50 protein-coding genes (1 of these 50 cut by a window edge) are annotated in these 47,318 nt (G+C 71.3%); 16 read left to right on the plus strand and 34 right to left on the minus strand.

Going from position 1 to position 47,318, the window contains the following annotated elements; all coding sequences use genetic code 11:
- Both mqnE and IE207_RS24330 read right to left on the minus strand, forming a co-directional pair.
- On the minus strand, positions 1 to 291 hold the start of the coding sequence (mqnE, locus tag IE207_RS24325; protein ID WP_190186406.1) for an aminofutalosine synthase MqnE. Its footprint begins 873 nt before the window's first position; the window shows 291 of its 1,164 coding nt (coding positions 1–291); the start codon lies at positions 289 to 291; its stop codon lies off the left edge, out of view.
- A gap of 113 nt (positions 292 to 404) precedes the next feature.
- On the minus strand, positions 405 to 860 hold the full coding sequence (locus IE207_RS24330; RefSeq protein WP_190186407.1) for an Lrp/AsnC family transcriptional regulator: 456 nt from the start codon (positions 858 to 860) through the stop codon (positions 405 to 407).
- Between the two features lie 123 nt (positions 861 to 983).
- Here IE207_RS24330 and IE207_RS33840 point away from each other — a divergent pair, with 123 nt between their 5' ends.
- Positions 984 to 1,118: a hypothetical protein gene (locus IE207_RS33840; RefSeq protein ID WP_268250203.1), complete on the plus strand. Its 135-nt coding sequence runs from the start codon at positions 984 to 986 to the stop codon at positions 1,116 to 1,118.
- Here IE207_RS33840 and IE207_RS24335 read toward each other — a convergent pair.
- Complete coding sequence (locus IE207_RS24335; protein ID WP_190186408.1) at positions 1,115 to 1,801, minus strand: UbiX family flavin prenyltransferase; 687 nt, start codon at positions 1,799 to 1,801, stop codon at positions 1,115 to 1,117. The genes IE207_RS33840 and IE207_RS24335 overlap by 4 nt on opposite strands.
- Before the next feature lie 196 nt (positions 1,802 to 1,997).
- Here IE207_RS24335 and IE207_RS24340 point away from each other — a divergent pair, with 196 nt between their 5' ends.
- Positions 1,998 to 2,522: a rhomboid family intramembrane serine protease gene (locus IE207_RS24340; protein WP_229873944.1), complete on the plus strand. Its 525-nt coding sequence runs from the start codon at positions 1,998 to 2,000 to the stop codon at positions 2,520 to 2,522.
- Between the two features lie 36 nt (positions 2,523 to 2,558).
- Here IE207_RS24340 and mqnP read toward each other — a convergent pair whose 3' ends face one another.
- From mqnP to IE207_RS24355, 3 genes are read right to left on the minus strand one after another with little or no spacing between them, the layout of a single operon-like run.
- Positions 2,559 to 3,482, minus strand: coding sequence for a menaquinone biosynthesis prenyltransferase MqnP (gene mqnP / locus IE207_RS24345; protein WP_190186410.1), 924 nt, complete (start codon positions 3,480 to 3,482; stop codon positions 2,559 to 2,561).
- Entirely contained in the window at positions 3,479 to 3,955 is a 477-nt protein-coding gene (locus IE207_RS24350) for a hypothetical protein (RefSeq protein WP_229873938.1), read from the minus strand. Before IE207_RS24350 ends, mqnP begins: the two co-directional genes overlap by 4 nt.
- Positions 3,952 to 5,409: a menaquinone biosynthesis decarboxylase gene (locus IE207_RS24355; RefSeq protein WP_190186411.1), complete on the minus strand. Its 1,458-nt coding sequence runs from the start codon at positions 5,407 to 5,409 to the stop codon at positions 3,952 to 3,954. The genes IE207_RS24350 and IE207_RS24355 overlap by 4 nt, the downstream gene beginning before the upstream one ends.
- 90 nt (positions 5,410 to 5,499) lie before the next feature.
- On the opposite strand from IE207_RS24355, the gene IE207_RS24360 reads away from it, so the two are divergent.
- Entirely contained in the window at positions 5,500 to 5,838 is a 339-nt protein-coding gene (locus IE207_RS24360; RefSeq protein ID WP_190186412.1) for a PLD nuclease N-terminal domain-containing protein, read from the plus strand.
- Positions 5,839 to 5,849: 11 nt separating this feature from the next.
- On the opposite strand, the gene IE207_RS24365 is transcribed toward IE207_RS24360, so the two are convergent.
- The 7 genes from IE207_RS24365 to hemL form a co-directional block, all read right to left on the minus strand.
- Positions 5,850 to 6,350, minus strand: coding sequence for an SRPBCC domain-containing protein (locus tag IE207_RS24365; RefSeq protein WP_190186413.1), 501 nt, complete (start codon positions 6,348 to 6,350; stop codon positions 5,850 to 5,852).
- Positions 6,351 to 6,375: 25 nt separating this feature from the next.
- A complete protein-coding gene (gene ccsB / locus IE207_RS24370; RefSeq protein WP_190186414.1) occupies positions 6,376 to 7,458 on the minus strand; it encodes a c-type cytochrome biogenesis protein CcsB in 1,083 nt (360 codons plus the stop codon).
- Complete coding sequence (resB, locus tag IE207_RS24375; RefSeq protein ID WP_190186415.1) at positions 7,455 to 9,167, minus strand: cytochrome c biogenesis protein ResB; 1,713 nt, start codon at positions 9,165 to 9,167, stop codon at positions 7,455 to 7,457. The genes ccsB and resB overlap by 4 nt, the downstream gene beginning before the upstream one ends.
- A 13-nt stretch (positions 9,168 to 9,180) precedes the next feature.
- The gene (locus IE207_RS24380; RefSeq protein WP_190186471.1) at positions 9,181 to 9,960 is read right to left on the minus strand and encodes a cytochrome c biogenesis CcdA family protein; all 780 of its coding nucleotides are present in this window, start codon (positions 9,958 to 9,960) and stop codon (positions 9,181 to 9,183) included.
- A 5-nt stretch (positions 9,961 to 9,965) separates the two neighbouring features.
- Positions 9,966 to 10,595, minus strand: coding sequence for a TlpA family protein disulfide reductase (locus tag IE207_RS24385; RefSeq protein WP_190186416.1), 630 nt, complete (start codon positions 10,593 to 10,595; stop codon positions 9,966 to 9,968).
- A 359-nt stretch (positions 10,596 to 10,954) separates the two neighbouring features.
- On the minus strand, positions 10,955 to 11,644 hold the full coding sequence (locus IE207_RS24390) for a histidine phosphatase family protein (RefSeq protein WP_190186417.1): 690 nt from the start codon (positions 11,642 to 11,644) through the stop codon (positions 10,955 to 10,957).
- Positions 11,641 to 12,963, minus strand: a complete 1,323-nt coding sequence (hemL, locus tag IE207_RS24395; RefSeq protein WP_190186418.1) for a glutamate-1-semialdehyde 2,1-aminomutase — start codon at positions 12,961 to 12,963, stop codon at positions 11,641 to 11,643. Before hemL ends, IE207_RS24390 begins: the two co-directional genes overlap by 4 nt.
- A gap of 295 nt (positions 12,964 to 13,258) precedes the next feature.
- Between hemL and IE207_RS24400 the strand changes: the two genes are divergently transcribed.
- Entirely contained in the window at positions 13,259 to 13,696 is a 438-nt protein-coding gene (locus IE207_RS24400; RefSeq protein ID WP_136216611.1) for a hypothetical protein, read from the plus strand.
- A 9-nt stretch (positions 13,697 to 13,705) separates the two neighbouring features.
- Here IE207_RS24400 and IE207_RS24405 read toward each other — a convergent pair whose 3' ends face one another.
- Entirely contained in the window at positions 13,706 to 14,746 is a 1,041-nt protein-coding gene (locus tag IE207_RS24405) for a serine hydrolase domain-containing protein (protein ID WP_190186419.1), read from the minus strand.
- Between the two features lie 275 nt (positions 14,747 to 15,021).
- Here IE207_RS24405 and IE207_RS24410 point away from each other — a divergent pair, with 275 nt between their 5' ends.
- Both IE207_RS24410 and IE207_RS24415 read left to right on the plus strand, forming a co-directional pair.
- The gene (locus IE207_RS24410) at positions 15,022 to 15,801 is read left to right on the plus strand and encodes a Mut7-C RNAse domain-containing protein (RefSeq protein ID WP_190186420.1); all 780 of its coding nucleotides are present in this window, start codon (positions 15,022 to 15,024) and stop codon (positions 15,799 to 15,801) included.
- Positions 15,802 to 15,822: 21 nt separating this feature from the next.
- Positions 15,823 to 17,325 carry an FAD-dependent oxidoreductase gene (locus IE207_RS24415; protein ID WP_190186421.1) on the plus strand — a complete coding sequence of 501 codons (1,503 nt, stop codon included), beginning with the start codon at positions 15,823 to 15,825 and terminating at the stop codon, positions 17,323 to 17,325.
- Positions 17,326 to 17,331: 6 nt separating this feature from the next.
- Here IE207_RS24415 and IE207_RS24420 read toward each other — a convergent pair whose 3' ends face one another.
- A complete protein-coding gene (locus tag IE207_RS24420) occupies positions 17,332 to 17,826 on the minus strand; it encodes a hypothetical protein (RefSeq protein WP_190186422.1) in 495 nt (164 codons plus the stop codon).
- Between the two features lie 166 nt (positions 17,827 to 17,992).
- Here IE207_RS24420 and IE207_RS24425 point away from each other — a divergent pair, with 166 nt between their 5' ends.
- Positions 17,993 to 18,754 (plus strand): SDR family NAD(P)-dependent oxidoreductase, encoded by a 762-nt coding sequence (locus IE207_RS24425; protein ID WP_190186423.1) that lies wholly within the window; start codon positions 17,993 to 17,995, stop codon positions 18,752 to 18,754.
- A 100-nt stretch (positions 18,755 to 18,854) separates the two neighbouring features.
- Here the strand turns inward: IE207_RS24425 and IE207_RS24430 are convergent, their stop codons facing one another.
- Positions 18,855 to 20,054, minus strand: coding sequence for an RtcB family protein (locus IE207_RS24430; RefSeq protein ID WP_190186424.1), 1,200 nt, complete (start codon positions 20,052 to 20,054; stop codon positions 18,855 to 18,857).
- 193 nt (positions 20,055 to 20,247) lie between these two features.
- On the opposite strand from IE207_RS24430, the gene IE207_RS24435 reads away from it, so the two are divergent.
- The 3 genes from IE207_RS24435 (at position 20,248) to IE207_RS24445 (ending at position 23,587) form a co-directional block, all read left to right on the plus strand.
- Complete coding sequence (locus IE207_RS24435) at positions 20,248 to 21,117, plus strand: DUF3558 domain-containing protein (RefSeq protein WP_190186425.1); 870 nt, start codon at positions 20,248 to 20,250, stop codon at positions 21,115 to 21,117.
- A gap of 124 nt (positions 21,118 to 21,241) precedes the next feature.
- On the plus strand, positions 21,242 to 22,117 hold the full coding sequence (locus IE207_RS24440) for a DUF3558 family protein (protein ID WP_190186426.1): 876 nt from the start codon (positions 21,242 to 21,244) through the stop codon (positions 22,115 to 22,117).
- 153 nt (positions 22,118 to 22,270) lie between these two features.
- Positions 22,271 to 23,587 carry a DUF2637 domain-containing protein gene (locus tag IE207_RS24445; protein WP_190186427.1) on the plus strand — a complete coding sequence of 439 codons (1,317 nt, stop codon included), beginning with the start codon at positions 22,271 to 22,273 and terminating at the stop codon, positions 23,585 to 23,587.
- 120 nt (positions 23,588 to 23,707) lie between these two features.
- On the opposite strand, the gene lysS is transcribed toward IE207_RS24445, so the two are convergent.
- Positions 23,708 to 25,471 carry a lysine--tRNA ligase gene (gene lysS, locus IE207_RS24450; protein ID WP_190186428.1) on the minus strand — a complete coding sequence of 588 codons (1,764 nt, stop codon included), beginning with the start codon at positions 25,469 to 25,471 and terminating at the stop codon, positions 23,708 to 23,710.
- Between the two features lie 144 nt (positions 25,472 to 25,615).
- Between lysS and argS the strand changes: the two genes are divergently transcribed.
- Complete coding sequence (gene argS, locus IE207_RS24455; protein WP_190186429.1) at positions 25,616 to 27,388, plus strand: arginine--tRNA ligase; 1,773 nt, start codon at positions 25,616 to 25,618, stop codon at positions 27,386 to 27,388.
- 79 nt (positions 27,389 to 27,467) lie between these two features.
- Here the strand turns inward: argS and IE207_RS24460 are convergent, their stop codons facing one another.
- Positions 27,468 to 27,869, minus strand: a complete 402-nt coding sequence (locus IE207_RS24460) for an ATP-binding protein (RefSeq protein WP_229873939.1) — start codon at positions 27,867 to 27,869, stop codon at positions 27,468 to 27,470.
- A gap of 112 nt (positions 27,870 to 27,981) precedes the next feature.
- Between IE207_RS24460 and IE207_RS24465 the strand changes: the two genes are divergently transcribed.
- Complete coding sequence (locus tag IE207_RS24465; RefSeq protein ID WP_190186431.1) at positions 27,982 to 28,806, plus strand: helix-turn-helix domain-containing protein; 825 nt, start codon at positions 27,982 to 27,984, stop codon at positions 28,804 to 28,806.
- On the plus strand, positions 28,803 to 29,045 hold the full coding sequence (locus IE207_RS24470; RefSeq protein ID WP_190186432.1) for a DUF397 domain-containing protein: 243 nt from the start codon (positions 28,803 to 28,805) through the stop codon (positions 29,043 to 29,045). Before IE207_RS24465 ends, IE207_RS24470 begins: the two co-directional genes overlap by 4 nt.
- On the opposite strand, the gene IE207_RS24475 is transcribed toward IE207_RS24470, so the two are convergent.
- The 8 genes from IE207_RS24475 to IE207_RS24510 all read right to left on the minus strand — a co-directional run bounded on the left by IE207_RS24475 (position 29,027) and on the right by IE207_RS24510 (position 36,647).
- Positions 29,027 to 29,299, minus strand: a complete 273-nt coding sequence (locus tag IE207_RS24475) for a DUF1876 domain-containing protein (protein ID WP_190186433.1) — start codon at positions 29,297 to 29,299, stop codon at positions 29,027 to 29,029. The two genes, IE207_RS24470 and IE207_RS24475, sit on opposite strands and share 19 nt — an antisense overlap.
- Positions 29,300 to 29,355: 56 nt before the next feature.
- On the minus strand, positions 29,356 to 29,703 hold the full coding sequence (locus IE207_RS24480; RefSeq protein WP_190186434.1) for a hypothetical protein: 348 nt from the start codon (positions 29,701 to 29,703) through the stop codon (positions 29,356 to 29,358).
- A gap of 86 nt (positions 29,704 to 29,789) precedes the next feature.
- Entirely contained in the window at positions 29,790 to 30,791 is a 1,002-nt protein-coding gene (gene hemB / locus IE207_RS24485) for a porphobilinogen synthase (protein ID WP_190186435.1), read from the minus strand.
- A 147-nt stretch (positions 30,792 to 30,938) separates the two neighbouring features.
- Entirely contained in the window at positions 30,939 to 32,606 is a 1,668-nt protein-coding gene (locus IE207_RS24490) for a bifunctional uroporphyrinogen-III C-methyltransferase/uroporphyrinogen-III synthase (protein WP_190186436.1), read from the minus strand.
- Positions 32,603 to 33,571 carry a hydroxymethylbilane synthase gene (gene hemC, locus IE207_RS24495; RefSeq protein ID WP_190186437.1) on the minus strand — a complete coding sequence of 323 codons (969 nt, stop codon included), beginning with the start codon at positions 33,569 to 33,571 and terminating at the stop codon, positions 32,603 to 32,605. The genes IE207_RS24490 and hemC overlap by 4 nt, the downstream gene beginning before the upstream one ends.
- Positions 33,568 to 35,262, minus strand: coding sequence for a glutamyl-tRNA reductase (locus IE207_RS24500; RefSeq protein ID WP_190186438.1), 1,695 nt, complete (start codon positions 35,260 to 35,262; stop codon positions 33,568 to 33,570). Before IE207_RS24500 ends, hemC begins: the two co-directional genes overlap by 4 nt.
- Positions 35,259 to 36,095 carry a redox-sensing transcriptional repressor Rex gene (locus IE207_RS24505; RefSeq protein ID WP_190186439.1) on the minus strand — a complete coding sequence of 279 codons (837 nt, stop codon included), beginning with the start codon at positions 36,093 to 36,095 and terminating at the stop codon, positions 35,259 to 35,261. Before IE207_RS24505 ends, IE207_RS24500 begins: the two co-directional genes overlap by 4 nt.
- A gap of 273 nt (positions 36,096 to 36,368) precedes the next feature.
- Positions 36,369 to 36,647, minus strand: coding sequence for a glutaredoxin family protein (locus IE207_RS24510; protein WP_190186440.1), 279 nt, complete (start codon positions 36,645 to 36,647; stop codon positions 36,369 to 36,371).
- A gap of 146 nt (positions 36,648 to 36,793) precedes the next feature.
- Here IE207_RS24510 and IE207_RS24515 point away from each other — a divergent pair, with 146 nt between their 5' ends.
- The 3 genes from IE207_RS24515 (at position 36,794) to IE207_RS24525 (ending at position 40,316) form a co-directional block, all read left to right on the plus strand.
- Entirely contained in the window at positions 36,794 to 37,744 is a 951-nt protein-coding gene (locus IE207_RS24515; RefSeq protein ID WP_190186441.1) for an HAD family hydrolase, read from the plus strand.
- Positions 37,745 to 38,076: 332 nt separating this feature from the next.
- Entirely contained in the window at positions 38,077 to 38,886 is an 810-nt protein-coding gene (locus tag IE207_RS24520) for an ECF subfamily RNA polymerase sigma factor, BldN family (protein WP_190186442.1), read from the plus strand.
- A gap of 224 nt (positions 38,887 to 39,110) precedes the next feature.
- Positions 39,111 to 40,316 (plus strand): DUF5667 domain-containing protein, encoded by a 1,206-nt coding sequence (locus IE207_RS24525; RefSeq protein WP_190186443.1) that lies wholly within the window; start codon positions 39,111 to 39,113, stop codon positions 40,314 to 40,316.
- 66 nt (positions 40,317 to 40,382) lie between these two features.
- On the opposite strand, the gene IE207_RS24530 is transcribed toward IE207_RS24525, so the two are convergent.
- From IE207_RS24530 to IE207_RS24565, 8 genes are all read right to left on the minus strand, one after another.
- Positions 40,383 to 41,390 carry a lysophospholipid acyltransferase family protein gene (locus IE207_RS24530; RefSeq protein WP_190186444.1) on the minus strand — a complete coding sequence of 336 codons (1,008 nt, stop codon included), beginning with the start codon at positions 41,388 to 41,390 and terminating at the stop codon, positions 40,383 to 40,385.
- A complete protein-coding gene (locus IE207_RS24535) occupies positions 41,390 to 42,463 on the minus strand; it encodes an NAD-dependent epimerase/dehydratase family protein (protein WP_190186445.1) in 1,074 nt (357 codons plus the stop codon). Before IE207_RS24535 ends, IE207_RS24530 begins: the two co-directional genes overlap by 1 nt.
- Positions 42,464 to 42,558: 95 nt before the next feature.
- A complete protein-coding gene (locus tag IE207_RS24540; protein ID WP_003948845.1) occupies positions 42,559 to 42,657 on the minus strand; it encodes a 30S ribosomal protein bS22 in 99 nt (32 codons plus the stop codon).
- Positions 42,658 to 42,797: 140 nt separating this feature from the next.
- Positions 42,798 to 43,007 (minus strand): helix-turn-helix domain-containing protein, encoded by a 210-nt coding sequence (locus tag IE207_RS24545; RefSeq protein WP_162688852.1) that lies wholly within the window; start codon positions 43,005 to 43,007, stop codon positions 42,798 to 42,800.
- Between the two features lie 114 nt (positions 43,008 to 43,121).
- The gene (locus IE207_RS24550; protein WP_190186446.1) at positions 43,122 to 43,952 is read right to left on the minus strand and encodes a phosphatase; all 831 of its coding nucleotides are present in this window, start codon (positions 43,950 to 43,952) and stop codon (positions 43,122 to 43,124) included.
- Positions 43,953 to 44,064: 112 nt separating this feature from the next.
- Positions 44,065 to 45,213, minus strand: a complete 1,149-nt coding sequence (locus IE207_RS24555; RefSeq protein ID WP_190186472.1) for an acetoin utilization protein AcuC — start codon at positions 45,211 to 45,213, stop codon at positions 44,065 to 44,067.
- Complete coding sequence (locus IE207_RS24560) at positions 45,185 to 46,429, minus strand: MFS transporter (protein WP_190186447.1); 1,245 nt, start codon at positions 46,427 to 46,429, stop codon at positions 45,185 to 45,187. The genes IE207_RS24555 and IE207_RS24560 overlap by 29 nt, the downstream gene beginning before the upstream one ends.
- Before the next feature lie 97 nt (positions 46,430 to 46,526).
- On the minus strand, positions 46,527 to 47,180 hold the full coding sequence (locus IE207_RS24565; protein ID WP_190186448.1) for an HAD family hydrolase: 654 nt from the start codon (positions 47,178 to 47,180) through the stop codon (positions 46,527 to 46,529).
- Positions 47,181 to 47,318: the final 138 nt, after the last annotated feature.

Here is a 47,318-nt window from a genome sequence, read left to right on the forward strand (position 1 = left end):
CTTGGCCAGGCGGACGGCTTCCTCGATGCGCATCGTGTACGCGTCCTTCTCGCCCGGCTTGCGCTGGAACGAGCAGTACGCGCAGGACGCGGTGCACACGTTGGTCATGTTGAGGTGGCGGTTGACGTTGAAGTGGACGACGTCACCGTTCTTGCGCGTGCGCACCTCGTGGGCGAGGCCGCCCAGCCAGGCCAGGTCGTCGGACTCGTAGAGGGCGATGCCGTCCTCACGGGTCAGCCGCTCGCCGGAACGGACCTTCTCCTCCAGCTCACGCTTGAGCCCAGCGTCCATGCCGGTCCTCTCCTCTGTGTGTCCTGCTCTGTCCTGCACTGCCCATGCCCTGCGCTTCTTCGTTGCCCCGCCGACCCCGTGGTGGGTGGCTGCAACCGCCACCCACCGTACTCTCAGCCCTCCTCGGGCAGTTCCCCGACCCGGTTCTCCCACTTGGTGGAGAGCACGATGGTGGTGCGGGTGCGGGAGACGCCCTTGGTGCCGGAGAGCTTGCGGATGATCTTCTCCAGGCCGTCCACGTCGTTGGCGCGCACCTTCAACATGAAGGAGTCGTCACCCGCGATGAACCAGCAGTCCTCGATCTCGGCCAGGTCGCGCAGCCGGCGGGCCACGTCCTCGTGGTCCGCGGCGTCGGAGAGCGAGATGCCGATCAGCGCCGTGACGCCGAGGCCGAGCGAGGCCGCGTTCACGGTCGCGCGGTAGCCCGTGATCACGCCCGCCGTCTCCAGGCGGTTGATGCGGTCGGTGACGCTGGGGCCGGAGAGGCCCACGAGACGGCCCAGCTCCGCGTACGAGGCACGGCCGTTCTCCCGGAGTGCCTGGATGAGCTGCCTGTCCACCGTGTCCATTACGTGGAGCCTTCCATTATTCGGCGATTCTGCGAGTCTAGGTATAGAATCTAAGGCATACAGGGGTCAACGCCCTGCGAAATCTTTCATCAGATCAAAGACGATCTTCAGGAGTGGTTCACCGTGTACACGATCGAGATGGCCTACGCGCACATGCGACAGCTCCAGGAGCTGGCCAACCGATCCCGCACCGACCAGCCGTCCGCCGCCCACCGCGTCGACAAGATGCGCAAGCCGCGCACCGACAAGAAGCGCTAAGCACCGCTCGCCTCCCGGGGAGCACGGGAACCTCCGAGCTCCCCCTCCCACCGGCGGTACAGCCGGTGCGGCACGCCTGCCGCATCCAGCACCCGCCCCGCGACGAAGTCCACCAGATCCTGGATGTGCGTCGCACCCGCGTAGAACGCCGGAGAGGCGGGCAGCACGACCGCGCCCGCCTCGTCCAGCGCCACCAGCTGCTTCAAGGTCTGCCCGTTCAGCGGGGTCTCCCGTACCGCGACCACCAGCCGGCGCCGCTCCTTGAGCGTCACGCTCGCCACGCGCTGGAGCAGGTCCTTCGACAACCCCAGCGCCACCCCGGCCACGCAGGCCGTGGACGCGGGCACGATCAGCATCCCCTTCGCCGGGTACGAACCCGAGCTCGGGCCGGCGGCCAGGTCCCCGGCACCCCAGTAGCGCACGTCGTCCAGCGCCGACGGGGCGAAACCGCCCGGCTTGCCGTCCGCGCCGCGTTCCAGCCACCGGGCGAGGTCCTCGCGCCAGTGCGCGTCACGGAACGCGATCCCGGTTTCGTCCAGCAGGGTGAGCCGCGAGGCCCGGCTCACCACCAGGTCGACGCTTTCCCCCGCCGCGAGGAGCCCGCGGAGCACCGCCGCCGCGTACGGCGTCCCGGACGCCCCGGAAACCCCGACCACCCACGGGGTGCGCTTGCCGTCAGTCATGACTCCGAGACTATCCGGCCACCGCGAGCGGGCACGGAGTAAGGTGCCCGGACGTTCAAAGGGTGGACACGAAAGACGGGGGGGTGTCGCCATGGACCAGGTGCGCGAGGGACACGGGGTGCGGCGGGGCGGGCACACAGGCCCGGGCGTGGGCGAGTGGAGCCGGACCGAGCGGGCCAAGGCCGCCGCGAAGCTGATGCTCGGCTGGGTCGCGCTGCTGTGGCTGATCGAGGCGGTGGACTACGCCACGGGCCATGCGCTGGACGCGTACGGGATCACCGCCCGCGAGGCCGACGGGCTGAGCGGGATACCCCTGGCCCCGTTCCTGCACTTCGGCTTCGACCACGTGGCGTCCAACAGCCTGCCGCTGCTGGTGCTGGGCTTCGTCGCCGCCCTCAGCGGCATACGCCGCTTCCTCGCGCTGTCGGCGGTCATCACCCTCGCCGACGGCTTCGCGGTGTGGTTGATATCGCCGTCCCACACCGTCACCGCCGGCGCCTCGGGCCTGATCTTCGGCCTCTTCGGGTACCTGCTGGTGCGCGGCTTCGTGGAGCGCCGGCCGCTGGGAGTGGTGGCCGGGCTGTGCATAGCCGCCGTCTGGGGCACCACGTTCCTGTCGGGGATCCTGCCCACCGATGCGATGATCAGTTGGCAGGCCCACCTCTTCGGGCTCCTCGCGGGCGTGGCGGCGGCGTTCATGTTCCGCCGGAGCAGCTCTTAGGAAGCAGCTCAGGAAGCAGCTCTCAGCAAGCAGCTCTCAGAGCGACAGGCCCCGCGCGGCAAGGTCCAGGACGGCGCAGACGAAGAGCGCGATCCCGATGAAACCGTTCACCGTGAAGAAGGCCCGGTTCAGCCGGGACAGGTCGTGCGGCGTGACGATCGTGTGCTCGTAGAGGAACGCGGCCACGACTATCACCAGGCCGGACCAGAAGAACGGCCCCGCATCCGTCCTGACGGCGTACCAGGCGAGCAGCCCCGTGGTCACGGCGTGCGCGCCGCGCGCGCCCCAGAGCGCGGCCGGGATGCCGAAGCGGGCCGGGACCGACTTCACGCCCTCCGCGCGGTCGGCGGCCACGTCCTGGCAGGCGAAGATCAGGTCGAAGCCGCCGATCCACACGCCCACGGCGAGGCCGAGCACCACCGCGTCCCAGGACCAGGTGCCGGTGACCGCCAGCCAGGCCCCGACCGGGCCCATGGCCTGGGCCACGCCCAGGATGGCGTGCGGGAAGTTCGTGAACCGCTTGCCGTACGGGTACACCACCATCGGGATCACCGCGAGCGGCGCCAGCGCCAGGCACAGCGGGTTCAACAGCGCCGCCGAGCCGAGGAAGACGGCCAGCGCCATCCCGGCCCCGGTCCAGGCGGAGCGCACGGAGACGGCTCCGGTGACGAGTTCGCGCCCGGCGGTGCGGGGATTGCGGGCGTCGATCTCGCGGTCGATGATCCGGTTCGCGGCCATCGCGAAGGTCCGCAGGCCCACCATGCAGATGGTGACGAGCAGCAGTTTGACCCAGTGCATCGTCCCGTCGAGCCGGAACATGGCGGTCAGGGCGGCGATGTAGGCGAAGGGCAGCGCGAAGACCGAGTGCTCGATCATCACGAGCCGCAGGAACGCCTTGACCTTGCCGGGGGCCTGCGGCGCGGGACCGGGACCGACCACCCCGTCGGCGGTGGTCATCATGCGAGGCTCCCGCGGAAGTCTTGGAGGTCGGCGCGGAGCGCGTCGGTGTCCACGGGCGGGATCTCCAGCGTGAGCGGGGACGGTTCCTCGCCTTCCGGCGGGGTGATGGTGGAGACGAAGCGGCATTCCCCGCCCGCCTGGCCCGGGTAGCCCTGGAGGCGCAGCACCTGGCCCGCGCCGATCACGAACGGCCCGGTGTCGAAGGACAGCTCGGCCAGCAGCCGGTCGGCGAAGTCCTCGGCCTCCGCGTCGCGCAGGCCCGGCAGCTCGAAGCCGCCGCCCGCACCGGTCTCGTCCTCCCACATCAGCGCCCAGACGTTGCCGGGTCCCGCGAACTCCTCGGGCGTCACGCCGGCTTGTCCGGCCGCCTCGCGGACCTCGGGGTCGGTGGGGTCCAGGCGCGGGCGCAGGACGGCCACGTACGCCGTGTCGGTACCGATGAAGAGGGCGGGTCCGCCCATCGCCGTGCTCACAGTCCGTACTCCTTCCAGCGGCTGTCCACGAGGGCGGCCGTCGCGGGGTCGGACTCGACCATGTCCGGCCAGCCGCCGTCGCGCGTGTAGCCCTCCTCGGGCAGCTTCTTCGTCGCGTCGATACCGGCCTTGCCGCCCCAGAACTGCTGGTAGGAAGCGTGGTCGAGGTGGTCCACCGGACCTTCCACGACGGTGAGGTCACGGCTGTAGTCGGTGTTGCCCAGCGCCCGCCAGGACACCTCGTGCAGGTCGTGGACGTCGCAGTCCTTGTCCACCACGATGATCAGCTTGGTCAGCGACATCATGTGCGCGCCCCAGATGGCGTGCATGACCTTCTGGGCGTGCTTGGGGTACTTCTTGTCGATCGAGACGATCGCGCAGTTGTGGAAGCCGCCCGACTCGGGGAGGTGGTAGTCCACGATGTCCGGGACGATGATCTTGAGGAGCGGCAGGAAGAAGCGTTCCGTCGCGCGCCCCAGCGGCCCGTCCTCGGTCGGCGGACGGCCGACCACGATCGACTGGAGGAGCGGGCGCTTGCGCATCGTCACGCAGTCGATCGTGAGCGCCGGGAAGGGTTCCTGCGGGGTGTAGAAGCCGGTGTGGTCTCCGAACGGCCCTTCGGGCAGCATCTCGCCCGGCTCCAGCCAGCCCTCGATGACGACTTCGGCGTTCGCGGGCACCTGGAGCGGGACCGTCTTGCAGTCGACCATCTCGATGCGCTTGCCCGCCACGAACCCGGCGAACAGGTACTCGTCGATGTCGCCGGGGAGCGGCGCGGTGGACGCGTACGTCACCGCCGGCGGGCAGCCGAAGGCGATCGCGACCGGCAGCCGCTCGCCGCGCGCGGCGGCGACGGCGTAGTGGTTGCGGCTGTCCTTGTGGATCTGCCAGTGCATGCCGATGGTGCGCTTGTCGTGGCGCTGGAGGCGGTACAGGCCGAGGTTGCGCACGCCCGTCTCCGGGTGCTTGGTGTGCGTCAGGCCCAGGTTGAAGAAGGAGCCGCCGTCCTTGGGCCAGGTGAACAGGGCCGGCAGCCGGTCCAGGTCGACGTCGTCGCCGGTGAGGACGACCTCCTGGACGGGGGCGGAGTCGCCCTTCACCTTCTTCGGCGGTACGTGCACCATCGAGCCGAGCTTGCCGAACGCCTCGCGGACACCGATGAAGCCCTGGGGCAGCTCGGGCCTCAGGAGACCGCCGATCTTCTCGCTGATCTCCGCGTACGACTTGAGGCCGAGGGCCTTGAGCAGCCGGCGGTCGGTCCCGAAGACGTTCATGGCGAGCGGCATCGCCGAGCCCTTGACGTTCTCGAAGAGCAGCGCGGGGCCGCCGGCCTTGTTGACTCTGTCGACGATCTCCCCGACCTCCAGGTAGGGGTCGACTTCGGCCTTGATGCGCTTGAGGTCGCCCTCCCGCTCCAGAGCCCGGAGCAGCGAGCGGAGATCGTCGTAAGCCATGGGGCCCAGTATCCGTCACCTACTACCCTGGGGGCGTCACCGGGGCTCCGCGTGGGCCCGCCGCCACTGCCTGGGAGTCGGTCCCGCACCGTGCTGCGCTACCTGCCGTTCCTGCTGATCATCGCGCTGACCATCTACGCCTTCATCGACTGCCTGAACACGCCGGAGGAGGAGGTCAAGCACCTGCCGAAGGTGGTGTGGGTGCTGATCATCCTGCTGTTCTCGATCGTCGGGCCGGTGGTGTGGCTGTTCGCGGGCAGGACCCGGACGGCGGCCGGCGGCGGCCGGGTCCGCCGCACCGAGTGGGTGGCGCCCGACGACAACCCGGAGTTCCTGCGGTCCCTGCGCGAAGAGCGCGACAAGGGACGCGACAAGGAGCACGACAAGGAGCACGACAAGGACAAGGACAAGGGCGCCGACAACGACTGACGCCGCGCCGCTCAGGCCCGTCTGGTCAGGGGCCGCGCATAGGACTCGCGCAGCTCGGCGCGGCGGGCTTCGGTCCAGGCGGCGGCCGGGTCCGTCAGCGCTGCTTCGAGGAGCTCGAAGTGCTGGTGCCAGTCCGCCAGGACTCCCGGGGTGTCGGTTCCCGGGCCCTCGCGCTCGTTCAGGAACCGGATCACCGTGGAGTCCGTGCCGACCGGCTCCAGGTGGAAGCGGACCCGGCCGAGGCCGCCGAGGGTGTACTCCACGACCCGCTCGACGTCCCAGGCCGTGACCCGGCCGGACGCCGCGGGGCCGCCGTCGAGCGGGCGCAGGGTGACGGCTCCGTCGAGGTGGCGCTCCAGGACCTCCGCCTCGCCCAGCCAGCGGCGCAGCCCCTGCGCCGTGGTCAGCGCGGACCAGAGGTCCTCGTAGGAGTACGGCAGGTGCGGCTCGAAGCGGAGCAGCGGACGGTCCTCGCCGCGGCTCTCGCTGGTGCCATGGCTCACAGGAGACATGACACCAGCGTCCCACTCCCGCCGGTCAGACGCCCGCGTACGAGTGCTTGCCGTTGAGCAGGATGTTCACGCCGTAGTAGTTCCAGATCCAGCAGGCGAAGGCGAACAGCGCCAGGTAGGCGGCCTTGCGGCCCTTCCAGCCCGCCGTGGCCCGCGCGTGCAGGTAGCAGGCGTACGCCACCCACGTCACGAAGGACCAGACCTCCTTGGGGTCCCAGCCCCAGTAGCGGCCCCACGCGTCGCCCGCCCAGATCGCGCCCGCGATGATCGTGAAGGTCCACAGCGGGAAGAAAGCCGCGTTGATCCGGTACGAGAACTTGTCGAGCGTGGCGGCCGAGGGCAGGCGCTCCATGACCGAGGTCGCGAAGCGGCCCGGCTGCTCGCCGCGCTCGATCCGGGCTTCGTACCCGTCGCGGAACAGGTACAGCAGCGTGCCGGTCGCACCGATGTAGAAGACGGCGCCGCAGATGATGGCGGTGGAGACGTGGATCCACAGCCAGTACGAGTGCAGGGCCGGGACCAGCTGGTCGCTCGCCGTGTACAGCCAGGTGGTGGCGATTCCCAGGTCCAGCAGGACGGTCGTGACCAGGATCAGACCCATCCAGCGGACGTTCTTCTTCAGGAGCAGCAGGATCAGGTACGCGCCGACGGCCACCGTGGAGAAGGTGAGCGAGAACTCGTACATGTTGCCCCAGGGGGCCCGCTTCACCGAGGTCGCGCGCGCGACGACACCGGCCGCCTCGATGAGGAACGCGAGCGCGGTCAGGGAGACCGCGATCCGTCCGTAGAGGTCGCCCTGCTCGGTGCCGCCGGCGGCGCCGGGGCCGTCGGGGACGTCACGGGTGCCGGCGGCGGAACGGGTGACGACCTTCGGACGGTCGAGGACCGCGGTGCTGCCGCCCTTCCCGCGCACCTGCACGGCCGGGGCGCCGGCGGCCTGGGCCCCGGTCAGCGCGGCGGCCGTACGGCCGACCTTGCTGCGGCTACCGAAGATCCACTCGGCGATGTGGGCGAGGAAGGCGAGCGTGTAGACCGCCATCGACGAATAGACCAGGTAGTTGCTGATCTGGGCCAGGTTCTCATTGGCCTCGGCTGCGAGCGGCGTCATCCGCGCTCCCCTTCAACGTTTTCCTTGACAGGTCGGTCGGGCGCGGTGGGCGCCTGCTGGTGGAGCGCGGCGGCGAGCGCGGCCAGCTCCTCCGGGAGCTTGGTGGACTCGCTGCGGCCGAGACCGGCCATCTCCACGACGGTCACCCCGTCCTCGCCCGCGGTCGCCCGGACCCAGATCCGGCGGCGCTGGATGAACAGGGAGCCGGCCAGGCCGCCGATGGCGGCGATGGCGCCGGCGAGGGCGAGGCCGCTGCCGGGCTGGTGGGTGATCGAGAAGGTGGCCCAGCGCTCGATGCCCTCGAACTTCACGGTGCCCGCGCCGCCCGGCAGGGTCATCGTCTCCCCGGGCAGCATCTTCTGCTTGAACAGCTGGCCCGAGTCGTCCTTGAACATCTGCATCTTCGACGTGTCGAGCTGGTAGACGTTCTGCGGCAGACCCGAGTCCACGCCGAGGCTGCCGTGCCAGGCGCTGAGCATGAGCGCCGGGAAGTCGAGGTCGGGGAACTGGGAGAACATCGTCCCCTTGCCCTCGCCCGCGTACGTCGGCACGAACATGGCGCCGAAGCCGAGCTGTTCCTTCTTGCCGTCCTTGTCCTTGTAGCCGTCGGTGACCTTGATGGCTCCGGAGGAGGTGAGGTTGGAGTCCTGCGGGAGCATCGGCACGGCGTCCTTGAAGATCACCTTGCCGGTGGGGTCGGTCACCGAGACGACCGGCGCGTAGCCGTGGCCGAGGAGGTAGACCTTGGAGCCGTCGACCTCCAGCGGCTTGTTGACCTCGATCTCGCGCTTGTGCGGTGCCCCGTTAGCGCCCTCGCGGAAGGTGACGTACGCCTTGAAGTCGCGGGCGGTGCCCTTCTGCGGGCCGGTCTTCGCGTACGAGGCGTCGAACCGGTCCAGGGTGAAGGAGAACGGCGGGAGGTCGTCGGGGGTGAAGAAGGACCCGGACTTGAAGTCGTCGTACTGGGTGAGCGTGTTGGAGAAGCCCTTGCCGCGCAGGACGAGCTTGCCGCCCTCGGACTTGTAGAGCTGCCCCCAGGCGAAGGCCACCAGCATGACGATCAGGGCGATGTGGAAGGCCAGGTTGCCCGCCTCGCGCAGGTAGCCCTTCTCGGCGGCCACGGAGCTCGCGCCCGTCTCGGTGCGGAAGCGGCTGCCGCCCAGCACCTTCCCGGCCGCCGCGACGACCTCGTCGGCGGGCTTGTCCGTACGCCACGTCGTGTACGCGGGCAGCCGGTCGAGCCGCTTGGGGGCGCGGGGCGGGCGGCCGCGGAGCTGGCCGACGAACTGCCAGGAGCGGGGCAGGATGCAGCCGATCAGCGAGATGAACAGCAGCAGGTAGATCGCGGAGAACCACACCGAGCTGTAGACGTCGAAGAGCTGGAGCTTCTCGGCGACCGTCACCCACGAGGCGTGCTCGCGCTTCCAGGTGGCGACCTTCATCGCGTCGACCTGGGTCTGCGGGATGAGCGAGCCGGGAATGGAGGCCAGGGAGAGCAGGAACAGCAGGATCAGGGCCACCCGCATGGAGGTGAGCTGGCGCCAGAACCAGCGCAGCCAGCCGAGCACGCCGATGCCCACCGGGCCGCCGGGGGCGTCCTCCAGGGGGGCGGTGGACAGCTGCGCCCCGGCGGCGGCGTCTTCGTCACCGCGCGCGGACGCGGCGGGTTGCTGGGACGCCTCGGGGGACGCCTTGTCGGTCGTACTCATGTCCGTGTAGTCCTCAGATCCCCACCGTGAAGCCGTTGGTCCAGCTCTGCATGTCGCTGATGAGCGTGCCCCACCAACCTGTGACGAGGAGCAGCCCGGTGACGATCAGCATGCCGCCGCCGATCCGCATCACCCACGCATAGTGCTGCTTCACCCACCCGAACGCGCCGAGCGCCTTGCGGAACGCGAGCGCCGTGAGGATGAACGGCACCCCGAGCCCCAGGCAGAACACCGTGGTCAGCAGGGCGCCACGGCCCGCCGTCGCCTGGTCGATGGAGAGCGTGTTGACGGCGGCGAGGGTCGGACCCATGCAGGGGGTCCACCCGACGCCGAAGAGTACGCCGAGCAGCGGCGCGCCGATCAGTCCGGCGGCCGGCTTCTTGTGGAAGCGGAACTCGCGCATCGTCAGGCCGGGGATCGCCCCCATGAAGAACAGGCCGAGCACGATCACCAGGCCGCCCAGGACCCGGGCTATGACGTCCTTGTTCTCGGCGAGGGTGTCCCCGAAGTAGCCGAAGAGCGCGCCGGTCGAGACGAAGACCGCCGTGAAGCCGAGGACGAACAGGCTCGCCCCGGCCAGCATCCGGCCGCGCCGGGCCTCGGCGAGGTCGGCGCCGCCCACTCCGGTGACGTAGGAGAGGTAGCCGGGGACGAGCGGCAGCACGCAGGGCGAGAAGAAGGAGACCAGGCCGGCCAGGAGGGACAGGGGCAGCGCGAGCAGCAGCGCCCCGTTGAGGACGGTGGTGTTCACGCCGGTCGCGTCGGCGGCGAGGAGGTGGAGCCCGGTGACCACGTCGGTCACTTCTCCGCGAGCAGCGGGTCGATCATCGAGCGCAGCTGGGTCTCGTTGAGCGCGACCAGCGTGCGGGCGGCGATCTTGCCCTCCTTGTCGAGGACGACGGTGGAGGGGATCGACTGCGGGTTCAGCGTGCCCTTGGGGAAGCGGAGGATCAGCCGGCCGTCGGGGTCGTAGAGGCTCGGGTAGGTGATCCCGAAGTTCTCCTCGAAGGCGGTGGCGTTCTGCTTGCTGTTGTCGCGGATGTTCAGGCCGACGAAGGCGACGTCCTGGCCGGCGTCGGTCAGCTCCTTCGACACCTTCGCGAAGTAGGGGGCTTCGGCCCGGCAGGGCGGGCACCAGGAGCCCCAGACGTTGAGGACGACGACCTTGCCCTTGAGGGTGGTCGTGTCGAGCGTCTTGCCGTCGACCGTCTCGCCGTCGAGCTTGGGGGCCTGGGTGCGCTCGCCCTTGGCGACGGTGGAGATGCCGCCGGCGCCCGCGACGTAGTTCCCGCCGGCGGAACCGGAGGGTTTGCTGCTGCCCGAATCGCCGCACGCCGTAAGGGTCAGGGCGCCCGCGAGGGTCATCGCGGTCAGCAGACTGACGCGGCCGCTGGTCGAGCGGCGGCGGGGGGCTTGGCCAAGGCTCATGTGAAAAGTTTCGCATGACCGATTTGCGGATCTTCCACGCCCCCCGGGCGTGTGTTAAGTCCCTGGTCAGCCGAGGGTGTGCCCTTGGGAGTCTCCTCGACGGCGTCCACGTAGATCCCGCCGTTCCACTCCTCGAAATGATTTCCGACGAACAGAGGGGCGCGGTTGCTCTCGTACGCCCGGGCGGCGCCCCCGAGGAGGCGGCGGTGCGCCCACCTCGTGGCCGTCCAGCCAGGTCTGGCGCACGTTCGTGGTGTGCAGCCGGGACGGCGCCGAAGGCCGACCCTTAGCACGGTCCAGGCCGAGCGGGCCCGAGACCGGCGGCCGGGGCCGGGAGCCCCGTACCGCCCGGTCGGCAACTACGCGCCGAAGGCCTTCGACTTCCCCTTCACCGGCTTGGCGCCCGCCAGCAGGTGCGCCGGGACCAGGTCCCGGGCCGGCTCGCTGTAGCCCACCGACACCAGCGCGTCGCCCTGGAACGTGAACGACGTCAGCGAAGCCAGCGTGCACTGACGCCGGCGCGGGTCGTGCCACAGCCGCCGCTTCTCCGCGAAGCTGCGCACGATCCAGATCGGCAGCTGGTGGCTCACCGCCACCGCCTCGTGCCCGCGCGCCGCGTCCCGCGCCGCCTCCAGCGCGCTCATCATCCGCACGACCTGCTCGACGTACGGCTCGCCCCAGGACGGCTTGAACGGGTTCGTCAGGTGCTTCCAGTTCGCCGGCTTGCGCAGCGCCCCGTCACCGACACCGAAGGTCTTGCCCTCGAAGACGTTCCCCGCCTCCAGCAGCCGCGCATCGGTGGCCAGGTCCAGGCCGTGCGCCTTGGCGACCGGTGCGGCCGTCTCCTGCGCCCGCTCCAGCGGGGAGGACACCACGTACGTGATGTCCCGGGACTGGAGGTGCTCCGCGACCCGCTCGGCCATCTGGCGGCCCAGCTCGGACAGGTGGTAGCCGGAGCGGCGACCGTAGAGCACGCCGTCCGGGTTGTGCACCTCGCCGTGCCGCATCAGGTGGACGACGGTGATCTCGCCCGGCGTGCTGCTGCTCATGCGGCGGCCTCCGCGGCGGCGCGGGCGGCGGCGGGCAGGGCGGCGGCGATGCGCTCGACGGCCTGCTCGTCGTGGGCGGTGGACACGAACCACGACTCGAACGCCGACGGCGGAAGGTAGACGCCCTGCGCCAGCATCGAGTGGAAGAACCCGTTGAAGCGGAAGGCGTCCTGCTTCTTCGCGTCGTCGTAGTTCTTCACCTCGTCCTCGGTGAAGAACACGGAGAACATGTTGGAGGCGGTCTGCACCCGGTGCGCGACGCCCTCCTTGGTCAGCGCCTCGGTGACCAGGCCCTGGATCTGCTTCGACACCGCGTCGACCTTGTCGTACGCCGCCTCGTCCAGCAGCCGCAGCTGCGCGAGACCGGCGGCGGTGGCGACCGGGTTACCGGAGAGCGTGCCCGCCTGGTAGACCGGGCCGGCCGGGGCCAGGTGGCCCATCACGTCGGCGCGGCCGCCGAACGCCGCGGCCGGGAAACCGCCGCCCATGACCTTGCCGAAGGTCATCAGGTCCGGCTTGACGCCGTCGACCCCGTACCAGCCGGCGCGGGAGGTACGGAAGCCCGTCATCACCTCGTCGGAGATGTACAGGGCGCCGTTCTCGCGGCACAGGTCGGCCAGGCCCTGGTTGAAGCCCTCGCCGGGGGTGACCACGCCCATGTTGCCGGGCGCGGCCTCGGTGATCACACAGGCGATCTCACCGGGGTGCGCGGCGAACGCCGCCCGGACCGCCTCCAGGTCGTTGTAGGGGAGCACGATCGTGTCGCCGGCCTGCGCACCCGTGACACCCGGGGTGTCGGGGAGCGCGAAGGTCGCGAGCCCGGAACCGGCGGAGGCCAGCAGGGCGTCGACGTGACCGTGGTAGCAGCCGGCGAACTTGACGACCTTGGCGCGGCCGGTGAAACCGCGGGCCAGCCGGATCGCGGACATGGTCGCCTCGGTGCCGGACGACACCAGGCGCACCTGCTCCACGGGCTCGATGCGCGCCACGATCTCCTCGGCGAGCGCGACCTCGCCCTCGCCCGGCGTGCCGAAGGACGTGCCGCGGGCGACGGCGGCCTGAACCGCCTCGATCACGGCGGGGTGGGAATGGCCGAGGATCATCGGTCCCCACGAGCAGACCAGGTCGACGTACTCGCGGCCGTCGGCATCGGTCAGATACGGACCGGTACCAGACACCATGAACCTGGGCGTACCCCCCACGGCGCGGAAGGCGCGCACGGGAGAGTTCACGCCGCCGGGCGTCACTACGGACGCGCGCGTAAACAGGTTCTGCGAGACTGGGGCTTCATACGGATACGGGTAGCTCACACCAGCCATGGTCTCAGAGGCCGCGACAGACTTGCGGACGGGCGTTTCACCGCGCCACCCCGGGGGAGGTCACTGCCATGATGATCAGGCTGCGTGGCGGGGGCCGCGGGGCCGGGGCAGGCAATACCAGTCGGGTGGAGATATGCAACGCGGTGGTGGACCGGGCGAGGGTACGGACGGCCTGGACCCGCAGCGCGCCCGTGATGCCCGCCGTCGCGGCAAGCACCGGCGGCGCGGAACCGAGGCCGCCGATGCGGCACCCGAACCCATCGTGCCGCCGGACGCGCTGCCCAAGGGCCGTGGCATGGGGGTGACCTACAAGTACTTCGGTGCCCCGGACGGCGCGACGGCGGCGCGGGTGCCCGTCACCATGCGGCCGGAGGAGCTCGGCGGGGACGAGCTGGGCATGGGCGGCCTGTTCACCAAGATCAAGCCGGAGACCATGGCGGCGATGGTCCTGACCGGCATCGAAGGCATACCCCTGCACAAGGTGCCCCCGCTGGAACTGGTCGTCCTGCACCCCGACTACGCGGTGGTCAAGCTCCCGATGACGGTGGTCGACCCGCTGCGCGGGGTCGGCGAGGAGTCGGTCGGCGCGGCGGCCTTCATCTGGTCCACGGTCCCCGACCGCGGGGGGCCGAGCGACGCGTTCAACGTCTACCAGCTCCTGCACGAATGGCAGGACTTCTCCCACCGCCTGCACGAGGCGGGCCACCAGGCGTACTGCCTCGTCTGGCCGTGACGCCCGGCCTCACCCGGTGAGGATCTTGAGGGCGCGCTCGCGCAGCGGGGCCAGCCGGACGCGGGGGGCGCCGTTGTGGACGGCGTTGGTGGCGATGACCACGTAGCGGCCGGTGGCGGGGGCGAGGTAGAGGCTCGTCCCGGTGAAGCCGTGGTGGTAGGCGACCGTTCCGCCGGCGGCGAGGACCCAGCCCAGGCCCCGGTAGAGGCCCGGCTCGATCTCGGCCTGCGGGGCGAGGCTCTCGCGCAGCCACAGGGTGAGCGGGCTGGTTTCGTGCGGGTCCCCGTGGCCGCCCAGCAGGTGCTCTGCGTACGTGGCGAGGTCGGTGGCGGGCGCGAAGACCCCGGCGTGGCCGGCGACGCCACCCATCGTCGCGGCGTTCTCGTCGTGCGCCACGCCCCACAGGCGGTCGTGGCCGTCGGGGTGCTCGGTCGGCGCGACGTCCGGAGCCTGGGGGACCGGGCCGTAGCCGGTGCGGCCCATGCCCAGCTCGGCCCAGAAGTCGGCGGCCAGGCGGTCCAGCGGCCTGCCGGCGACGTGGGCGAGGGCCAGGCCGAGCAGGATGTAACCGCGGTTGACGTAGCGGTGGGTGCCGGGGAGGTTCTCCATCAGCTCGTGGCAGATCAGCTCGTGCAGCGGCCTGGAGGTGAGGTCGTAGAGGTCGAGGCGGGTGGCGGCCTGGAGACCGCCGGTGTGTGACAGCAGCTGGCGCATGGTGGCTTCGCCGCTGGGCATGGGGCCGTCCATCGGCGGCAGGTAGGCCCTCACCGGGGTGTCGAGGTCGAGCAGCCCGTCGGCGACGGCGCGGCCGACGAGCGGCCAGGTGGCCGTGACCTTCGTCAGCGAGGCCAGGTCGTAGACGGTGTTCTCGTCGGGGGCCTTGGGGTTGGTGTACGGGGAGACGACCCCGGCGGAGATCACGGTCCGCTCCCCCGTGGCCGTACCGCAGACGAGGACCCCGCCGGGAGTGGCGCGGGCGGCGACGATCTCGTCCAGCGTGTCCCGCAGCGCGTGGGTCTCGGCGGTCGTGAACGGTACGGCCTGGGTCATCTCTGCCTCCGGGGTGGTGCGGTGCGGTGGTGATCTCCGCACTTAGCGTGGCCAGAGCGCGTCCGGCCCGCCCGTTGCCGCGCCGGACCACGCGCCGGGTCCCCCGGGCGGGTGGCCCCGCCCACCCCCGCCTCAGCGACGCAGGCGGTCTCCCCTCCTACGAACCCGTCATCTCCCCCGACCCCCGCCCCGACCGGGACCCCGGGGGCGGGGGCCGGGGGGGCGGCCGCTGGAATTCCTCACCGGCCGCCGGAGGCTAATGGCATGCTGGCAGGGTGAACGGACCCGGCATTCAGCTCACCCTCGCGCCCGAACTGCACGTCTTCGCCGCGCCCAGCCGGCGCGCCGAGCGGGTGCCCACCGTGACCGACGGGGCCTCCAGCGTCGGGCACGTCGTCGAGTCCGCCGGCGTTCCGCTCACCGAGGTCGGCCGGCTGCTCGTGGACGGGCAGGAGGTGCCCGTCTCGTACGTGCCCCAAGCAGGCGAGCTGGTCGAGGTGTTCGGCGTGGACCGCCCCCAGCGGATCCCGCAGCGCAGCGACGACGGCACCCCCCTCCGGTTCCTCCTGGACGTCCACCTCGGCACGCTCGCCCGCCGCCTGCGCCTGCTCGGAGTCGACGCCGCCTACGAGAACGAGGACATCGGGGACCCCGCCCTCGCCACCCGCTCCGCCGCCGAGCGCCGCGTCCTCCTCTCCCGCGACCGCGGCCTGCTGCGCCGCCGGGAGATCTTCGCCGGCGCGTACGTCTACAGCGACGACCCCGGCGAGCAACTGCGCGACGTACTCAGCCGCTTCGCACCGCACCTCGCGCCCTGGACCCGCTGCACCGCCTGCAACGGGCCGCTCCACGAAGCCGACAAGGACAGCGTGGGCGACCGCCTCCAGCACGGCACGCAGCGCTCCTACGACGTGTTCGCCCAGTGCACCGACTGCGAGCGCGTGTACTGGCGCGGCGCCCACCACGCCCGCCTGGAGCGGATCGTCTCCGACGCCCTCGCCGAATTCGGCCACGGCGACGGCGACGGCCACGGCGACGGCGACGCCGCCGCGTGAGGTGCGGCAGACTGCCGGGGCATGACTCCCGCTGAGGACCACGCCCCCAACGCCGTTGTCGACGTCGCCGTCGTAGGCGCCGGACCCACCGGACTCCTGCTCGCCGGCGACCTCGCCGCCGCCGGACTCTCCGTCACCCTCATCGAGCGACGCCCGCGGACCGCCGCCAATCTGACCCGGGCCTTCGCCGTCCACGCCCGCACCCTCGAACTCCTCGACGCGCGCGGCATCGCCGACCAGCTCGTCTCCACCGGCCGACCGATCGACCGCCTGCGCCCCTTCGGTGGCATGACCCTCTCCCTCCAACGACTGCGCTCCCGCTACCCCTTCGTACTGATCACTCCCCAATATGAGACAGAGAAACTGCTGGAGCGCCGAGCCCTGTCCACAGGGGCGGTCATCCGATATGACTGCGAAGTCACCGGCCTCCACCAGGACCACGACAGCGTCACGCTGGACCTCACCACCCCCACCGGCCCCGTGCGCCACACCGCCCGCCACGTCGTCGGCACCGACGGCGTCCGCTCCACCGTCCGCCAGGCCCTGGGCCTCCCCTTCCCCGGCAAGGCCGTCGTCCGCTCCATGGTCCTGGCCGACCTACGACTGACCGATCCCCCCGAGGACTTCCTCGCCGTCAACGGCAGCGCCGACGCCTTCGCTCTCGTCGTCCCCTTCGGCGACGGCTGGTACCGCGCCATCGCCTGGCACCGCGACGGCCGCGCCGCCGACACCGACCCCGTCGGCCTCGAAGAGCTGCGCACCATCACCCGCGCCGCCCTCGGCACCGACCACGGAATGCACGACCCCCGCTGGATGTCCCGCTTCCACAGCGACGAACGCCAGGTCCCCCACTACCGCCGCGGCCGCGTCTTCCTCGCCGGGGACGCCGCCCACGTCCACTCCCCCGCCGGCGGACTCGGCATGAACACCGGCCTCCAGGACGCCGCCAACCTCTCCTGGAAGCTCGCCGCCGTCCTCCACGGCCACAGCCCCGACCCCGAGGCCCTCCTCGACAGCTACCACCGCGAACGCCACCCCGTCGGCCGCCTCGTGCTGCGCGCGAGCGGCGCCCTCGTCCGCACCGCCATGGTCAGCGACCCCGCCCGCCGTGCCGCCCGCGCCCTCGGCGCCGCGCTCCTCGCCCGGTCCGGCCCCCTCCAGGAGCGCGCCCTCGCCCTCGTCTCCGGCATCGGGATCGCCTACCCGCCCCCGCCGGGCACGCACCGCCCGACCACCGCGGGCCGCCGCGCCCCCGACCTGCCGCTCTCCGGCGGCCTGCGCCTCTACGAGGCCCTGCGCACGGGCAGCTTCGTCCTCATCACCCCTCCTGGCCGGCCCACCCCGCCCGGGAGCCCGCTCTCCCACCACCACTGGCCCACCGGACGGCCGCGCACGGCGTCCGTCCTCGTACGCCCCGACGGTTACCTCGCCTGGAGCTCCGAGCGGGCGGACGACGCCGCCACCGCGTCCGCCGTCGCGTCCTGGCTCCTGCCGCGGCCCGCGCCGCACAAGGAACAGCACTGACGAGCCTCAGAACGCGTACGGGTCCCCCGTGTCCAGGGCCAGCACCGCGTGCTCGTTGTTGCCGCTGTTGCGGTCGGTGGCGTCGCCGTTCCACCACGTGTCGACGCGTACCACCACCTCCGGAACCCGCTCCCGCAACCCGAGCAGCAGCCCGATGTGCCGGCCCTGCCCGTGCGCCGGCAGCGGGCCGGTCTCGCACACCACCTCCCGCCGCCCCACCCGCGCGCATCCCTCGGCCAGCTCCTGCGCGTCCCCGAGGTCCGCCGACAGCCGTACCCGCAGCGTGGCGTCGGCCAGCGCGTTCGGCCCCTCGTTCTGCGGGACCAGCCACAGCCGCAGCTGTCCCCGGTCCAGCGAGACCCGGCCGTGGTACGAGACGTCCGCCTCCGGCTCGGGCGCCCGGGCCCCGGCGCTGCCCGCACCCCCGGCACCGCCCAGCACCAGCAAGCCCGCCACCACCACACTCCGTACGGCACCACGGCGCACCGCCACCACCTCCACGCGCGGACGCTAGACGGCCCCCGCCCCCGCCGGTCGGACCATCACACGAACGAGGGCGCGCCGCGGCCTCCTAGGACGGCCGACCGGCGGCACCGTGGCATCCGCCTATGCTGGCCGGGAATCGCCCGTACGAACGAACGCCGAACGACGAACGAGGAGCACGCCCATGAGCCCCGCCACCCGGACCGCCGTAGTCACCGGCGCGAGCAGCGGCATCGGCGCGGCCACCGCCCGGCAGCTCGCGGCGGCCGGCTACCACGTCGTCCTCACCGCACGCCGCAAGGACCGCATCGAGGCCCTCGCCGCCGAGATCACCGGCGCCGGCCACGAGGCCACCGCCCATGCCCTCGACGTCACCGACCGCGCCGCCGTGGACGCCTTCGCGGCCTCCCTCAAGCGCTGCGACGTGCTGGTCAACAACGCCGGCGGTGCGATCGGCGCCGAGCCCGTGGCCACCGGCGACCCCGCCGACTGGCGCACGATGTACGAGGTCAACGTCATCGGCACGCTGAACGTCACCCAGGCCCTCCTCCCGGCCCTGGTCGCCTCCGGCGACGGCACGGTGGTCGTGGTGTCCTCCACCGCCGGGCACGCCGCGTACGAGGGCGGCGCGGGCTACGTCGCCGCGAAGAACGGCGCCCGCGTGCTCGCCGAGACGCTCCGCCTGGAGATCGTCGGGCAGCCCGTCCGCGTCATCGAGATCGCGCCGGGCATGGTCAAGACGGAGGAGTTCGCGAAGACCCGCTTCCGGGGTGACGCGGAGAAGGCCGAGAAGGTCTACGCGGGCGTCGCGCAGCCCCTGTCCGCCGACGACGTGGCCGACACCATCACCTGGGCGGTGACCCGCCCCAGCCACGTCAACATCGACCTCCTGGTGGTCCGCCCCCGCGCCCAGGCCTCGAACACGAAGGTCCACCGGGAGCTCTGAACCCGCCCCGGCCGGGGCGGCCACGAGCAGCGCGTGGTCGCCCCCGCCGCGGACGACGTCACCGAGCCCCCCAACGCCCTTGTGCTGCGCGGCGCCCGGGTCAGCCCTTGATGCAGATGACCTGCCTGAGCTTGGCCACCACCTCGACCAGGTCGGTCTGCTGGTCGATGACCTGCTCGATCGACTTGTACGCGCCCGGGATCTCGTCCACCACGCCGGAGTCCTTGCGGCACTCCACACCCTTGGTCTGCTCCGCCAGGTCCCGGACCGAGAAACGCTTCTTCGCCGCCGTCCGGCTCATCTTCCGGCCGGCGCCGTGCGAAGCAGAGTTGAAGGACTTCTCGTTGCCGAGTCCCTTCACGATGTACGAACCCGTCCCCATCGAGCCGGGGATGATGCCGTAGTCCCCGCTGCCCGCCCGGATCGCGCCCTTGCGCGTGACCAGCAGCTCCATCCCGTCGTACCGCTCCTGCGCCACGTAGTTGTGGTGGCAGCTGATCTCCCGCTCGAAGGAGACCTTGGCCTTGCGGAACTCCTTGCGGATGACCTCCTTGAACAGGCTCATCATCGCGGCGCGGTTGAACTTCGCGTACTCCTGCGCCCAGAAGAGGTCGTTGCGGTAGGCGTCCATCTCCGGGGTCGCCGCCAGGAACACCGCAAGGTCCCGGTCGACCAGTCCCTGGTTGTGGGAGAGCCCGCGAGCCACCTCGATGTGGAAGTTCGCCAGCTCGTTGCCGATGTTGCGGGAACCCGAGTGCAGCATGAGCCAGACGGAACCGGACTGATCGAGACAGAACTCGACAAAGTGATTCCCCCCGCCGAGCGTTCCGACCTGCTTCGCCGCCCGTTCCCGGCGGCTCTTGACCGGATCGGCGAGGTAGTCGAACCGCTGCCACAGGTCGTCGTAGGCCGCCTCCTTCGCCCCGAAGCCGTACAGCCGCCCCGGGTCCACGGGCTCCTTGTGCAGGCCCACACCCACCGGGATCGCGCGCTCGATCTTCGACCGCAGCGCCGACAGGTCGCCCGGGAGGTCGTTCGCCGTGAGGGAGGTCTTCACCGCCGACATGCCGCAGCCGATGTCGACGCCGACCGCCGCCGGGCAGACCGCGTCCTTCATCGCGATCACCGAACCGACCGTGGCGCCCTTGCCGTAGTGCACGTCCGGCATGACGGCCAGGCCCTTGATCCACGGAAGGGTCGCGACGTTGCGCAGCTGCTGCATCGCCTGGTCCTCGACCGACGCCGGATCGGTCCACATCCGGATCGGGACCTTCGCCCCGGGCACCTCTACATACGACATAACGCCCTCAAAACCCCGTTAATCACAGGAAAGTCGGAATACGCAAAAAGCCTCGCTCATGGCCCCATAGCGGACAAGGAACCGGCGCCGGCACCAGCGTGTGCGATAGACATTGTGTCCAGCCGTGCCCCAGCCACGGCAAAGCAATTTCCTGACCGCCGGGCAGCCGGCCGGCCGAAGGGAGCCATGGGACGTGCAGCGCAAGGCGGTACGACGGCGGGCCCTGCCAGGCGTCGCGATGCTCACCGCGCTCGTGGCCGGGGTCACCGGCCTCACCGGGTGCACCGAGAAGAGCGGCCCCGGGACCACCACCGACGCGAAGGCCGGCGGCAGCACCGCCGTGCCCGCACAGCCGGGGAAGTACCGCAACCTCCCCGCCCCGTGCAAGGCCGCCGACGTCAAGCGGCTGCGGGGCATGCTCCCCGCCGACGAGAGCCTCACCGACGAACAGCGCGAGCTGCTCTACGCCGGGACGGCGGACGCCTCGTACGACGCCGACCGGCGCGTCGGCTGCCGCTGGACCGCGCAGACGCCCTCGGAGACCCGGCTGCTGTCCATCGGCTTCGAGCGCGTGGTCTCCTACGACCGGGCCGCCGCGAGCGACGACGACAAGGCGCGGCAGGTGTACGTACGCCGCCTCACCGACGCGCACCTTCCCTTCCCCGGGATTTCGGCGTCACCCTCGTCACCCTCGTCACCGTCTGCGCCCCCCGCTCCCGCCGCGCCCTCTTCACCGCCCGCCGCTCCCGGTGCGACGCCGAACCCGGCCGCCCCCGGCGGCAGCCCGAGCGGGAGCCCGTCGCCCACCGCCGCGCCGGAACTCGGCTCCCGCGTACTGGCGGGGCTGGGCAACGAGGCGTACATCGAGGACAAGCTGAGCCCGGCCGGCACCACCGCCCCGCAGTCGCGCACCGTGCGCACTGTGTTCCGCACCTCGAACGTCATCGTCACCATCGAGTACAGCGTCCAGCCCTCCCAGCCCGGCATCGTGCCTTCCAGCGCGGAAACCCAGGACAAGGTAAGGCAGTTGGCGCAGGCGCTCGTCGAGCGGTTCAACGAGTGAGCGCACGCGCCCCCAGGGGGCGTGCGCGGCCCGCGTGACGGCGCGCACAGCAGCCGGGCGCCGGGTCGGGCTACCGTTGTTCGAGTCCCGCGCCCCGAAAACGGCCCCAACGACTGAAGGAACCATGCACCGATCAGCCTCGCGCCTCACCCGCGTTCTCGCCTGCGCAGCCGTCCCGGTGATCCTCACCGTCGCCGGATGCTCCTCCGATTCGGGCGGCAAGGCCTCGGGCTCGGACGGCAAGAAGTCCGATTCCTCCGCATCCTCCAAGCCGAGCGGGAAGAAGACGCCCAACCTGGAGAAGGTGGCGTTCACCACGCTGCCGGAGCCCTGCAAGGCGGTGCAGTCGAAGACCGTCGACACGCTCGTGCCCCAGGCGAAGGACAAGAACGGCTCGGCGACGAAGTCGAACGACCTTTCCAGCCGCGCCAGCTGCTCCTGGAACGGCCTCGACGAGGACGGCCTCAAGGGTTCGCAGTACCACTGGCTGTCGATCTCCCTGGTCCGCTACGACTCCCACGCCACACTGGGCAGCGGCAACAAGCGCGCCGAGGACCAGTACAACAAGCAGGTCGAGACGGCGAAGAAGGTCGACGGCGCCCACGACGTCAAGGTGGAGCAGGCCGGCGGGATCGGCGACCAGGGCACCTCGGTCGTCTACGGCGTGAAGAAGGACGTCGACTTCTTCAACACCACCGTCGTCGTGCGCGACAAGAACGTCGTGATCACCCTCGACTACAACGGCGCCGCCTACGAGGGCGCCTCCGCCCCCGACCAGGGCAAGCTCCTCCAGGACGCCATCGCCGCCGCCAAGGAGACGGCCGCCTCTGTCGAGGCCGCGGGCACCGGCCAGCCGGCCGCCGGCCAGGGCGGACCCCAGTCCCCCGCGCCGTCGCAGTCGGCGCAGCAGGGTCAGGGGCAGGGCCAGGGGCAGGGCCAGGGCCAGGGTCAGGGCCAGGAGTCCAAGTCCCCGGAGCCCTCGAAGTCCGCAGGACAGTAGGAAGCGCCCCGTCGAAGCCGGCCGAATCAGCGGGGGCAGGGGCAGAGGTAGGGCTGACATCCAGTCACCCGTACGCTGTGCCTGCCCGGGCTCGAACAGCTCCCGGCAGCAGCTCGTAGCACGTCGAAGGACAGGGGATCACGCGTGGCCGCGATGCAGTTGACTCGTACGCACCGGATACTCATCGGTGTCGTGGTCGCCGGAGCCGTGGTCATCGCGGGCATCGGCTTCGCGGGTTCGTACTCCGCGGTCCGCGCGCTGGCCTTGAAGAAAGGCTTCGGCAACTTCTCGCTGGTCTTCCCCATCGGCATCGACGCCGGCATCTGCGTGCTGCTGGCGCTCGACCTGCTGCTGACCTGGATCCGGATCCCGTTCCCGCTGCTGCGCCAGACGGCGTGGCTGCTGACCGCCGCGACCATCGCGTTCAACGGCGCGGCCGCGTGGCCGGATCCGCTCGGTGTCGGCATGCACGCGGTGATCCCGATCCTGTTCGTGGTCACCGTCGAAGCGGCCCGGCACGCGGTCGGCCGGATTGCCGACATCACCGCCGACCGGCACATGGAGGGCGTCCGGATCACCCGCTGGCTCCTCTCCCCCGTCCCCACCTTCAAGCTGTGGCGCCGGATGAAGCTGTGGGAACTGCGCTCCTACGAGCAGGCCGTCGGCATGGAGCAGGACCGGCTGATCTACCAGGCCCGCCTCCAGGCCCGCTACGGGCGCGCCTGGCGCCGCAAGGCCCCCGTGGAGGCGCTGATGCCGCTGCGCCTGGCCCGGATCGGGGTGCCCCTCGCACAGACGGCCCCGACGGGCCTCGCGGCGGCCGGTATCGAGCCGCTGCTGCTGCCCCCGGCCGAGCTCGGGCCCGAGGCGCAGAACCCGGCCCCCGCCCTCGCAGCGGCGCCCGGACAGCCGACCCCGGGGCCCGCACCCCAGACTCCGGCCGGGCCCCAGACTCCGGCCGGGCCCCAGACCGCCCCCGAGGCGCAGACGGCGCCCGCACCCCAGTCCGCACCCCAGCCCGCCGTCCCCGGCCCCCTCCCCGCCCAGCTGCCCTTCGCGGTGGAGCCGACCGCCATGCCCGCGGCCCACAACAGCGCCTGGTTCGCCGCGCCCCTCGCCCCCCAGGCGGCGTACGAGGGCGGCTACAACCCCCAGTACGTCGAAGGCCTGGAGCCGACCCCGGTCATGCCCCCGGCCGGCCCGGACCAGCAGGAGCAGACCCCGGCCCCGGAGCCGGAGACCGCCCCGGGGCCGGACGTCGACGAGGTGAAGTTCGCGGAGGCCGCCTACGAGGTCTTCCGCGCCTTCCTCGACGAGCACTCGCAGTTCCCGACCCCGGAGCAGGTGGACATACACCTCTCGGACCGCCACGGGATCGTGCACCCGCGCAGCGCCTCGATGATCCGCCGCCTGATGCCGGAGCTCAAGCTCCGCTACCAGCGCGACCTGGAGAACGAGCACATCGCGTAAGCGGCCGCCCCACCACGGCGGAAGGGCCCGTCCCCCCGGTTGATGCCAGGGGTACGGGCCCTTCTCAGGTCCTACGGACCGGACCTACGGACCGGCCCTACGGACCGGACCTACGGAGGCTCAGGCAGCCAGCAGCTTGCGCACCCGGTCCGCCCCCACCGCCAGCAGCAGCGTGGGCAGCCGCGGCCCGGTCTCCCGGGTCACCAGCAGCCGGTACAGCAGCGCGAAGAACGTGCGCTGCGCGACCTTGAGCTCCGGCGTCGGCTTGGCGTCGGGCTCCAGCCCGGCCATCACCTTCGGCACGCCGTAGACCAGCGTGGTCAGCCCGTCGAGCGACCAGTGCGAGTCCAGCCCCTCCAGGAGCAGCCGCAGCGACTCCCGGCCCTCGTCGTCCAGCGAGGCCAGCAGCTCGGTGTCCGGCTCCTCGCGCACCAGCGTCCGCTGGTCGGCCGGGACCTGGGTGGTGATCCAATTCTCGGCGCGGTCCAGCCGCGGCCGTACCTCGTCCAGCGAGGCCAGCGGCCGCTCCGGGTCCAGGTCGGACAGGATGCGCAGCGTCTGCTCGTCGTGCCCGGCGGTGATGTCGACCACCGAGGCGAGCGTCCGGTACGGCATCGGGCGCGGGGTGCGCGGCAGCTCGCCCGCGGCGGTCCGCACGGCGCGCGTGTGCGCGGCGGCGTCGGCCGGCAGCACGGAGCCGTCGGCGACCTTCGCCTCCAGCTTGTCCCACTCGTCGTACAGCCGCTGGATCTCCTGGTCGAAGGCGATCTTGAAGGACTGGTTCGGGCGGCGGCGCGCGTACAGCCAGCGCAGCAGCTGCGGCTCCATGATCTTGAGCGCGTCGGCCGGGGTCGGGACGCCGCCCTTGCTGGACGACATCTTCGCCATGCCGCTGATGCCGACGAACGCGTACATCGGTCCGATCGGCTGCTCGCCGCCGAAGATGTGCACGATCTGGCCGCCGACCTGGAACGACGAACCGGGCGAGGAGTGGTCGACACCGGAGGGCTCGAAGATGACGCCCTCGTACGCCCAGCGCATGGGCCAGTCGACCTTCCAGACCAGCTTGCCGCGGTTGAACTCGCTGAGCGCTACGGTCTCGGTGAACTCGTCCTCGGTGCAGACGTAGGTCAGCTCCGTGGTCGCGTCGTCGTACGCCGTGACCTTGGTGAAGTCCTTGCCGCACTGGCCGCAGTACGGCTTGTACGGGAAGTAGCCGCCCTCGGCGCTGCTGCCGTCGTCCTCCGCGGCGGCGCCCGAACCCTCGGCGGCCTCCAGCTCGGCCTCGTCCACCTGCTTCTGCTGCGGCTTCTTGCCGCCCGGCTTCTGCTTCGTGCGGTACTGGTCGAGTACGGCGTCGATGTCCGCGCGGTGCTTCATCGCGAACAGCACCTGCTCGCGGTAGACGCCCGTCGTGTACTGCTCGGTCTGGCTGATCGGGTCGTACTCGACGCCCAGCTCGGCCAGCGACTCGACCATCGCCGCCTTGAAGTGCTCGGCCCAGCTGCCGTACGCGGACCCGGCCGGGGCCGGGACGGAGGTCAGCGGCTTGCCGATGTGCTGCGCCCAGCTCTCGTCCACGCCCTCGACGCCCGCCGGCACCTTGCGGTAGCGGTCGTAGTCGTCCCAGGACAGGACGTGCCGGACTTCGATGCCCCGGCGGCGGATCTCGTCGGCGACCAGGTGCGGGGTCATGACCTCGCGCAGGTTGCCCAGGTGGATGGGGCCGGAGGGGGAGAGTCCGGACGCCACGACGACAGGTTTGCCGGGTGCTCGGCGCTCCGCCTCGGCGATGACCTCGTCCGCGAAACGGGAGACCCAGTCGGTCTCGGTGCTGCTCTGAGCCACGACACGTCCTTCTATCTCGAATGCTGGCCTAGCCATTCTCCCAGACGGAAGAGGCCGCTCCGGGGTTGCTTTTTCTCCGGGAAACCGCAGGGCCTCCCGTGGGATACTCGGGCTTTGTCGGAACAACCAAGTTCACCTCCCAGCGTGCCCCCGGGCGCGACCTCACAGGAACGGCAGCTCATGGCCTCGGTCCCTTCCCTCGCTTCGTCCGTCAACCAGCGCGTCGCGGACGCCCTCGCCTCCGCGCTGCCGGAGGCCGGTGCCACCGACCCGCTGCTGCGACGTAGCGACCGGGCCGACTTCCAGGCCAACGGCATCCTGGCCCTCGCGAAGAAGGCCAAGGCCAACCCGCGCGAGCTCGCGGCCGACGTGGTGGGCGCGATCCCGACCGGTGACCTGATCCAGGAGATCGAGGTCTCCGGCCCCGGCTTCCTCAACATCACGATCACCGACCGGGCGATCATCGAGACCCTGGCCGCCCGCGCCGCCGACGACCGCCTCGGCGTCCCGTACGCGCAGAACGCCGGCACCACGGTGATCGACTACGCGCAGCCCAACGTCGCCAAGGAGATGCACGTCGGCCACCTGCGCTCCGCCGTCATCGGCGCCGCGATGGTCGAGATCCTGGAGTTCACCGGCGAGAAGGTGATCCGCCGCCACCACATCGGCGACTGGGGCACCCAGTTCGGCATGCTCATCCAGTACCTCCTGGAGCACCCGCACGAGCTGGACCACAAGGCCGACGGCGGCGAAGAGGTCTCCGGCGAGGAGGCCATGTCCAACCTGAACCGCCTCTACAAGGCCTCGCGCGCCCTCTTCGACTCCGACGAGGAGTTCAAGACGCGCGCCCGCGCCCGGGTCGTGGACCTCCAGGCCGGGGACCCCGAGACCCTCGCCATGTGGCAGCGGTTCGTCGACGAGTCGAAGATCTACTTCTACTCCGTCTTCCACAAGCTGGACATGGACATCCAGGACCCTGACGTGGTCGGCGAGTCCGGCTACAACGACATGCTCGCCGAGACCTGCAAGCTGCTGGAGGACTCGGGCGTCGCCGTCCGCTCCAACGGCGCGCTGTGCGTCTTCTTCGACGAGTACAAGGGCCCGGACGGCAACCCGACGCCGCTGATCGTCCAGAAGTCCGACGGCGGCTTCGGCTACGCCGCGACCGACCTGTCCGCGATCCGCAACCGCGTGGGCGAGCTCAAGGCCGACACCCTCATCTACGTAGTGGACGCCCGCCAGTCCCTGCACTTCAAGATGGTCTTCGAGACGGCCCGCCGGGCCGGCTGGCTGAACGACGGGGTCAAGGCCGTCCAGCTGGCCTTCGGCACCGTCCTGGGCAAGGACGGCAAGCCGTTCAAGACCCGTGAGGGCGAGACCGTCCGCCTGGTCGACCTGCTGGACGAAGCCGTCGAGCGGGCCACGGCCGTCGTGCGCGAGAAGAGCGAGAAGATCGGCCTGAGCGAGGAGGAGATCGTCTCCAACGGCCAGTACGTGGGCATCGGCGCGGTCAAGTACGCCGACCTCTCCACCTCCGCCGGCCGCGACTACAAGTTCGACCTCGACCAGATGGTCTCGCTGACCGGTGACACGTCCGTGTACCTCCAGTACGCGTACGCCCGTAACCGCTCGATCCTGCGCAAGGCGGGCGAGACCCGGCCCGTCGCGCACCCGGAGCTGGCGCTCGCCCCGGCCGAGCGCGCGCTCGGCCTGCACATCGACCAGTTCGGGGAGGTCGTCGCGGACGCGGCCGCCGAGTACGCCCCGCACAAGGTCGCGGCGTTCCTCTTCCAGCTGGCCACGCTCTACTCGACCTTCTTCGACCAGTGCCCGGTCCTCAAGGCCGACACCGCGGAGCAGATGGAGAACCGCCTCTTCCTCTGCGACCTGACCGCCCGCACCCTCACCAAGGGCATGGCGCTCCTCGGCATCCGCACCCCCGAGCGCCTCTGACGCACCAGGAGGGCGGCTCGGAGGGCGGCTCCGAGCCGTCCATATCCCGCCTGGAGGGGGAGCGGGTACGGGGGCGGAGCTAGGGGGTGTCCAGCTCGCACCACACCGTCTTGCCGGGGCTGCGCAGCCCGACGCCCCACCGGTCGGCGACGGCCGCGACGAGCAGCAGCCCCCGGCCCCGCTCGGCGGCGGCGTCCCGGTCCCCGACGCGCGGCCGGCCGCCGCCGCTGTCGTGCACCTCGACCCGGACGACGCCGTCGAAGCGGAACAGCCGCAGGCGGTAGCCCCGGCCGGGGGGCACGCCGTGCAGCAGGGCGTTGGTGGCCAGCTCGCTCACGCAGAGCAACACGTCGTCCAGCCGGGCCCCGGCGTCCCACGCGTCCAGGGTCTCGGCCGCGAAGTGCCTGGCGGCGGCGACGGTTTGACGGCTGCGCGGATAGAACCGGTCCCGCACGAGGGCGGGTTCATTCGTCACGTTCACCTGACGAGCGTCGCGGTGTGTGACTAGCGTCATGGAGGCGACCGACCCGTACTCCTCACTGAGTACGGGTTGTGACGGCTATTACTCGTGCACAGGTGGGGAGTTCGCTTTCATGCCACCAAGGAAGAGGGCCCGGCCGAATTCGACGACCATGAAGATGGTCGGTGAGCTCGTCGCCGTCGCCCGCGTAGCCAAAGGACTGACCCAGCGCGCCCTCGCCGAACTCGTCGTCATAGACGTCGAGACGCTGGCCTCCATCGAGCAGGGCAGGCGCGTCCTGATGCCGGACGTCGCCGAGCGGATGGACCGGATCCTCGGCCTCCCCGGCCTGCTGACGGTCGCCGCGAACCGGCTGCCGGAGGTGGACACCATCCCGGCCTGGGCCGAGGAGTACATGGAGCGCGAGCGGGAGGCCCTGGCGCTGTCCTGGTACGACACGATGACCGTGCCGGGGCTGCTCCAGACCGAGGCCTACGCCCGCGCGGTGCTCAGCTGCCGCGTCCCGTACGCGGGCGAGGAATGGATCGAGCTCCAGACCGCCCTGCGCATCAAGCGCCAGGAGATACTGCGCCGCCCCACCCCGCCCACCCTCAGCTTCGTCATCTGGGAGGCCGCCCTGCGCGACCGGATCGGCGGCGACGAGGTCTGGCGGGAGCAGCTCCGCCACCTGCGCGCCTGCGCGGACCGGCCGGGCATCGCCATCCAGGTGCTGCCCCTGGGTATCACCGCTCACGCGGGTCTCGCAGGTCCGTTCATCCTGCTCGAAACCCCCGAGCACCAGCACCTCGCGTACTCGGAGACCCAGCGCGGCAGCATGCTCGTACGGGACCCCAACGAGGTCAGCATCCTCACGCAGAAGTATGCGATGCTGCGGTCACAGGCCCTCAACTTCGATGAGACGAGGGCCCTGTTGGACCGGCTGCTAGGAGAGCAATGAGCACCGAACTCGTGTGGTTCAAGTCCAGCTACAGCAGTGACGAAGGCGGCCAGTGCCTCGAAGTGGCCGTCGCCTGGCGCAAGTCGAGCTACAGCGGTAGCGAGGGCGGTGCGTGCGTCGAGATGGCCACCTGCCCCGCCGACCGGGTACACGTGCGGGACTCGAAGGTCCCGCACGGTCCCGTCCTCACCCTTTCACCGGCTACCTGGACCCGCCTCGCTCACTGGGTCAGCGGGTAGGAGTGCCGGCCCGACTCCGCGTCGATCTCGGTGTGGGCCTTGTCCAGTAGCTGCGACGCGAGATCCATGAGCGCCCGGGCGCCCGCGATCTCCTCACCGACGCGGAGCTGGTCCGTGTCGGACGGATGGCGCATGGCGTAGCCCCGCGCCCGCAGTTCGGAGCCGTCCATGAGCCTGAGCAGGGCTGCCGCGCTGGTGCGGTGGCCCTCCTCGGTGAATTCCATTTCCACATGCCACCCGGCGAGCGTGGCCATGAGGGATCACCTCCAGAGGTCGACCTCTTCCCTCCAGGGTGCGCCCACCCCTTGGCTTACGGCCAGTCGACCATGCCGTAGAAGAGCAGCCACGCCACGAGGACGGCCGTCGGCGCGAGCGCGGCGAGGAGCACGCGCTTCGCGGCGTTGCGCCGCTGCCAGGGCAGCACCCAGGCGGCCACCAGCAGCACCAGTGCCACGACCAGCCCCGCCTGGAACACCGCGAAGGCGGTACCGAAGCTGTCGTCGAAGCGCCGGGCCTCCTCACCGTTGCAGGAATCGCAGGCCATCGGACTGAGGCCGGCGAACCCGAACGCCCCGAGCCCGAGCGGCAGCGTGATCAGGGTCGTCACGATCGGAGCGACGAGGGCGTACCGGTCCCGCCCGGCAGCGTTGTGTTCCATGCCCCCATCCAGCCACCCCGGCAGGGCCGCCGCATGAGTGCGGATACTCATCCCCGCCGGGCTGGACTACCCACGGCTCGGCGCGCTCAGCGCTCCCGGCCGAGCCACTGGGCGACTTCCGTCGCCCAGTACGTGAGGATCGTGTCGGCGCCCGCGCGCTTGATGCCCAGCAGGGCCTCCATGACGGCGCGGTCGCGGTCGATCCAGCCCTTCTCCGCGGCCGCCTCGATCATCGCGTACTCGCCGCTGATCTGGTACGCGGCCACCGGCACGTCCACCGACTGCGCGACCCGGTACAGGATGTCCAGGTAGGGGCCCGCGGGCTTGACCATGACCATGTCGGCGCCCTCCTCCAGGTCCAGCGCCAGCTCCCGCAGGGACTCGCGGGCGTTCGCCGGGTCCTGCTGGTAGGTCTTGCGGTCGCCCTGGAGCGAGGAGCCGACGGCCTCGCGGAAGGGACCGTAGAACGCGGAGGAGTACTTGGCGGTGTAGGCGAGGATCGACACGTCCTCGTGCCCGGTCTCGTCCAGCGCGTCGCGGATCACCCCGACCTGGCCGTCCATCATCCCGCTGGGGCCCACGACGTGGACGCCCGCGTCGGCCTGGACCTGCGCCATCTCGGCGTAGCGCTCAAGCGTCGCGTCGTTGTCGACGCGGCCGTGCTCGTCCAGCACTCCGCAGTGGCCGTGGTCGGTGTACTCGTCCAGGCACAGGTCGGACATGATCACGAGGTCGTCGCCCACCTCGGACTTCACGTCGCGGATCGCCACCTGCAAGATGCCGTCCGGCTCCGTGCCCGCCGTGCCCAGCGCGTCCTTGTTCTCGTCCGCCGGGACACCGAACAGCATGATCCCCGCGACGCCCGCCTCCACGGCCTCCACGGCCGCCTTCCGCAGCGTGTCCCGCGTGTGCTGCACCACGCCCGGCATCGCCGAGATGGGCAGGGGCTCGCTGATGCCCTCGCGCACGAAGGCGGGGAGGATCAGGTCCGAGGGGTGCAGGCGGGTCTCCGCGACCATCCGCCGCAGCGCCGGGGTGGTGCGCAGCCGGCGGGGGCGCGAGCCGGGGAAGGATCCGTACGTGCTCATCTTCTAGTCGCCTCTTCGAGCGTCGAGAACAGTCGGGAACCAGCGTAGGCCGTGCCCGCCCGCGCCCCCGCGCCGCACCACGCCCCCGCTACGGCGGCGGGGCCCGGACGCATCGCGTCCGGGCCCCGCCGACTCCTACGACCGCCCTCAGGTGGTGCGGCGGCGGCGCGCGCCCGGGCGGCGCTCGCTCGGCCGGTACACCGACTCGCCGGCCTCCTTGGCCGCCTCACGGCGCGCGGCCCCGTACTCGGCCAGGGCCTCGGCCAGCTTGCCCACGCTCGGCTCGGGCGAGAGCACGTCGACCCGCAGGCCGTGCTCCTCCGCCGTCTTGGCCGTCGCCGGGCCGATGCAGGCGATCACGGTGACGTTGTGCGGCTTGCCGGCGATGCCGACGAGGTTGCGCACCGTGGAGGACGACGTGAAGAGAACGGCGTCGAAGCCGCCGCCCTTGATCGCCTCACGCGTGTCCGCCGGCGGCGGCGACGCGCGCACCGTCCGGTAGGCGGTGACGTCGTCGACCTCCCACCCGAGCTCTATCAGGCCCGCGACCAGCGTCTCGGTCGCGATGTCGGCGCGCGGCAGGAAGACGCGGTCGATCGGGTCGAAGACCGGGTCGTACGGCGGCCAGTCCTCCAGCAGTCCGGCGGCCGACTGCTCGCCGCTCGGCACCAGGTCCGGCTTGACGCCGAACTCGACCAGCGCGGCGGCGGTCTGCTCGCCCACCGCGGCGACCTTGATGCCGGCGAAGGCGCGCGCGTCGAGCCCGTACTCCTCGAACTTCTCCCGCACCGCCTTCACCGCGTTGACGGAGGTGAACGCGATCCACTCGTAGCGGCCGGTGACCAGGCCCTTGACGGCCCGCTCCATCTGCTGCGGGGTGCGCGGCGGCTCCACGGCGATGGTCGGCACCTCGTGCGGCACCGCGCCGTACGAACGAAGCTGGTCGGAGAGCGAGGCGGCCTGCTCCTTGGTGCGCGGCACGAGCACCCGCCAGCCGAACAGCGGCTTCGACTCGAACCAGGCCAGGTCCTCACGCCGCGCGGCGGCGCCGTGCTCACCGACCACGGCTATGACCGGCCGCGAACCCTCGGGCGACGGCAGCACCTTGCCCTGCTTGAAGACCTGCGCGATGGAACCCAGCGTCGCGCTCCAGGTCCGCTGCCGGGTCGTCGTACCGGCCACGGTCACCGTCAGCGGGGTGTCGGCCCCACGTCCGGCGCCCACCAGCTCGGCGGCGGCCGCCGACACCGTCTCCAGCGTCGCGGAGACGACGAGGACGCCGTCGCTCGCGCCGACCTCGCTCCAGCACCGCGCCGAGGCGGTACGGGCGTCCAGGAAGCGCACGTCGGCGCCGCCCCGGCCGCGCAGCGGCACACCGGCGTACGCGGGCACGCCGACGGCGGTCGCGACGCCGGGCACCACTTCGAAGGGGATCCCCTCGGTGGCGCAGACGAGCATCTCCTCGGCCGCGTTGCCGTCGAGCCCGGGGTCGCCGGTGACGGCACGCACGACCCGCCTGCCGGACCGCGCGGCCTCCATGACAAGATTGGTCGCGTCGCGGATCACCGGCACCCCGGCGGCTGCTGACACTTCGTCAGCAACCGTCAGCTGCGGCGTGTCGACACCCGCGCGCGCGTGGGTACGGACGACCTCCAGCACCTCGGGCTCCGCGATCAGCACGTCCGCCGAGGCCAAAGCCTCCACGGCCCGCAGCGTCAGCAGACCCGGGTCACCGGGGCCGGCACCCAGGAAGGTGACGTGCCCGTGGGCGGCGACCGCCGCGAAGGCGGAGGGAGTGGGACTTGAGGGGTTCAAAGCGATCGCTCCCCCATCAGACCGGCCGCGCCCTTGGCCAGCATCTCGTCCGCGAGTTCGCGGCCGAGCGCCATGGCCTCGTCGTAAGACTGGGGCACGGGACCGGTGGTGGACAGCTGCACCAGCGTCGAGCCGTCGAGGGTTCCGACGACGCCGCGCAGGCGCATCTCATTGACAATCTGCCCGTCGGCCAGCAGGTCGGCGAGCGCGCCCACGGGGGCACTGCATCCGGCCTCCAGGGCGGCGAGGAGGGACCGCTCGGCGGTCACGGCGGCCCGCGTGAACGGGTCGTCGAGTTCGGCGAGGGCGGCGATCAGGGCCGTGTCCGACGCGAGGCACTCCACGGCCAGGGCTCCCTGGCCGGGTGCGGGCAGCACGTTGTCCACGGACAGCAGGTCGGTGGCTTCGTCGCCGCGGCCGATCCGGTTCAGGCCGGCGGCGGCCAGGACGACGGCGTCGAGCTCACCGGCGCGCACGTACCCGATCCGGGTGTCGACGTTCCCGCGGATCGGCACGGTCTCGACGACCTTGCCCAGGCTCTTGGCGTACGCGTGCAGCTGCGCCATCCGGCGCGGCGAACCGGTGCCGATCCGCGCGCCGTCCGGCAGCTGCCCGAAGGTCAGGCCGTCACGGGCGACGAGCGCGTCCCGCGCGTCCTCCCGCTTCGGCATGGCCGCGATCACCAGCTCCTCGGGCTGCGTGGTCGGCAGGTCCTTGAGCGAGTGGACGGCGAAGTCCACCTCGCCCCGCACCAGCGCGTCGCGCAGCGCGGTGACGAAGACGCCGGTGCCCCCGATCTGCGCGAGGTGCTCCCGGGACACGTCACCGTAGGTCGTGATCTCCACGAGCTCGACGGGCCGGCCGGTGACCGCCCGTACCGCCTCGGCGACGTGCCCGGACTGCGACATGGCCAGCTTGCTGCGTCGCGTGCCAAGCCGGAGGGGCTGGTCGGGACGTGTGTTCATGATGCCCGTCCTGGGTCGTCGTTCTTCGGATCGGCCGCGTCCGCCCGGCTGACGGAGGCCACCGTCTGAGGGTCGAGGTCGAAGAGTTCACGCAGCGCCTCCGCGTACCCGGCGCCGCCGGGCTCGCTCGCGAGCTGCTTGACGCGCACGGTCGGCGCGTGGAGGAGCTTGTCTACGACGCGCCGCACGGTCTGCGTCACTTCGGCCCGCTGGCGCTCGTCCAGGTCCGGCAGGCGTCCGTCGAGCCGGGCCACCTCCATGGCCACCACCTCGGCGGCCATGGCGCGCAGCGCGACGACGGTAGGCGTGATGTGCGCGGCCCGCTGGGCCGCGCCGAAGGCCGCCACTTCCTCGGCGACGATCGCGCGCACCGCGTCGACGTCGGCGGCCATCGGGGCGTCCGCCGAGGCCTCGGCGAGCGACTCGATGTCGACCAGCCGTACGCCGGGGATCCGGTGGGCGGCGGCGTCGATGTCGCGCGGCATGGCCAGGTCGAGCAGCGCCAGGCGGACCGGCCGGGCGTCGACCTGGCTACGGGCGCCCTTGCGCGGCTGCCGGTGTGCGGCGGCCTCGCCCTGGTCGGCCCAGGTGCCGTGCAGCTCCAGGGAGTTGGCGTCGACCCCGGTGAGCGCGGAGCGCCCGTCGGGCGCGATCGGGCACTCGTCCCGCTCGGCGGGAGCGCTGATGACCCGCACGGCCCCGGCGTCGGCGAGCCTGCGCCCGCCCTCCGCGGCGGCCACGAGCCGCGCGAGCACCCCGGGGTCCACCCCGGCCACACCCGCCGCGTCCGGCCCCGCCTGCGGGTACCCCGGGGCGGGGTCCGCGGGGGTTCGAGGCACGGGGTCCGGTGCGGTGCCCCGGGAGACGGCGGCGAGCACGTCGTCGGCGGTCAGCACCAGCCCCGTCGCGCCCGTGCAGGACACGACGACGTCGGCCTGCGCCAGCTCATCGGCGACGGAGGCCATCGCAACGGCCCGCGCCGCCACCCCGGTGCCCGAGGCAACCAGAATCCCGGCCAAACGCTCCGCCCGCTCCGCGGTCCGGTTCGCCACGACGATCTCGGCGACGCCGACCCGCGCCAGCGTGGCCGCCGCCAGCGACGACATCGACCCGGCGCCGATCACCAGCGCCCGCTTGCCCGCCGCCCACGCGGAGACCTCGGCGCCCAGGGACAGCTGCTCCAGCCCGAACGTCACCAGCGACTGCCCGGCCCGGTCGATCCCGGTCTCGGAGTGCGCCCGCTTGCCGACCCGCAGCGCCTGCTGGAACAGGTCGTTGATCAGCCGGCCCGCCGTGTGCTGCTCCTGCCCCAGCGCCAGCGCGTCCTTGATCTGCCCGAGGATCTGGCCCTCGCCGACCACCATCGAGTCCAGCCCGCACGCCACCGAGAACAGGTGGTGCACCGCCCGGTCCTCGTAGTGCACATAGAGATACGGGGTGAGCTCCTCCAGCGCCACACCGCTGTGCTGCGCCAGCAACGTCGACAGTTCGGCCACACCGGCGTGGAACTTGTCCACGTCCGCGTACAGCTCGATGCGGTTGCAGGTGGCGAGCACGGTCGCCTCCGCCGCCGGCTCGGCGGCGAGGGTGTCGTGCAGCAGCTTGACCTTGGCGTCGGCGGACAGCGAGGCCCGCTCCAGCACGCTCACCGGCGCGCTGCGGTGGCTCAGCCCTACGACCAGCAGACTCATGCCGGCATCACCGCCGGAACGTCACCCTCGGGGCCGCCCTTGCGGACGCCGGAGGCGGCTGCGGCGGCCGTGGCCGTGGCCGTGGCCGTGGCCGAAGCGGCAGGGGCCGCGGGGCTCTCGGCGGCGCCCGTGCCCGGCTCACCGGCGGAGCCCGCGGCGGCCGCCGCTTCCTCGCCGGCCTTGCGCTGCTCGTGGAAGGCCAGGATCTGGAGCTCGATCGACAGGTCCACCTTGCGCACGTCCACGCCGTCCGGCACGGACAGCACGGTCGGCGCGAAGTTCAGGATGGAGGTGACGCCCGCCGCGATGAGCCGCTCGCTCACCTGCTGCGCCGCGCCCGCCGGGGTGGCGATGACCCCGATGGAGACGCCGTTCTCCTCGATGATCTTCTCCAGCTCATCGGTGTGCTGCACGGGCATGCCGGCCACCGGCTTGCCCGCCATCGCAGGGTCGGCGTCGATCAGCGCCGCCACCCGGAACCCGCGCGAGGCGAAACCGCCGTAGTTGGCCAGGGCCGCGCCGAGGTTGCCGATGCCGACGATGACGACCGGCCAGTCCTGGGTCAGCCCGAGCTCGCGGGAGATCTGGTAGACGAGGTACTCGACGTCGTAGCCGACCCCGCGCGTGCCGTAGGAGCCGAGGTAGGAGAAGTCCTTGCGGAGCTTGGCGGAGTTCACCCCGGCGGCGGCCGCGAGTTCTTCGGAGGACACCGTGGGAACCGATCGCTCGGAGAGCGCGGTGAGGGCACGCAAGTACAGCGGAAGCCTGGCGACAGTGGCCTCGGGAATACCTCGGCTGCGGGTCGCCGGTCGGTGAGTTCGGCCAGTTGCCACGATGCTCCTGCGGGATGAGCGGGGCTGCAGGCGGTCACTTGTCCCAAGACCGCCCCGTCGGAAGCAGGCTATGTCTTTGTGAACGCGTGCACAAAGATTGTGTCCGTTTTGTCCGTCCAAAGTGACCGGGGTCACGCGGCCGACGCGCCGACGGGGGGAACCGGGAACGAGCCGAACTCGTTCAAATCCGGAGGGGGGCAAAACGGTGCACACTCCTCATCGATACGCCCCCGAGCCCCCACAAATCGCCCATGATGGTAACCGGCCGGGCGGTCAGCCCACCAACGCCCGGCGCAGCCGCTCGGGGTTCACCCTCCAGAAGGTGTGCTGTTCACCATCCACCAGCACCACGGGGATCTGCTCCCAGTACAGCCGGTACAGCTCCGCGTCCTGCGAGATGTCCTTCTTCTCCCACCGCGCCCCGGTCTCGGCGCAGACCTTCTCCACCACCTCCTGGGCGTCGTCACACAGATGACATCCCGGCTTCCCGACGAGCGTGACCAGCCGCTCCTCGGGGCGCTTCTTCTCCTTGCGGCGCAACAGAGGACTCATGTCCTCATTGTCCCGCGCCGCGTGAGCGCCGCCGACGGCCCCGCGCGAGCGCCGTCGGCGGCCGTGGAGGCAGCCGTTCCGAAGAGTTCACGCCTGCGTTCCTCCTCGGTTCGGGAACTCCCGAACACAGTGGCTATGCTCGCGTCATGGCCGCTCTGGGATGGCTCACCCCCCGTAGGCGCTCCGCCACCGCGCGGAGCGTGCTGGCAGGCGAGGCCTCGGCCGAGGCCGCACGCAAGAGCGCGCAGGACGAGCCCCCACCCCTCACCGAGACGCAGCCGGCGGCCCCCGAGGAGCCCGCCGAGGCCGAGTTCCCGGTTCAGGGCGACCACCTCGCCGCCGCCTTCTTCGACCTCGACAACACCGTCATGCAGGGCGCGGCGATCTTCCACTTCGGCCGCGGCCTCTACAAGCGCGAGTTCTTCCGCCGCCGCGAACTGGCCCGCTTCGCCTGGCAGCAGGCCTGGTTCCGGCTCGCCGGGGTCGAGGATCCCGAGCACATGCAGGACGCCCGCGACAGCGCGCTGTCCATCGTCAAGGGCCACAAGGTCTGCGAACTCATGGCGATCGGCGAGGAGATCTACGACGAGTACATGGCCGAGCGGATCTGGCCGGGCACCCGCGCCCTGGCCCAGGCCCACCTCGATGCCGGCCAGAAGGTGTGGCTGGTCACGGCCGCACCCGTCGAGACCGCCACGATCATCGCCCGCCGCCTCGGCCTGACCGGCGCCCTGGGCACGGTCGCCGAGTCCGTCGACGGCGTCTACACCGGCCGCCTGGTCGGCGAACCGCTGCACGGCCCCGCGAAGGCGGAGGCGGTGCGCGCCCTGGCCGCCGCCGAGGGACTCGATCTCGAACGCTGCGCCGCCTACAGCGATTCGCACAACGACATTCCGATGCTGTCGCTGGTCGGGCATCCGTACGCGATCAATCCCGATACAAAACTGCGCAAGCATGCCCGGGCACACGACTGGCGGCTGCGCGACTATCGGACCGGCCGCAAGGCCGTGAAGGTCGGCGTCCCGGCGGCCGCCGGAGTCGGCGCGATCGCGGGCGGCACGGCCGCCGCCATCGCCCTGCACCGCCGCCGCAAGTAGGCCCACCGCGTTCCGGGCGGACCCGCGACGCGCAATCCCGCACCTTTACCCGCGCCGTCGGCGCGGCACTCCGGCATGCCCGACTCGGTCGCTCCGCACCGCGGAAGCGCCCATTCCGCGTACCCAACCGATCAAGAACCGATCACCAACTGCGACTGAATATGCCCTCGGTACGCAACAGAAGTGTCGGAACCGGTGATTTGAGCAACTGGGTGTAGCGCTGCCTGTACGAAGCGTTATTCTCCTCAAACGCATGCCACCGACCATCTGTCGCCACGACGGGTGAACGGTCCCGCACTGCACGTGATGGAAGCTCTGCCTCTGGGAGTCCCGTGTACCCACCTGTCGGGGTTGACGCCTCGGGCCTGGCTACGCTGCGCGCAACGGTCCTCGACCACCTGCGCGGCTTCGTCCCCACCGCGTACGCCGTCCCCGCCTTCGCCGCCGCGGTCCCTGCCGGCCTCGGCCCGGCCGGTCCTTGCTACGCCCTGACCGACGGCGGAGCGACGGTGGGCAGACGCGGTCGCGCGGGCGGTGCGGGCACCGCCACCGGCACGAGCGCGCCCGCCGCCCGCCGCCCCACCGCGGACAGCGACCAGGCCCGCATGATGGACCTGGTCGAACGCGCCCAGGCCGGCGAGGCCGACGCCTTCGGCCGGCTCTACGACCAGTACAGCGACACGGTGTACCGCTACATCTACTACCGCGTCGGCGGCAAGGCGACCGCGGAGGATCTCACCAGCGAGACCTTCCTGCGCGCGCTGCGCCGCATCTCCACCTTCACCTGGCAGGGCCGCGACTTCGGGGCCTGGCTGGTGACGATCGCCCGCAACCTGGTCGCCGACCACTTCAAGTCCAGCCGCTTCCGCCTGGAAGTGACCACGGGCGAGATGCTGGACGCCAACGAGGTGGAACGCTCCCCCGAGGACTCCGTCCTGGAGTCCCTCTCCAACGCGGCCCTGCTGGAGGCCGTACGAAAACTCAACCCGCAGCAGCAGGAGTGCGTGACCCTGCGCTTCCTGCAGGGCCTCTCGGTCGCCGAGACGGCCCGGGTGATGGGGAAGAACGAGGGTGCGATCAAAACCCTCCAGTACCGGGCGGTCCGCACCCTGGCCCGCCTCCTCCCGGACGACGCCCGCTGACCGCCTCCCGACACCACCGACCCCTTGATGACTCCGATGCCGCTGTGGTCCGATCATCCTTCGTCCGTAACCCAAGTGCCGCGCCGCTCGTTGTGCGGAATGCAGGCTCCCTGTGGACACGCCCTGCCCGAAGCCGCTCACTCGAAAGTGTGGATGTGCTCAAGGAAGGCAACCTTCCGGACACCTGGGGGAGTCGATCGTCATGACGAGAGGAGGTGCCGCCAGTGATCGCGAACGTGACTCCGCACCGGCGGGCGAACGCCTTCGCCCAGGCCCTGGAGGAGCGGACCCCGTCCGACCTTTCGGAACCGGACCCGGCGGCCGAGCAGTCCGAGGCACCTGCCGAACCTGCCGACCACGACCGGTTGTTGGCCCTGGCGAACGTGCTCGGCGAAAGAATGCCGCGCCCGGTGCTGGACCCCGAGGTCAAAGTGGTGCAACGAGCACAGCTCGTCGCCGCCATGGAGGCCTTGGTAATGGAAGAGAGGGCCGGGGGCGGTGCCGCACCGGACCCTCTCGTGCCCGAACAGCGGACCGGCCGCGGCGCCCACCGGGCGACCTCGCTCCGGAAGATGCGGCCCCGCTCCCGCTGGTCCAAGGGCATCGCAGCGGGCGGCCTCACCGTGGGTGTCGCCGCGGGGGCCTTCGGCGGAGTGGCCGCTGCCAGCACCGACGCCCTGCCCGGTGACTCCCTCTACCCCGTCAAGCGGGGCATGGAGGACATCAAGCTGGGCATGGCCGACGCGGACTCGGACCGGGGCGAGCTCTACCTCGACCAGGCCTCGAACCGGCTGTCGGAAGCCCGCAGGCTCATGGAGCGCGGCCGGACCGGCGTCCTGGACCACGAGTCCCTGGGCGCGATCCGCCGGGCCCTGGCCGGCATGAGCCACGACGCGTCGGAAGGCCACCGGCTGCTCCAGGCGGCGTACGAGCGGGACGGCTCGCTCGGCCCGATGCAGATGCTGTCCTCGTTCTCCCGCTCCCACCGCGACGCGTGGGGCAAGCTCCGGGAGAAGCTCCCCGCGCAGCTCACCGACGTCGGAGGTGAGGTCGAGTCGGTCTTCCAGGCCATAGACGAAGACGTGGCGCCCATCCAGAACCTGCTGCCCAAGCCGCCCGAGCAGTCCCGCGGCTCCACGGGCGGCCGGGCAAAGCCCAGCGCCTCCCCCGGAAAGCAGCAGCCCGAACCCCCCGCAGGCCAGCCGGCGGCGTCCCCCCCGAGCGCGCCCCCGTCAGCGGCCTCCAAGCCCTCGGCCCCCGGCGGGCTCCTGGGCGGCACCGGCGATCTGCTCCACCCGTCGGACCCGGGCCACGCCACGCCGCCCCCCTCGGGGGCGGCCCCGCAGCAGCCCCAGCCCGACATCACCCTCCCGCCGCTCCTGCCCGGCCTGCTCCCGGGCCTGGGCATCAAGGCGGAGGACGCCGAGTAACAACGCGAAGCGGTGCCTGGCGGGACGATCCGCCAGGCACCGCTTCGTCGTGTCGTACCGGATCCGTCAGAAGAAGACGGAACGCCGCTGCACGAGCAGCCGGTACAGGGTGTGCTGTATCTGCTCCCGCACCTGGTCCGTCAGATTGAACATCAGCATCGGGTCCTCCGCCGCCTCCGCCGGGAACCCCTCCGTGGAGATCGGCTCCCCGAACTGGATCGTCCACTTCGTCGGCAACGGCACCATCCCGAGCGGCCCCAGCCACGGGAACGTCGGAGTCACCGGGAAGTACGGCACCCCCAGCAGCCGCGCCAGCGTCTTCGCGTTGCCGACCATCGGGTAGATCTCCTCCGCCCCCACGATCGAGCAGGGCACGATCGGCGTCCGCGCCCGCAGCGCCGTCGACACGAACCCGCCCCGCCCGAACCGCTGGAGCTTGTACCGCTCCCGGAACGGCTTCCCTATCCCCTTGAACCCCTCCGGCATCACCCCGACGAGCTCCCCCGCCTCCAGCAGCCGCTGAGCGTCCTCCGCGCAGGCCAGCGTGTGACCCGCCTTGCGGGCCAGCTCGTTCACCACCGGCAGCATGAACACCAGGTCGGCGGCCAGCAGCCGCAGGTGCCGCTCCGCCGGGTGGTGGTCGTGCACCGCCACCTGGAGCATCAGCCCGTCCAGCGGCAGCGTCCCGGAGTGGTTCGCCACGATCAGCGCACCACCCTCCTTCGGGATGTTCTCGATGCCCTTGACCTCGACCCGGAAGTACTTGTCGAACAGCGGCCGCATCATGGACATCAGGACCTGGTCCGTCAGCTCCTTGTCGTAACCGAAGTCGTCGACCTCGTACTCACCGGTGATCCGCCTGCGCAGGAACGCCAGCCCACCGGCGATCCGCCGGTCCCAGTCACCCGGCCGCCCCACGGGCCCGCCGGCCCCGGCGGTCCCGCCGGTCTCCCGGTCCGGCTCCGGTACGGGCTGCACCACCGGCTCACCGGCCGGCGGAGCCACCCGCACCCGCCGCGGCGACCGCCGGCGCGGCCGCTCCTCGTCGAAGGGGATGACCTTCGCGTCCGCCACTATCGCTCCGCTCCCTCAGCCGCCGGCCCGACACCCGACAGATCCGCGTTCAGCATCCCGGCCACCCGGTCCACGGCCCGTCCCACCCGCTCCGGCGGCAACAGCCCGCTTCCCCTGCTCCGCGCGAAGTCCGCGAACGTCTCGGCGGTCGTGTACATCGGCTCGAACCCTAGGGTGGACCGCATCTGCGTGGTCTCCACGACCCGCCCGTGCGTCAGCAGCCGAATCTGTTCGGGCGAGAACTCCGTCACCCCGACCGCCCGCAACGCCGACCCCACCCACGGCACCGCGGGCATCACCAGCGGCACCGTGGGCCGCCCCAGACGCCGCGCGCACTGCGACAGCAGCAACACCCCGTCACCCGCGATGTTGAAGGTCCCGCTGTTCAGCGTCCCGCGCCCGGGCTCCCCGGCCGCCAGCCGCAGCACGTCCACCACGTCGTCCTCGTGGACGAACTGCAGCCGCGGGTCGTACCCCAGCACCGTCGGCATCACCGGGATCGAGAAGTACTCGGCCAGCGCCGAATCCGCGTACGGCCCCAGGATGTTCGCGAACCGCAGCACGCACACCGCCACGTCCGGCCGCCTGCGCGCGAAGCCCCGTACGTACCCCTCGACCTCCACCGCGTCCTTCGCGAAGCCGGCCGCCGGCAGCGACTTCGGCTGCGTCGTCTCGGTGAAGACGGCCGGATCCCGCGAGGTGCCCCCGTACACACTGGTACTGGACTTCACCACGAGACGCCGCACCGTCGGGGACTTCTGGCACGCCCCGAGCAGCTGCATCGTCCCGATGACGTTCGTTTCCTTCACGGCACTGCGCGCACCGCCACTGCCCGCACTGCCACCCGTCACCGCCAGGTGCACCACCGTGTCGACGGCGTGCTCGGCCAGCACCCGGGCGATCGCCGACTGTCTGATGTCCGTACGCACGAACTCGGCCGAGCCGAGCCGGTGCGCAGGACCCACCGAATCCACCGCGATGACCCGCTCGACATCCGGCTCCCGCTGGATGCGGCGCACGAAGCGACCACCCAGCTGCCGGGCAGCACCAGTGACGAGAACGACCTTGCCCACGAGTTCAGCGCCTCCCTCGAAGAAGTCCCCCGGCTACACCGCAGCCCCTCCACCAGGATGGTGGAGGGGCTGCGGAGAACACGTACAGCTGCCGTTTACTTCTTGTTACGGCGCTGGACGCGGGTGCGCTTGAGCAGCTTGCGGTGCTTCTTCTTGGCCATCCGCTTACGCCGCTTCTTGATAACAGAGCCCACGACTACCCTCGCTCACTTCTCGGAACATCCCCGCGCCAGCGGGGATCGGTGCGGGGCGTCTGGGCCCACACGACCTACGTCGGCCTAGCCTACCCGCCCGAGCTCTGAGCCCGTAATCCGAGGGCAACCCGAGAGTCATCTCAAGCCGACTCCACCCCCACGAAGGACTCTCGGAGGTACTCGTGCACCGCGTTCTCGGGGACCCGGAAGGACCGGCCCACCCGGATGGCGGGCAGATGACCGTTGTGCACCAGGCGGTACACGGTCATCTTCGACACTCGCATCACCGAGGCGACCTCCGCCACGGTCAGGAACTGAACCTCACTGAGAGGCCTCTCGCCAGCAGCCATGACACACCTTGACCTTCCGCGCATGACGGGCACCGGCTTCCCCTCCGGTTACACCCCGTCGTCGCACGCTCACTCCCCAGAGTAGGGGCGTGTGATACGAGTGGGGAAGAGGAGCTACGGCCACTCCTGACGCCACGGCAGACCGGCGCGGCCCAGTACGTAGCGAACGAGGGGCCGGTAGAAATCCGAGGACACCCCGTCATCAAGCGGAACCGTCACCGCGACCCGCCCCTCGGCCTCCCCCACGAACAGCGCCGGATCGTCCGTATCCGCCAGCCCGATCGCCTCCACACCCAACTGACCTGCACCGCAGACCCACCCGTGGTCCCCCACCACCAATTCCGGCAACGGCCCCCCGGCCTCCGCCAGCGCCCCCAGCGCGACCCGAACCGGCAGCGGCGAATGGGTGTGCGCGCCGGTGGCACTCACCGGTGGGCGCGCGCCGGGTTCCCGCACCAGTGCGACCCCCCGTACGTAATCGATGCGGTGCCCGCGTACGCCGAACCGGGTCGCCATGTCGACATGCACCCCCTGCGCCGGAGTGAGGACAACACAGCCCACCGCCGACAGGGCACGCGCCAAACCGGCGTAGAACGCAAGGAGGCGATGCGGATGCCCCGTCCCGAACAACACCGGAGACCGCACCCGCGCCGCCTCACCCAGCCGCGCCGCGAAAGCCTCCAGGGCGGCCAGCGTCCGCTCCGGATCGATCACGTCCGGCCCGCTGACGTGCGCCGGGTCCGCCGAGACACCGCACCGGTCCGCCATCAGCCGAAGCAGATCACCCTCACCCCAACGCCATTGCGGCTCCAGCCCCAGCAGCACCCGCGGATCGCGCGCCGCGAACAGTCTGTAACTGCGCAGGCTCTCCTCACGCGAAGTGGCGACGGGCCCGGCCAACCGGGAAGCCAGCAGATGCGCGCGCAGCGCGCCGGTGCTCAACACCCTCCGATGCTGCCGCACGGGGCCCGGAGCCTCTCCAATTACCGCCCACCGCCCCACGGTTGGCGTAACGACGCATCGCCCCGGCCGCCCCTGACGCCTCTGGCGCCCCCCTCTACACGAGCATCCCGCGCAGCGGGAACACCGCCCGCCGCGTCGCCAGGACGGCCTGATCCGTACTGTCCGCCGGGTCGTAGCCCGCCTCCCAGTCCCGCCATCCCACCGTCCGGCCGTCCGTCATCCGCACCGGCCCCGACTGCCGGGTCCTCGCGTACACCTCGCTCCGCCACTCCTCGGGCACGGCGGAAGCCGGATCGACCGGCCGGTGCGCCGCGATCCCCACCAGGTGGGTCCAAGACCGCGGTACGACGTCCACCACCGCGTAACCGCCTCCCCCCAGAGCCAGCCAGCGGCCGTCCGCGTACTCGTGGGCCAGCCGGTGACACGCCTCCTGGACGGCCCGCTGCGCGTCCAACGACACCGCCAAATGGGCCAGCGGATCCTCGAAGTGCGTGTCCGCCCCGTGCTGGGACACCAGGACCTGCGGCCGGAAGTCCGCGAGCAGCTCCGGCACCGTCGCGTGGAACGCCCGCAGCCAGCCCTCGTCCCCCGTCCCCGCCGGCAGCGCCACATTGACCGCCGAACCCTCCGCGGCCGGCCCGCCCGTCTCCTGCGGCCACCCGGTCTGCGGGAACAGCGTCCTCGGATGCTCGTGCAGGGACACCGTCAGCACGCGCGGGTCGTCCCAGAACGCCGCCTGCACCCCGTCCCCGTGGTGCACGTCCACATCCACGTACGCGACGCGCTCGGCGCCCAGCTCCAGCAGCCGGGCCACCGCCAGCGCCGCGTCGTTGTACACGCAGAACCCGGACGCCCCGCCCGGCATCGCGTGGTGCAGCCCTCCCGCGAAGTTCACGGCGTGCCCGGCCTCCCCGCGCCAGATCGCCTCGGCCGCCGCCACCGACTGCCCCGCGATCAGCGCAGACGCCTCGTGCATCCCGTGGAACGCCGGATCGTCGACGGTCCCGAGCCCGTACGAACCGTCGGCCACCCCGGGGTCGGCCGACACCTCCCGCACCGCGGCCACGTAGTCCTCACGGTGCACGAGCCGCAGCGTCGAATCCCCGGCCGCGCGCGCCGCCCGCACCTCCATGGCCCGGTCCAGCCCGAAGGCCCGTACCAGACCCATGGTCAGCGCCAGGCGCACCGGGTCCATCGGATGGCTCGGTCCGAAGTCATACCCTGTTACCGCCTCGTCCCACATCAACAGCCCGGTCACCGGCTCGCCGCTCATGTGCGACACCGTATCGGGCGCCGCCCACGCCGAAGGAACGGGCGTAGAACAGCGTCACCAATACCAGCACCATCGGCACCAGCATCGCGCCTCGATAGCTCCAGGCGTCCCCGATCCCGCCGACCAGCGGCGAACCGATCAGGAACCCCACATAGTTGAAGATGTTCAGCCGGGCGACGGCCGTGTCCGACGCCCCGGGGCCGAACTTCTCGAAGGCGAGCCTCCCCGCGGCCGCGAAGGTCTGCGGCACGATCACGCACAGCCCGATCCCCAGCAACGTGAACCCGAGCATCCCCGTCCACGCCCCGGGCGCGGCGGCCACCACCGCGAACCCGCCGGCCGCGACCACCGTCCCGGCCCGCACCACCGCGACCGGCCCGAAACGCCGCACGCCCAGGTCCCCGACGGCCCGCCCCAGCAGCGTGGTCACCATGTACACGTTGTACGGGACCGTCGCCAGCTGCTCCGAACTCCCCAGCACGTCCTGGAGGTACTTCGCGCTCCAGTTGGAGACGGTCGAGTCCCCGATGTACGCGCACGCCATCACCAGGCACAGCGGCAGCAACAGCCCGAACCCGCCGGGCCCCAGGCCCTTCCCCGCCTCGCCGACCGGCCCCGGCGCGCCCTGGTCCACGTAGAACCGGCTCCCGGCCAAGGCCGTCGGCAGCAACAGGACGACGGCCGGCAGGTAACTCACGAAGAGCCCCAGATGCCAATGCGCCCCCGCCCACGCGGCGGAGGCCCCGATGATCCCGCCGAGACTGTACGAGGCGTGGAACCCCAGCATGATGCTGCGGCCGTACGTCCGCTGGAGGCTCACCCCGAGCATGTTCATGGAGGCGTCGAGCGCCCCGACCGACAGCCCGAACGCCCCGAGCGCCAGGGCCACGTGCCACATCCGGCCGCCGGCGCCGACGCCGAGGAGGGCGAGCAGCACCAGCGGCTGGGCCCACCTCAGGACAACGCTGGGCGCGACCCGCTTCACCAGGTGCTCGGTCGCAACGCTGGCGACCCCGGCGAGGATCGGCACGGCAGCCAGGAAGGCGGGCAGCAGCCCGTCGGATATCCCGTACTGGTCCTGGATGGCGGGGATCCGGGTCACCAGGAGGGCGAAGGTCACGCCCTGCACGAAGAAACTGAACCCCAAGGACAACCGGCCCCGGCGCAGCCGCACGTCATCTGTCATGGCGGCTCAGCGTAGGGGCCGCGGCTACCGGTGGGTAGAGCGATCACCACACCAATCGCGTGTCAGTGCGACGCCCCTACGGGGTCACCGCCGCTGGTCATTCGTCGAGGCCGAGCAGGCGGATCAGGTCCTTCATCTCCCCGAAGCAGGCCTTCGCCCCGGCCAGACGGTCGGCGGGCATCATCCCGGTGAACCCGAACACGTCCATCCCGGCGGCCACGGCCGCCTCCACCCCGAGCGGGCTGTCCTCGACCACCACGCACCGCGCCGGCTCGACACCCATCCGTTCGGCGGCATGCAGGAACAGATCGGGCGCGGGCTTGCCGCGGCCCACGTCCTGCGAGCTGAAAATCCACTCCTCCTCGAACCACCCGTCGATCCCGGCGGCGCGGTGCCCGACCCGGATCCGTTCGTGGCTCCCGGAGGAGGCGAGGCAGTAGGCGACCCCGCTCGCGGTCAGCGCCCCGAGCACCTCCTCCACCCCGTCGACGGGCCGCAACTCCCGCGCGAACGCCTCGAACGTACGGGAGTGCAGCATCTCGTCGAAGTCCTCGGGCAGTCGCTGCCCGGTCCGCTCCAGCACGAGGTCGTGGACCCGGTGCACGGCGCCGCCCATGTAGTCGCGGAGCGACTCGTCGTATGAGGTGGGGTGCCCGATCTCGGTCAGGTACCCGGCGAGGATCCGATTGGCGACCGGCTCGCTGTCCACCAGCACGCCGTCGTTGTCGAAGATGACGAGGTCATAACCCATAAGCCCACCCTACGAGCCGTCAGCACAGGTGGCGCGCAACCCCGTGCGGGTGATCGGCTGAAAACACAGATGAACACCGGTGGACGCTGGTGAAGGCTGGTGAACGCAGAAAAGCCCCGCACCGAACCCATGAAGGGC

The organism is Streptomyces cirratus, assembly GCF_014650775.1.
In the GTDB taxonomy this organism is placed as follows: domain Bacteria; phylum Actinomycetota; class Actinomycetes; order Streptomycetales; family Streptomycetaceae; genus Streptomyces; species Streptomyces cirratus.

Excerpts from the sequence above, each read along its gene's own strand:
- IE207_RS24330 (WP_190186407.1), bottom strand. The coding sequence starts at position 860 with ATGGACACGGTGGACAGGCAGCTCATCCAGGCACTCCGGGAGAACGGC.
- IE207_RS24335 (WP_190186408.1), bottom strand. The coding sequence starts at position 1,801 with ATGACTGACGGCAAGCGCACCCCGTGGGTGGTCGGGGTTTCCGGGGCG.
- IE207_RS24340 (WP_229873944.1), top strand. The coding sequence starts at position 1,998 with ATGCTCGGCTGGGTCGCGCTGCTGTGGCTGATCGAGGCGGTGGACTAC.
- mqnP (WP_190186410.1), bottom strand. The coding sequence starts at position 3,482 with ATGATGACCACCGCCGACGGGGTGGTCGGTCCCGGTCCCGCGCCGCAG.
- IE207_RS24355 (WP_190186411.1), bottom strand. The coding sequence starts at position 5,409 with ATGGCTTACGACGATCTCCGCTCGCTGCTCCGGGCTCTGGAGCGGGAG.
- IE207_RS24365 (WP_190186413.1), bottom strand. The coding sequence starts at position 6,350 with ATGTCTCCTGTGAGCCATGGCACCAGCGAGAGCCGCGGCGAGGACCGT.
- ccsB (WP_190186414.1), bottom strand. The coding sequence starts at position 7,458 with ATGACGCCGCTCGCAGCCGAGGCCAATGAGAACCTGGCCCAGATCAGC.
- resB (WP_190186415.1), bottom strand. The coding sequence starts at position 9,167 with ATGAGTACGACCGACAAGGCGTCCCCCGAGGCGTCCCAGCAACCCGCC.
- IE207_RS24385 (WP_190186416.1), bottom strand. The coding sequence starts at position 10,595 with ATGAGCCTTGGCCAAGCCCCCCGCCGCCGCTCGACCAGCGGCCGCGTC.
- IE207_RS24390 (WP_190186417.1), bottom strand. The coding sequence starts at position 11,644 with ATGAGCAGCAGCACGCCGGGCGAGATCACCGTCGTCCACCTGATGCGG.
- hemL (WP_190186418.1), bottom strand. The coding sequence starts at position 12,963 with ATGGCTGGTGTGAGCTACCCGTATCCGTATGAAGCCCCAGTCTCGCAG.
- IE207_RS24400 (WP_136216611.1), top strand. The coding sequence starts at position 13,259 with ATGGGGGTGACCTACAAGTACTTCGGTGCCCCGGACGGCGCGACGGCG.
- IE207_RS24405 (WP_190186419.1), bottom strand. The coding sequence starts at position 14,746 with ATGACCCAGGCCGTACCGTTCACGACCGCCGAGACCCACGCGCTGCGG.
- IE207_RS24415 (WP_190186421.1), top strand. The coding sequence starts at position 15,823 with ATGACTCCCGCTGAGGACCACGCCCCCAACGCCGTTGTCGACGTCGCC.
- IE207_RS24425 (WP_190186423.1), top strand. The coding sequence starts at position 17,993 with ATGAGCCCCGCCACCCGGACCGCCGTAGTCACCGGCGCGAGCAGCGGC.
- IE207_RS24430 (WP_190186424.1), bottom strand. The coding sequence starts at position 20,054 with ATGTCGTATGTAGAGGTGCCCGGGGCGAAGGTCCCGATCCGGATGTGG.
- IE207_RS24440 (WP_190186426.1), top strand. The coding sequence starts at position 21,242 with ATGCACCGATCAGCCTCGCGCCTCACCCGCGTTCTCGCCTGCGCAGCC.
- IE207_RS24445 (WP_190186427.1), top strand. The coding sequence starts at position 22,271 with ATGCAGTTGACTCGTACGCACCGGATACTCATCGGTGTCGTGGTCGCC.
- lysS (WP_190186428.1), bottom strand. The coding sequence starts at position 25,471 with ATGGCTAGGCCAGCATTCGAGATAGAAGGACGTGTCGTGGCTCAGAGC.
- argS (WP_190186429.1), top strand. The coding sequence starts at position 25,616 with ATGGCCTCGGTCCCTTCCCTCGCTTCGTCCGTCAACCAGCGCGTCGCG.
- IE207_RS24465 (WP_190186431.1), top strand. The coding sequence starts at position 27,982 with ATGCCACCAAGGAAGAGGGCCCGGCCGAATTCGACGACCATGAAGATG.
- IE207_RS24470 (WP_190186432.1), top strand. The coding sequence starts at position 28,803 with ATGAGCACCGAACTCGTGTGGTTCAAGTCCAGCTACAGCAGTGACGAA.
- IE207_RS24475 (WP_190186433.1), bottom strand. The coding sequence starts at position 29,299 with ATGGCCACGCTCGCCGGGTGGCATGTGGAAATGGAATTCACCGAGGAG.
- IE207_RS24480 (WP_190186434.1), bottom strand. The coding sequence starts at position 29,703 with ATGGAACACAACGCTGCCGGGCGGGACCGGTACGCCCTCGTCGCTCCG.
- hemB (WP_190186435.1), bottom strand. The coding sequence starts at position 30,791 with ATGAGCACGTACGGATCCTTCCCCGGCTCGCGCCCCCGCCGGCTGCGC.
- hemC (WP_190186437.1), bottom strand. The coding sequence starts at position 33,571 with ATGAACACACGTCCCGACCAGCCCCTCCGGCTTGGCACGCGACGCAGC.
- IE207_RS24500 (WP_190186438.1), bottom strand. The coding sequence starts at position 35,262 with ATGAGTCTGCTGGTCGTAGGGCTGAGCCACCGCAGCGCGCCGGTGAGC.
- IE207_RS24510 (WP_190186440.1), bottom strand. The coding sequence starts at position 36,647 with ATGAGTCCTCTGTTGCGCCGCAAGGAGAAGAAGCGCCCCGAGGAGCGG.
- IE207_RS24515 (WP_190186441.1), top strand. The coding sequence starts at position 36,794 with ATGGCCGCTCTGGGATGGCTCACCCCCCGTAGGCGCTCCGCCACCGCG.
- IE207_RS24545 (WP_162688852.1), bottom strand. The coding sequence starts at position 43,007 with ATGGCTGCTGGCGAGAGGCCTCTCAGTGAGGTTCAGTTCCTGACCGTG.
- IE207_RS24555 (WP_190186472.1), bottom strand. The coding sequence starts at position 45,213 with ATGTGGGACGAGGCGGTAACAGGGTATGACTTCGGACCGAGCCATCCG.
- IE207_RS24560 (WP_190186447.1), bottom strand. The coding sequence starts at position 46,429 with ATGACAGATGACGTGCGGCTGCGCCGGGGCCGGTTGTCCTTGGGGTTC.
- IE207_RS24565 (WP_190186448.1), bottom strand. The coding sequence starts at position 47,180 with ATGGGTTATGACCTCGTCATCTTCGACAACGACGGCGTGCTGGTGGAC.